The sequence below is a fragment of the Bradyrhizobium aeschynomenes genome (assembly GCF_013178945.1).
In the GTDB taxonomy this organism is placed as follows: Bacteria; Pseudomonadota; Alphaproteobacteria; order Rhizobiales; family Xanthobacteraceae; genus Bradyrhizobium; species Bradyrhizobium aeschynomenes.
Genome location: NZ_JABFDM010000006.1, coordinates 401,509 through 459,179 on the forward strand (window position 1 = coordinate 401,509; position 57,671 = coordinate 459,179).

Sequence of the window (57,671 nt, forward strand, 5' to 3'; positions counted from 1 at the left end):
CGATAACAACTGCACCCCCATCTCGGCCCGAATCGAATCCGAGCCTCTCCTTGGAATCCCGATCCAGCCCGGAATATCTCGCACGAATCGCGATGCGCGCATGGTTCAAGCATCTTGATGCGGTAGCCAGCGACGAATTATTCGCTGCCGACGTGCTGGTGCCTACCGCAACGATCAGAGAAATCGTCGGCGAGATCATCAAGACTGCAGTCAACCGGCGCCTGTCGCAGGAAATCCTGCGCGATATCGAAGCACTCAAATTCGTAGAGCGACTGGAGGAGCGGTTGGCAAAGGCGAGCGTCATCATCGAACACCGGCTCAATCAGTTCGTAGCCAGTTTTGGCTTCGATCGAATGCCGGAGACGCAGCGCCCGTTGGTGGATTGGATCACCGCGAAGACCCCGATCTTTCAGGAACGGCGCGTCACCCACACGATCGATGACATCAGGGAAGAGCCGCGACAATATCGTGCCCAATTCATTGCCGACTGGACGCACGCGCTCCACGCCCTGTTCATCGAAAACGCCCGCAATGCGGCAGGCCTCGACCCCGCCAACGCCAAGCAGAACGACCGGCTCGGTGCCATCCTGAAGCTCATCGGATACTTCGGATAGTTGCTGCCATGCCCCTGCGAATCTATCCCAACCACGAGCGCGGCCCGGGATATGCCTGGATCGAGATCGAGGCTGCTCTGCCGACCGGCGTCGTCTTTACGATTTCCGCCCCCAACCGGGTGAACAAGAACTATCTTGGAGCGATCGGTTGGCAGGCCGCTCCATATGAGTGGAAGCCGATCGAACTGAGCGGTACCATACTCGGCTCGCGAATGCTGGTCGGCCCGTCCGTGGTCGATCACATCTGGGAGGACGAACTCCTCGAGCTGCGTATTCCGCTCGCTGGCTATTCCGGCCAGACAACATGGCCGGATGACGTATCGCCTTCCGGCGTCGCGCGTCCGATTAATCCAGTTTCCGACGATCCGCTGCATCTTCCGGTGGTAACAGTCGATGATCCCTCGCCCAAGCCACCTCTGCCGGCGACCGGAGAATTTCCAGAGGCCAACAAGGTTGTTGAGCTCGACCAGGGTCAAGCTTCACCTAGTCCAGGTCCGGAGGTCACTTCCCATTTGTCCCCGTTCAAACGGCTTGGCATCGTTCTCTGGGCCATCGCAGGACTGGCCATCGGGTACGGCATAGGTTACGCGTACATGTCGCCAAGCTCACTGAGCGCACCTGCGGCCTTCGTCGACAATATCGCGAGCGACGTAGCCGAGGCGCAACGACTGCTCCCCGGCACCGCGGAAAAAGCGGAACAAATCTATCAAGTCGGCCTACGGTTGCGCACCAGCCGGGCGCCGGGGCGCGAACTCGGGCTGCAGGCGCTGCATCGGGCGGCGGAGTTGAACTTCGTGCCGGCGCTGCTTTGGTTCGGCAAAACGGCAGATCCCATACGAGACGCGTGGCAGGGAGTGCGCTTGAGCCCCGACGTCGCTCTGGCACTGGATTCATACGGCAGGGCAGAGCGGGCCAACAGCGCCGAAGCCCGTCAACTGAAGGCCGCGCTCTGCAGACACATACAAGCCGATGCAACGCTGTCTGCATCGAACCGCGGAGCGGCAAGTAATGGCTGCACCTGACAGAGCCTTACACGGTGCAACGACCGTTTCCAGGATCGTTGCGGCGGCTTTCTGGAGCATGCTGGTTGGACTCCTCCTCGCCTCGGGGTGGCTGCTTCTGACCGCCTGCGGCATGAGCTTCTGGGGTGTTCAGGAGGCGTTTTGTCCGAGGCGCTCGGCGATGCGCCCGGATTCAGCCGCAAGTGAACTCGACGGACTGTTCCGCCGCGTTCAGGAACTCGAGCGACAGGTAGGAGAGCGGCCGCAATGTCGAGCCGAAGGAGCCCGCCTCCCTGATCTTCGCCAGCCTCTCGCGCCATCGCCGATGCCTCGGAAGAGCGACGCATCCCCCTCCCTTCGCGGCGGGGAGGCGGCATTCCAGCAGGCCTGCATCGGACCACGCGCCGAGCAGTCCGCTGCGGTGATCGTTCTCGACGGCTCACGCAGCATGCTCTTACCTTATGACATCGACCCGGCGCGTGACAAGGACCTGCACGACCGTCAACAGCGGGGTGACGCCACCATCAACGAGGAATACAATCAGGCGATATCCGGCGCGGACGGACGCCGCATCGATATCGCCAGGGCTGCAATCCTGGAAACGATCGCCGCTTCGCGAGGGTCTGCGCATGTCGTGACTTTCGACGGCTGTAATTCGATCCAGAGCGGCTCCGGCGCAGATGGCGTCAACTTGATCCGTACGTTGGCGCCGAAGGCGGGCACGCCGATCGCAGACTCTCTGCGGCGCGCGGCGCAGCTCGTTCCTCCAGGAACCGACGGCCGTTCCAATGGAAACATCACTCTCGTCACTGATGGAGCGGAGAGTTGTCACGGCGATCCGTGCGCAGCCGCAAGGGAGATCAAGAAGGAGCGCCCCGGTATCGTCATCAATGTAGTCGACATTGCAGGTTGGACCGACATTGCTTGTGTCGCCAGAGAGACCGGAGGCTTCGTGAGGCGAGGCGGTCGCAGCATCAACCTCGTTCCGCTGCTCAAAGATGCCCTCAGTCAGCAATCCAAGAGTGATTGCGAGGGCGCGATTGAACGTCCACGCCAATAAGCTCAAACACCGAAGAGTCCACAATCCGGTCAGGGAATGCCGAGCGGCTGATCCATGTCCTGGCCTGGACCGCGAGACACCGAAAAGCTACCGGCCCGTAATTCGATCGCGCCTGCGGCGCCATTTGCACCAACGCTCCCCGTCGCCCCCCGCGATCCGGCGCGGCCAGCGGGACCGGCCTGCGCCGATCCGCAGGGCGGGAGTGTGCTGCCCGGATGTCCGCCACCTCCGCCATAGCCGTAGAAGCCGCCGATGCCGCCGCTCCCTCCCGCGCCCCCCTGAGCGGATACTTTCAATCGGCCGAGCGAACCGATGTCTTCGCTCAGGTTGATCTTGACTTGGCCTCCATTCCCTCCACGGCCCCCTGAACCGCCCACTCCGCCGTTGCCGCCATTGCCGCCTGGCAGGCCGTTCTCAGGAGGTTTCGTACAATTGCCGGGGCTGCCGATTTCGGCGCTGGCTCCGTTCGCTCCGTTGCTGCCCTGCCCACCAAGACCACCGACACCCCCGGCAGCGCCGGCTTGCCCGGCGTTTTCGATCGTCAGCAATCCCGCGATCGACTTTGCCTCTATCGTAATCGACCCTGCATCGTGACCAGATGAACCAGCCTTTCCCGCGCCGCCATCATTGCCCTGCTGACCCGGTTGCGAGGCCTTTGTCCCCGTCATGCCGCCCTGCGCACGCGGCAAGCGGTCTGCAAACGCGACGATGAGAGTGCCGCCCGGCCACGTCTCAATGCTTCCCGTCTCTCGAATCTGCAAATCGTATCCATTGGTAACAATCTGCTTCGGCAATCTCAGGCGGCCGGCCGGCCCGCGATCGCTTCCTCCCAACGTCCGCGGGCCATCGAGTGTGATGACCTCGGGCCCGCGGTCAGTCACTGAGCCAAATGCGATGCGCGCCTCCGCCTCGGCGCTTTTTTCGCAGGACAATTGCGGCAAACCGAGCTTGCCGAGATAGTGACAGCGAGACGCATTGGTGACGTGCACCCTTATGCGCCGCTCTCCGGGACTCGCACCGAATACCGTCAATGTCCTGGCCTGCTCACTCGTCGGATCGACGTTTGCAGGTAAGAGCAAATGGCCGTCCGAATCCATCCATTCGAAACGCAGCAGCGCATTAGATTGCAGCGGAACACTGGATGGCGAGGCGTCGAGCACGACAATGTCGCCGACGAAAGCCTCAATGTTCGGCTGGCGCAGCGCGACTACCGGCTCGCCATTGTTCGCCAGATAGGTCAACCCCACAGGCACGGAGGCTGCCGCCATCAGGCCGAAGAGTACTCCCCCCAGCAAGGCCGCAGATTGCGGACGCCATACCGCAGTGAACGCCGAGGCGAAGGGGATCGCGCTCCCCGGGGCTTTTGCCGCAGGTGGATGATCGTGACTGGATTTTCCAATGAGATCTGTGACATCCATGGATGAAGGGACCGCAGGGAAGAGAGGGACCGCTAGTTCAGCTCCTGAGCAATGCTCTCATGCTGCCGCCACCACAACCAGACCGACAGCCACACGACCACCGTGACTACAAACAACGTAAATACGATCGAAATACCGGCCACGACGGTCACCTCTGTCACTGACGGCAGAGGAAGCCCGATGTTCTGGAACAGAACGTAGCACCCAAAGCTCAAGGCTGCACCGACAACTGCGAGTATCGCCGATGCGAAGATGGAAACAGCTCCAAGCCGCCAGAAAATCTGTCGTACCAAGCTTCGCCAAGTGAGCCCATAGGCACGGAGTACCGCATTCGGCCGAGCGTTCTTCTCCAAGAAGACCTGAATTGAGGTCCGCAGGAAGAAGACGATCGAGACAAGCACGATACCTCCCACGATGAATATCAACTGGCCGATTGCCGAAAACCGGTTGCTTGCCGCTATCATCTTGTCAATATCTTCGCGAGAGAATGCGAACTTCTTCCTTTCGAGGAATTCCTTCAAGATCCCCGCGCGCTCGGGGTCGGTATAGAACACCGCCTGCTCGTAACTTTCGCTCGGTCCCAGCAGGGGCGAGCCGTGCGGAACCAGCATTGCGAACGGCTCTCCGCGCGGTTGCGGCAGATCGCTCACGATCCCGCCAATACGCACACGCCGCTCGTCATCACCATCGACCATGCAAAGCGGCAGTGTCGTGACGTTGCTTGGCAAGTCACGATGGGCGTTCGTCAACTGCTCGCGCAACCCCTCCGTGATGAAGATTTCGTCTCCGGTCAGCGGAAGCGTCACAAGCTTGCGCATGCTCTGTCCCTGGGGAATGAGATCTCCAAGTCGACGCGGGATTCCCTGGCCGCTCACTGCAACCTTGCTCTCCAGCATGGCGGGTTCAGCCAAACTTGCGATCAGAGCCTTAGGCGCCGAAATTGGGCTGGCATCGCACGTTCCGTTCCGCTCGAACCGCAATGAAACATACTGAATGTTCCGACCAAAAACGAGATCCCGAGCGCGCCCGCAAGGGTTTGTCGAGGCGGCGGCCGGCTCCCTGAATAAAACTGGAAATGCGCTCCGCCACCAGGGCTCGTCGAGCTGAGGACTTCGCCACGTTGCTTCTTGGTTGAAATTCGTAATCAAATCCGGCGTCAGCTCGACAGCGGATGCGCTGTCGCCGATCTTCATGTTGGGAGCGGACGATACGACATGGCAGGCTGTGGGATCTGACATGGCCTGCTTCCTGTAGAAGGACATGGTATTCAAGCCGATCAGAATGAAGCTCGTCATCAGGACTGCGAGCAAAATGGCGTAGGCTTCGGCACGATCTGAAAAGCGTCCGTAGAGCCGTATCAGACTCAAGAGCCCCGTCAGCATTGGTGGCGGCCGGCTTTCGATGCTCGACATCCATCGCCCGAAAGCTCCAAGCTGAAAAAGGCTGCTGGTCGCCTGCCGCAACGAAAACGTCAGGGAGCCGCCGACCTTGGCCTGGGTATAGCGCACTTCGTCTTTTGTCTTGGTCGCCTTCGAAACACGCAGGCCTTGCTTCACACCCGAGACGACAATGCCGTCGTAAACTTTCTCCTCGACCTCCCGCCATTGCTCAAGACCAGGATTGGGGAATGGCCCCTCGAGCTCGATCTCCTGGCCTGGCCGTTTACGTACCACCAGGAAGTCGCTGGCGAACTCTGCAGCGAGTTGAAGGTCGTGCGTCGCCCAAAACAGCGTGCGCAGAGGATCGGCCTCCTGATAATCAGCCAAGACCCGCATGATCGCGGCCGCAGTCCGTTTATCGAGGCTGCTGGTCGGCTCGTCGGCAAAGATGACCTGCGGCTGATGGAATAGTGCACGCAGGATAGCGACTCGCTGCTTCTGTCCACCAGATAGTCGCCATGCCTCCCGACCCGCGGCTCCGGCGGGCAAGCCCATCGCATCCAAGCTACTGACGACGTCTTCGTCGGAGTGTTGAATGCCGTTGAGAAGTCCGGGAAGCGCGGCATTGATACCGGCTGAGGCGTCAGTAATCAAATGCCCTTCCTGAAAGACAAATCCCAGCCGATGGCGGGGAAATGCCTTTTTTCGGTCGGCCATATCGGCGGTCGTTCCGTCGGAAAAGGAATAGGTGATCGAAGCCGGGCGGCTCCTACCGGAAAACGGCGCGTCGAGGCCCGCAATCAGGTTCAGAAACGTCGATTTTCCGGACCCAGAGATGCCTAGTAGCGCGATGCGGCGGCCGGCCAGCAGATCCACGTCCGGAAACTTCATGTCGAGCGGTTCGCCTCCGACAATGGAAGGGGGATAGATCCGCCTCAGATTCTTCGCCCGAATCAACGCAACTTGATCCCTCATGGAAGATATTCCAATGGCACGAAGAACCACTCCGATCGCGCGTCGGACGAGATCCAGCGCCAGTCGAATGCTTTGGGCGAAACTGTCGGTCTCACCTGTGCCTGATTGTTGCTGAAGATGATGTCCTGTCCGGGATTTTCGACGGCTTGATTGTTGCCGACCATCGAAAGCAGGAAGGCGCTGCGGCAGACACCCGACAGCACGCGATTCTGGAATTGGGCCGCAGTTTCCGTTGTGGTCATCGCTGTCGCCGTTCGGTCTCCCCGCCACCTCCGCAAGAACTCTTCCGGCGTTCCTTCAAGCATGGTCGATATTCGTTCCGCGGGCACACTGAAGATGCGCGCATAGAACTCCTTCATCGTCTCGTTGGGTCGCCGATCTGAGAAGGTCACGGACTTGATGAGCTTTTCAATCGATTCTTCCACATAGCCGATCCGGTCGCTATATCTCAGATTCTCGCACAAGGCGGTCGCTCGCGACCGGATGTCGTTGAACTCGGGCCGCCGCACACCCAGCCAATAACGCAGATCGGGATCACGCCCACCGCTTTGGTACACGAACCCATTGCGTACTAACTGGATACGTCGGCCAAGCTCTGCCAACTTTTCCGGCGAGAACCCCATCTGCGTCAGAAAGTCACGTGCGAGCAGCGCCGGCGGAGCGCCACCTGACTGGAGCTTCGACATGTCGCCCGAAAGCGCCCCGGCCACCGCGTCGCGGACTGCGGCAGTGGCATCGATGTTCTGCAGGATCTGATCGCCGATTTTCTGTGCCAACGCATCGACTTCCGCCTGGACATTCATGTTGCTCGCCGCGGGAATGGTCTTGAAGACGCGCTCCCCCAATGCACTACTGATTGCATCGGCATCCTCGCGAAACTTCTTGAAATAATCGTCCTGCGTTGCGGCACGGCCCCCGCCACCGAGCACCTGAAGGGCAACGAATCGGGTCTTGCTTCCCGCAGCGCCGCTGGCCAGCGTACCTTGATTGACAGCCAAATTCCGAAAGCGATCGTCGATGTTCTTGATTGCCGCTGTCACGTGGTTAGCGGATCGCTCCTCTGTGACGTCGAAGCCGCCGTTGGTTCGGTGCGTGCCTAGCTTACGGTTGCCATGGTCTCCAATCCATATCACCAACCGCTGCGATCCTTCAGACGTCCAGTTTGCCGTGGCGATAGCCCGCTCCAAGGCGGCGAAAGGCGCTTCCGGCTTGTCCTTATGGATGTCCTCAAAGCTGCCGGCAGACTGCAGCCGGTCGAGGCCCGTCAAGTCGTTCGCTTGGCTGAACGGTATCGCATAGAAATCCAGGCCACCATTGACCTTCTCGTTGTAGTCACCATACAAAGCGATCGAATATCTCAGCTGCAGATCGCCTTTCGCCGCAACCTGATTGACCCGGGCACGAATGGCAGCCACGACGGCTTTGAAGTAGGGACCCATGCTTTCAGTCGCATCGACGACAAACAGCACGTCAATGTTACTGGCCCTTTTGACCGTCAGACCCAAACGGGCAACTTCCTGCTTGACCTGAGGTTCAGGTATACAACCCTGGTTACCTTCGATGCAGGCTTGTCCGCTGAAGACGACCTCGTAGACGTAGGATGGGGGGTCGGCGCCGGGCCGCGGCGGGATCGTGGCACCATACGGCGTTCCCCTGATGACGGGAAAGCGAATGACGTTGACATCCTTCGGTTCCTGGAATGCGCCTTCGGGCTGAAACGCCAGAGGGTCAAGTACTGCACCGCGGTCAGCGAAAGGTGTACCGATCCGTGCTGAGGGCTCGGTCTTGTGGATCTTGATGCCCTGTTTGCCTCGTCCGTAATAGACCGCGAGGGCCGACGGCCATATCTCGACGTCCTTGCCCAGCACCCATCCATTCGTGCGCGTCACGACGCTCCCTCTGACCTGACTGGCCGATCCGACACGCAGGAAACAGCCTTCCTCATTGAAGATCCGGCAGCGGTTGCCGTTGGCCCGGCGCACTTCGAACACGGAGAGGACTTCAAAATAGCCGAGGCTGCCGCGGCGTTCTGCTTCTGACGGCTCGGGTCCGTCAAATGGCGCCTGGAATAGCGGCGCGCGCTGCCCGTAGCCGGTGTTGCGATCGAGCCTGTTCTTGACGATGATACGTGCTCTCAGTTCGTTCGGAAGCTTTCGGCGATCCAGTTCCGCGTTAAAGCCGGGGACCTGGATCAACAAGAGCGGCTCGGAGCTCTGTTGGATTTCCCTGGCGTTCAACCAGCCGCAAATGCGATCGCGCGAGCGCCGGACGAGCGCCGGGCCGTCCTGTCCGAGGACGGTCCCGAGCAGAACCTCGACATCGTCGTCATACCCCAGCGGGGTGGTTTGCACCTTCGGATCTGCCAGCGCAGGAGAGCGGTAGAGAGGAATGTTCGCGCGCGCTGGACTGCCGATGCGCTTCTGCAAGTCGACGGCCGAACCGCTTGCTAGCGCAGGATTGAGCCGTTCGAGCGTGGCCTGGTCTGGACACGCCCCGGCTTCATTGACCGGCGGTCGCTCTTGCGCTTGCGCAGACGGCAACAGACGTGTGGTCAGAACCAATGCTGAAAACAAACCGACAAGTAGATGTGTTCTTACGATCATGACCACTTTGCGAGCCCGCTCCCCGTTTCAATTGCTCTGCTGAGCCACCCACGTCCCTACCTTCGCGAATGCGGCTTCAAGCACCGTCGCCGGATCGCGATCCAGCAGATCGGGAAACGGAACGAACAGAACCGTCGACTGATTGACGCCTCCGCACGAATAAGCCTTGGTTCTCGTTGCGAGGATTTCCTCTCGTGTGCCGGGCCCGAGATCGTTCTGAATGCGCAGCGACGACACATGGGCAAAGATGATACCGAAGACGATCGGCTTCCCCGACATCCGCGCGACACCTTCTGTCATCTCCTTCCATTCGGGGCATGATCGTGAGGTCGGGCTGCCAGCACCGACATAGATCGCGACCGACGAGCGCTCGTCGGACAGGTCGAACAGCTTGGAGTAGCGCTGGATCATTCTTCCGACGGCCTCGAATGTCGGAGCAGATGCCGTGCTGGCCGTATCGATAAACGCCGAATATCGCCGATCACCCTCCCGATCCAGCCTGACCGATTGAGAGGCGGGCTTGGGGTTGCGGAACTGCCCGGTGATCACTGCGGATTCGGGAAATCCGTACGTCAGGGGCTCCACCGAACTCATCGCTGCCAGATCATAGCCCACAGCCATGTTCATGGCGCTGCTACTGGGAAAATATTGGTCGCGCGCCTTGTCCAAAAACGTCGTGAGATGACGAAAGATCTGGTCCTTCGTGTCCTCGACGAGATTTGCGCTGCCTGCCGTAACCCCAATATCCTGAGGCGCGTACAGACCGAGCAGCCACCGCCCGCGCATTCTTATCGGCACTTTTTTCGTTAGGACCCCGATCTCACCTAAGCTTGGTACGATTTCAGGAACAAGGCTCCAGCCCTCCGTCGGATTGAAAGGAACAAGGTCGCTACGCGACGGAGCGCAATTGGCGGCACCACTAAACGGACGTACAACGAACTGAAGTCCTGACTCTACGTTGAGCTTTGCACTTTGCAGGACTGAAGACCGGAGGACGCGCTTGCCGCCAAGAGTCGTCGAAAGGAGAGGAATGCCTTCCTGCATTCCACCAGGAGATACGAGAAGAAATTCGCACTCGTTATTCGACGTATCTGGCCGGTCAAGATAAATCCTTGCAAACGGCTCGATCTGAATGACCCAGCTATCAAATCTGTAGGCATCTTCGATCTTTGCAATCTTCTCATTTACCTGGTCACGAGCATTTATCCGCTGCCTGTCGACAAGTGAGCTAGCCGTCTCCGCCGTCGTCCGCACCTGAGCGGACACAAACCGCACTCCCGCAAGAGGCGGCTCAAACACCAACTCTCCAGCCGAGCCGGTTATGTCGCCCGACCAGGCGACGACCCCGTCTTTCGATTTCGTTAATTCTGGCCTATCGCTCTTGCTTGCCAGCTTTGTATCGCCCAAGATGACAAACGCCTTGCTCTTGCGAACGAGCTCTAACAACCGTTGCGCCGATCGTTGCGGATCCTGCCCCCCTGAAGCATCTGGCCTGATCACGAAATGGGCCATGATAGCGGATTGCACTGCCACGCTTTGAGCCGCGACAGGCGATTGGCTCGATGCTACGGAGGGGTTCGTAGCGACCAACTCTCCATCAATGGGAGCATCAACATCGTCAGCCTGCTCGAGAGCATACCTACTATCTGACCGTTTGACCAGCTTCATGCCTCTTTTTTGCGGCATGCTCGGCGTAATGATGCTTGGCGCTTGGTCATTCTTCTGACTCGGAAGAATATTGACACGAAGTATCGCGGCGTCCGGCAGATAAAGACGATAGAGCCGCGACCGACCAACCACGGACAATTCTGGCAGGTACTTATCGTCAACGCCCAGGCGTTGAAAGAGTTTAGACCATCCTCCTGCGCTTGCTATAATTGCACCGCTCGCAAATTGAAGCCGCTCGCTTAGGCCAATCGCGCTCGCATCGAGATACCACGTTCGCAGTGTCACCTTTGATGTACACACCCCCGAGCCACAATCGATGGGCTTACCCGCAATTCTAATTAAGTCCCTGGCCTCCGGCGTTATCGATAACCTACTCGCGCGTGTCGCATCTCCTGATCGACCAACAATCTCTATGCCTAAAATATCCGTCGCGTTTACGGCGCCATCCACCGCGCTGATCAACAAGCGCTTTAGCTTTGGCTCATCGTAATCGGCGGGTACTCCATCGATCGAAATCTCGATATCTACTTGGCTTGGACGCGCGCCTGTCAGAGCTCCGCTTCTCACCGCCGCTGCGCTGCGTCTCTGTCCTAACTCTTGAACGCTGCTGCTCGATGGGGCTGATATAGTTGAGCCCCCAGCTGACTGACTGGTTGAGCCCGGAACGGCGTCAGAAACGCCGGGCGGCCGCGACTCACGAAGTCGGGGACTCATCTCCTGCGATCGAGCCGTTTGCTGAAGTATGCCAGATGGTGGCAATTGCCCGCCCGTTAACTCAAGTAGCGAGGAGTTTCCGCTGCACCGCGAAGTACAAACAACCAGTGCCACGGGCGGAATGTTCCTCCTACGAATTGTTTCGGTATCTATTGAGAGCTTGATCCAAAAGGATTCCGCAGGATTACCATCGACTTCCACTGCATATTGATTTAATGAAATCGCACCTGAATAACTGCCGACCGTCGGAATCAGCTCCAGCTGAGGGGTTTGCGGGGAGGTGCTGCCGAGGACGAGAACAGGAATCACTGAATCCCGCTTTTCAGATTGATCATTGCTACATTTCATATCGATTCGTGTCGCGAGCGGATCATTCCACCAGCAGCTCCTGAGGATCATTGCGTTCAGCGGAACTCCTCCCAGTCCTTTGGCGACCTGAAAGTACTCCAACGTCCGCGATAGCCTAGCGCTGAGGGGCTTGAACTGATTGCCTGACTTCAACACGCGCGGCGCTTCCTCCGCGGAAAGCTTTGCTGTCCTTAGATCGGCCAGGGTGGTGTTAGAGGACGTTTGTGCGAACGCGAGGTGCGCTGGTAAGAGAGACGTTCCCAGCATAATGAGGGCTGCCATCATAAGAATAGGCGATTTAATAAGAAGGGGACGCTTCGATTTCGCTGCCATCAATTTCGCCTATATGCTCTAGCTTCGCCGAACCTTGAGAACGATCGTGCCGCCGTAGCCATCGACCTTGTTCGGATCGAGATGAACCGTGCCCTCGACGTCGCGCTCGCAACGGCTCAGCCCTCGCTCTTGCTCGACCCACACAGCGGCCGTGTTGCTCATTGGACGGATCTGATCGAGCAAGGCCGCACAATCTGCTTCCGGCGCCAGTCGCACACGCCCATTGACCGCATCGGCGCCCGCGAGCCAGCGGCTGAGACCGGACGGCTCTCCTCCAATCACGATCGAGACCCCGTCGCCGCTCCCCGGTGGAGACACGAGAACGTAGTCGCTCCCCATCGCCTTGAAGCAAGCGTCCATATCGAGCGTTTCGAGTTGCACTTGCGATTGAAGTCCACCACGGAGCGCCTCTTCGAGCGCCCCTCGGCGCTGGGCAGATACAATAATCGTATCGCGTTCACCGGGCGCACCGGACGTACGCAGTCTCACCCCGCAGGCCTGCTGAGTCAGCACATCGAGATCGACCGAGGGTGTCGGCAATGGAGGTTGAGACGGAGCTGGCGTCGACGCTGCATTCGCGGACGTCGACGGGGTCGGCTGCGGCGCGATTGGCGGAAACTGCTGTACCTGGTTGGGGGCAGGCCCAGATGGTGGCCTGACCGGGGGAGGAACTCCCGAATTCAACCTCTCCTTTGTCCGGCTCCTGTCGACCTCTGCCTGATCACACTGAGCCTTGATCTCCGGATCCGTCTCGCTTGAGCAGTCCGCACGCGCGATTGCGCATCCAGTGACAAGGCAAGCGACGGCCGCGAACAATCGAGTAATCTTCAGTGAATTCAGACACATCGCGGCAGGCCCCGCCGATCGCCTAGAAATATATCATGCAGTTAATACTCAACCAGAATACAAATGCAGCGATAATGATTGCAAGCCCCTTAGGACGGCCCGCGCCGGAAGTAACAACGCACCGTCTGCGCCCTGAGCACATGATCCCGAAAATCTATCGCCGGCCCCCATTTAAGCTGTCGTCAGACTTGTCCGGCTCGGTGACGCCGGACAGCGTCGGATTTGGTAGTTGCGGGGGCGGCGAAGAAGCCTCGGATGACGAAATGACCGGCGACGACGACGGCGATGGTGCCGCCTTTGCCGATAGAACATCCGCGTCGATGGCGAAGAAGCGCAGAGTACCGCGTCCGTTTTGATCCCAATTGGCGGCCCAGACGAAGCCCATCCCACCCACGACGCGATAGACCGGCAATCCCTGATGCGCGGAACGGCGGAAGTTACCCAGAAAATCGACCATCGAACCCAGGCGAACACTCAATCCGAGGGCCAGCTGCGCCGCGTCGTCCGCGCTCACTAGCTCGAGCTTCACCGTCCCCCAAGTCGCAATCATTCCCTGCAGCGGGCTCGCCTTTTGGGGCATGGGGATGAGGGTCGGCTGAGCGCCGTACTTCCTTGCGATCCTGGCAATATCCTCACTGGCTTCATTGGCAGCAAACCAGGCCGGCTCGAGGAAACGATTAACATATGACAACGTCCCGTCGCCGGAATGAAGCAGAGAGTAGGTGGAAACGAAGGATCCCCGCTGTATCTTTTCGGGTACCCGCCTTTGGCAGCGCGTGAGCTCGGTAAATTGCTGGCTCGGGCCGCATTGGTACTCCTTGTAAACAGCGCTCTCCTGGCTGATCTTTTCGCCGAGCACCAGATTGTCGACAGAATAGCCGGTCGTGACCACTTTCTCTCGGACCCGAGCCGGTCCCGGCTCTCGCAGATCCGGCGCCGGCAGTGGACCGGGCAATACCGGCTGCTGCTGAACATTTGCCCTTCGACAACCCGAGCGAATGTCACCGAGCCGAACATCGCCAGGCCCGATGTTTTGCTGAATGAGTGCCCCCAATGAGGAGCCGCGATCTCGAAGATTGCGGTCGATACAGGACACCTCATCAAGCGGCAGCTTTTTCCATTCAGCCTGAATGGCTTGGCCAATTGCCGCCTGCACCATCCCTCCGAAAATATTGATGATGTCGTTCGCGCTCTGCGCTTTAGCAATGTGACAGCTGCAGATCCCGCCAAATAGCGCACTGATGGCGGCTGCCCTCCGGATTTGCATCGCCCGCCTCTCCCCGGGTAATACTGCCTACACGCAACGGACCTGGGTCGGACTATATCAGACTGTCTTGCTTTGACTACGTCTGGAGCCCCACACGATCGCCTATCACTGATAGCTTCTCTTCTCTCCGGTCGCTCTGATCCGCTGCGCCACTTTAGCGCGGGATGCCGGCTCCTGACCATGCTCGCCGCTGGAATAGAGAGCGCCAAGCCGGCATGAAGTACCAGCTCCGATCTGGCAAGACGGACACGACGACGAGTAAACTGACCGATGCAGTCTCAAAGCCGAGACGTTGACCTGTCAAGAGTTCAAAATGGCCTATTCCAAGCCTTCGGACTTCATCTTCCGAATGGCCTGGACTTCCTCCGGTTTGAGATGAGTTCTCTTGAAGCCGATCCAACTTGGAATATTCACGGCGGTCCACTCCCACACCGCCTCGTCGTAAGAGTCAATCTCTCCAAGATGACTGTCGTCGAAATACTTATTGAAATACAGGCGGGCGCGATGACGAAAGAGCGACTGATAGTCCCGGAAGTTATAGAGAACCCAACGTATTTCGTTCGAGTATTCATCAAGCCAATAGATGGAATCGGTGTAAGCGGCGAATATGATCTCACTGTCTTCATTGAAGACGAGAGATCCTAGCAAGGCACGATCTGTCTCGTTGAAGAATTCCTTCATTCCAGGATGAATACCATGTCCTGTCTGCTGGTCCTAGCGCCGTACTCCGAAACCTGCTCTTCAACACGAATTTGTTTGACTTTTCTTCCAATGTCTTCGGCAACAGCCGTCCCAAACCTGCCGAGCTTCGTCTCTTGTGGCGGCTTGCCTGCTGCCAGATCATTGAGTGTCTCCTGTTCGATGATGTTTCGCAGACGGATGGACTTGTCGGGCAGCGTTCCCGACTTCCGCAGCGCTTCTGAAGCGAACACCGATCCTGCACCTTTCTTGAGTTCTCGCGCGACGATCTCCTCGATCTCGACCGCCTCGTTTCGCTTTCGGAAAAACATGTAGGTTCTGGGATCATCCGCAATGGCCGCGAGATCTGGTTCGTCCGGACTGCGCCCTTTTCTCAGTTGCAACCGCTCAGAAACCTCTACCCGCAATCTATCTCGTTCTACTTTCCATTCCTCGGCGGTCACCCGTGTTGTGTCCCGGGCAGACCGCGCCGAATTTGAGCTCGGCTCGTCCCCGATTGCATCACCAGGCAAAGGACGTCGGCGTTCAACTTCACTGCCGGGAGTCATCCTTTCAGGAGCCTGCCGCCTTCCGCCAGGCTCTCCGCCAGGCCTCTGTTCGTCATACCTGGCTGCGGGCCGTGGCGGCCTGGCATCGGCGACTCGAAACGACTCTACCGAGGCTTGGCTATTGGCATCCAGAGCGGTTAGCAGCAAGAGCGTGCGAGCCAAATGGCTCAGTACAGCTGACTTTCGCATGAGCGCCCCTCCTCAATCCGCCCAGTTCATCCGCAATTCTGACTGCACGAGCTTGCAGGCCCTGCCGGACCCCATGCATCGCTCCAAGGGAATAACGAGTGTTTCCCTTTTTCGGCGTTGTCTCTCACCTTCGAAGAACGCCGGCGCAAGTCTTTCGACATGGCCGCGCACCTCCTCCTCAAGTTGGGTGAGGTCCGCCGAGCCAGACGTGCTTTCGGGCGTCAAGAGTGCGAAATCCACCAGATCGTGCCGCTGCAGATCCAGATCCAAGATGATCAAGCCAAACGGGTCATCCGGTATCGCCACTCGTCGGAACGTGCAGTCATACGAATTCTGACAGAACGAGAATTGTTTATCTGCTTCACGTCTGATGAGACATTGGGGTTCGCTTTGGAAGCGAACGATGCAAATCGCCAAATCCGGAGGCGCGTTGGTATTTGGTAGCGGGATGAAGACCGACCCGCGGCCGCCACTAAGGCCAGGCAGTCCGTCCCACGGTTCGCCATTCACTTTGGTCTGATCGGCCACCACCGTGATGTTGACGATTTGTCGGTCGGCCGCCAAGCACAAGGCCGATTGAACGCAGGTCAATATCCCGAAGAGTAAGAGCCATTTCGACATATAATTCATTTTCCACACTTCAAAGGGAACGGTGCCGTAAGCTTTTCTCGAAGCTTTACTCTTTCCCACTCAATTCGACTCTGACGAACACAAACTGCTTATCATCGGCTTGGGAAGACGTTTCGAGTCGGCGCCACCGACGGATGCAACAGATGGCATGTCAAAAGGTGACCAAGAGGGCTCGGTCGATCGACATCGGGCATTACCGATACTCGGATCGAATGGTTGCTATCGACGGATAAACGCGGTCGAATGCACGCGAAAAGTACTGCCGGTGGGCCGAAAAAGTTACGAGAATGGCAATGCGGCCGTCGACCGTAGCGAAGTACTCCGTGAAAAAATTGGGAACCTCGGATTCAAATTGTCTGCTGCGAACCCATATCCGGTCTCCGATCGTTTCCCGCTTGACGAATTCGACCGTCGACGAACGCCCCGTCGGTAGACCGTTGCTGTCCATCAACGGACGCGACGTCGACAGATGATCTTCGTAGAGATCGAACCGATCGATGTCTCCACGTTCCTTCGCAGTCAGAATGATGATTGCGGTTCGCTGTTTTACTTCCGTCTCATCCGAACAAACCCACTCTGTCTCTTCGAGCGCACAGGTCCAACCCGACGGTAATTCGAAGGAGATGTACGAATTGCGGAATGTCTCCGAATGAGCATCCGAAACGCAGGCCAGCAGCAGCTGGCAGACGATAAATATGGACGAAGCTGCTCTCATGCGTCCTCCTGTGACGCGATAAGGGCGTTATCTCCCATCACTTGCGCTATTCTCGTCCATAAGTTTCGTTCTGACGATTCCTCGTCGGCACGAACCCAGCGGTAGAGATCTCTCGTCTGAAGCACGGCGATCCCGTTCCTGATGAGCGGCCTTTCCCATTCCTCGACTTGCGACCAGTCGCGCTCGGCCGGATCGAGCTCGGGCTGTGGGTTTATGATGACGAGCTTCCCTTCGGTCACCTGGGACGCACGCGAGGTGACTCCCACCCGTGTGATTGTCGACGTTGCCCGCGGTCCAGCCACGCAAATGACGGCTACGGCTCCAAGATCGGGCACATCGAACACGGATACCGTTCCGCCGGCGGTCGGCTTTTCGGAGGCCCCCTTCTTCAGGAACAAGTCCCTGACAGCATTCTCCAGCGTCTCGGCATCCTTGGCGACGAGAAGACGGCTCGCTAACCGGGAGTTTTCGATCACCGTGCGCGCCACCCTCATTTGGGCCTCGGTCCCGTCGCGAATCTCAGCCAACCGATCAAACTCGCGCAGCGCCTTCACGCTTTCGGGGAGATCGTATCTGATCAACCAATCCGGCGCGTCGCACGTCAACAACGAGCGCCAGCGCAAGTGCTGCAAAAATCGGTCGCTCAACCGATGATCATTCGAGTCCAGCGCGCGCGAAAGCAGATACTCCTTCAGTTCATTAGCAGCCTCCGGTGGAAGCTTACGCGCGAGATAGTCGAAGACGCCAGCAAATCGGTCATCGCCCGCCATAGCAAACCGCTTTGCCGGTTCCGGCCCTAGCAAGGCGAAATGCAGATAAAAGTCGGCAACCTTGTCGTGCCGGAACCTGTACTCCACCACCTCCTTGCCTGACGCCACCTCCACATTGGTGCGTTTGACCTGCTTACGCTGCTCCAGGATCGCGACATATTCCGCGAAAGAAGTCCAGTCGATTTCCGCTTTCCCTTGCTCGCGCGCCGCAAGCGCTGCATTCGAAAAACCAACGATTGGAAAGCGCCTTTTCAATTTGTCCTGGCAATCCTCGTCGACCAGTCGAAACTGCTGCTCTTGGAGGCGGAATGGGTCGGGATCTATGTCTAGCGATAGCAAAGTGGCAGCCGTTTCAAGATCCATCGGGTTTGCAAGCGTGGCCAGAAAACTGGTGACAAGAGCGCCCTGTGCAGGCTCAGCTCCCGCGACAGGCTCCATCACTTCATCAGCCAGTTCCTGAAGAAAAGCTTCGACGCGCTCTCGATAGAATTTTCCGCGAAGCGGCGCGGACGCATCTAGAGCAGGCTCCCGGCCGAGCAAAAACTCTTCCATTTGCGCTTTGGTCAGGGGAAGAAGGTAGTAGGTTGCAAGCTTCGATGGCAGAGAAACTCCGACCTCCTGCGATGTCACAAAGATGTTCGCGGTCGGAAAGTCGACGACGAAGCGCACGATGCGTTCCTGAAGCTCCCGATCGACCTCATTGAGACCATCGATGTAAATGTCAAGCAATCCAGAGCGAATCAGAGAGACGATCAGGTCCGTGTCCCGGCCTAGGCCCGGGAATCGAGCGCAAATCGCTGATACAATATCACTGCCGCACTGCGCTGCACGCAAATAGACAAAGGGACTTCGCTGTTGCGGGTTGGTCGCCAGCACGTGGCGCAGATAGCTGGTCTTGCCGCGACCGGAGGGACCGAACAGACAAGTCGGTCCCTTCCAGCTGGCAAGACCGCTCGTGATCGGTCGAGCGGCCGCGTCCAAACCACCGGACAGCGCCTCCCGTTCAGCCTCCCTGAGGCCGCGCGCCAGCTCGGCCCGATCTAGCCTCACAACGAGCGATTTCGCGTAGTAAGGCGCCTCCTTTGCGCCAAAGAAAATCTGTCCGATGTCCCCCGACATTGCGTCAACGAAGGGCGCGAACAGAGTTCTTCTTAGCGGCCCGATCCAGACGAGCAGAATATCGACGTAACCAAAGCCAAGTATCTTCCTGGTAAGAGGGTTGTAGAAGACGTGGGTTTGGACGCGTACTGAGGTTCGGTAGGCTAGGAGTAGTACCGACCAAAATGCCAAGTGGAGGAGCGCGGCGGCTGGAATAGCCAGAGCCAGCAAGTAAGCCGACCGAAGCAGCCATTCCTTGCGGAAGGGCCATACCTGATCGGGATAGTCGCGAGATAGCTCTGAATCCCAGTGTTTTAGCGAATTTACGTCTGTCAAGCTCCAGCCCATTCGCGGCACGAGAGCGCCCGCACGGGCGATAATCCGCCTACGACTTAGATCACCGAGCGAGCGCTGCTTAGATGCCGACCAGAGCCCCGAGAGCGTCTGCAATTGCGTTGCGGGATCCTCCTCGGTCGCAAGTTTGCCGTCCCGCAAGGAAAGCAGCCAAAGCATCTGCCCGGCTTCGGTCAGGCCGGCAGATGTGGATCCCGCGAGCCAAGCGACACAGGCCGGCGACCACTCCTCAGACTGATAGCTCTCGTTCGTGGCAGCTTCCAGCATTTGGAACGCAAGGCCATTGTCCATAAACGGTCCCAAGGTCGCCGCATCCGCGCAGATAGCAATGGTGCTGCCACGTCTGGAAGGAACGGCCTGGGCTAGCCATGCTGAAAGGTAGCGCGGTTCGATCGCGAGCGTTTCGGGACGTCGGCCGAGGGCCCGGACGATGGGGCCACGCAATCCTTCCACCGAGAGCCTTTCGAGCAGCCAGTTTAGCCGCTGCGGGCCGTAGAGACCGGATTTGTCTGGCGCGTTGTGTGCGGCTCGGGTAAACGCACGGATCGCCCTCACCACACGCTCATCCGGCGCACCCGCCGGATCCGGCAAGCGTCGCGCCATCGAGTCGAAGATCTCCGTGAGACCGGCGACATTTCCCGTCGCCATGAGCGCGTCGAATGCCGCTCGCGCGACGTCGACATCGGATTCCGCGGTCGACAATACGCCGAGTTGCGCGACATCCTGGCTCGCCCAGCCGTCAGCCCGCGAGGTCAGGCGTAAAACGGTCAGGACGATCTTTCGATTGCGAACGAGATAGTCCGTCAAGCTTTCGCTTGTTCCGGGCGTGAGGACCCGCCGAAGCTCGGTCAGCACGACGTGATCGGACGGCAGGGACTGAACGATGGCGGCGACAAGGGGGTGCACGTCAGCACGCGCTGCGAAGCCTGCAAGTTGCTTCGGGTCCGAGGCAAACGCGTTCCGCGTAAAGAAAGCTGATTGCAGGAGGTTCTTCACGATTGTGATCCCAGCAGCGTTCTCGTTCGTGGCGCGGACGTAGGACTCAACCTCGTTTGTCAGCGAAGCCGCGTAGGTCTTGGCCGCTTCCCCGCCAAGCCGAGAAGTCACGGAATCGAGCAGCGGCGCGATCCGCTCAACGCTGCAGGCTGAACCACGGGCGGCTCCTGCGATCGTCGAGAGCAGCCTTGTCAGGACAGTGGCGACGTCGGCAGGCGCGTAGCTAGGTGAAAGGAGCTCAATTGCCGGTACGACGGTCTCGCATCGCCCAGTTGCCAGCATCTCTTGCAAGGGTATTTCGGCGATCCGCTGCCGAACAATGGCAAGAGCGACGGGAACGGTCGCAACAGCATCAATGACTGCAAACCCGCGATCGCCGAGCCAGAAGACCCTGTCGGCCGAGTGCTGGTCAATAAACCTGGTGACTACATGGGGGTGGATTTGGATCAGTATGCGAAGTACATCGGCCCAGGCGGCGATTTCAAGCGAAGTTTCCGACAGCTTGGTCAAGATCGGCTCGAGGCTTGCGAGCCTGCCCGGATCGAGACTGGACAATCTACCGAGCACGGCTCTCACCGAGCTTGGATCAGCGCTCATAAGGAGCTCGGACAGCTCCTGATCCGAGATATCCTGATCGCGGGACAACAAATAGCGAAGGGCCAGATTGCGCGCCTTCGGATTGCTGGACGATCGCAGCCTATCAACGTCGTGTTCCAGTCCGGCGAGAATTTGGGGATATGATGCCACGCGTGTGACCAGCTCGGCGCTGGCCACATTGGAGGTGTCGGTCGCCCTGGTAATAAGGGCGTGCTGAGCAGCCGGCGGCGCCACCCGCATGCGACGCAGAACCTCGTCAACGGGCTTGCCGCTGACAGTGCCCGCGGAGTCGAAAACGAGTGTCTGAGCCAGGATATCCGCGAGAGCCGGCAGCTGCTGTGTAAGGCGCAGATACGCGTCACGATTCCCGGGGAACGAGGTACGAATGCGGGCCTGTAATACCTCGTTGACATCGCGCCTGGCAATCACGGTAGCGACAATGTTGGGCCAGAAGGTATCTCGGGGATCCAAGATTTCTCCTTGCTTGGCAGCCAGAGCCGTAAGCACTTCGGGCGCAAGATCGACGGGTGCCGTCAAGAGACTTACTAATCCTGCGGCGAAGCGATCCTCCGCCTGATGCGGTATCTCAGCCCCGAATGCCGGAGCGATCACCGATGGCAAGAACGCGCACGCAAACGCGATCGCTAGCCTACGAAGGAAGGACCTCTTAAACACGGGCGAGCTCTCGCTCGCCAGCAAGAGGAAAAACCAAAGTTTCCAATGCAATGACGAACTCTCCCGCGGAAAATGACACGGTCTCAACCGGCTGAAGCCGGATACAATAAACGAGCACGATAGACGCACTACCGACGGTTGAACAGTCCCGTTGTAACCAAAATACCTTCGCGCCGGCGGGTCTCGCCCGACCTGTGATGAGTGACCTTGTCCCAAGTTTTATCCAGGTCTGAGTTCGTTTGGGCGGCTGGATGTGCCCAGGTGGGCGGTGGGAGCTGGCGCGGAGCCTTTGACATTGCTCAGCGCCAGATCTCGACGCGGATTGAAGGTGAAGGTGAGCAGATGCAAGCGGCGCCAAAGGTCTGCAGATCACGGGGTATGTCGTGGAGCTTTCGTCGCGGATGCGCTTGTACTGGCCCAAGTCGTGCGATCGATTATACCAGCGGAAGATCGAGTGCCCGCGCTCTGCAGGCTGATCGCTTTCAGAAGATGTAGCTATCGGTGGCCACCGATCGATTGACTAGGAGCAAACAGCGCCCTACCCCCAATCTGCGCTTGGTTCGGCGCACCAGCCTTTAAGCAAGAAGCTTGTTGATAACTGCAAGACAGAACGACCCGTCCCTTGATTTGTCCCTCAAACCAAATTGTTGCAAAGTTGTGCGTCTGAATCAATTGGTTAGGAGCTCAGTTCGAATCCCTCCGAGCGCGCCAGTCGCCTCATGCGACCGCTGCGGCGGCATCCGACAGGAGCAGCAACCGAGCGCGCTCAGGCGCTCGCGACGTCGTGGGTCAGCCGGCTGACCTGGATCAACGGCTGCGTCGCATCGCCGACGCCGCCGAAGACCTTCAGCTCGATCTCGACGCGGGCGTGTCCGGACGTCGTCGGGTTGGTCGCCCCCCGCCAAGCGTCGATCATCTGCGCGAACGGGGCCACGAAGGCCGGCTTCACACCTGGATCGACCACCGACGGGGTCGGCGTCAGCAGATTGATCGGCAGCCGCACGCGAGGAATTGCCGGCTGGCCGGCCACGATCTCGTAGCTGTACATCCCCTGCATCGCGACCTCGTCGCTGGTGCTGCCATTGCCGTCGGCATAGAGCCCCGCGAAGAATGTCGTCAGACGCGCATCCAGGTTGCCGGACGCGCCCGACATCGCGTCGAGCGAGAAAGCGTTGTAGTTCAACTGTGGAACGACCGTGGAGGCAAAGCGCACCTCCGGCGTCTGGAACAGGAACGCCGGGTTAGTGCTGGTGGTCGTGAGATCAGCCAGCGGGAACAGCGCGAGATTGCGCTGCACGAACACCGACGCCCAGCCGCTCTGGTACAACAGCACATCGAGCGGGGATACCGAAACCGTTCGGGCGGGCAGCCCACGCGCCTCCTCTTCCCTGAGATAGACCGTCTTGCCGTCGACCTGACGCGTATAGACATAAGCGATCTGCACCCCCGCCGGCAGCTCCGCTGGCGGTACCGCCTGGGGCGTATAGAGCTCGGGCGCGATCGCGGCCACCGGCGCCGAGAGCGTGGTGGTCCCGTTCGAGATCGTTCCAGCTGCCGCATCCCAGCTCGCCGCCACGCCATCAATGGTGATGTCGAGGAGATTGGTGCGCGCATGCCCGTCGCTGGTGCCGTCGAGTGTCGACAGGAACTTCACGATCACATGCGCCGGCGCAGCCGCAAGCTTCGCAGCTCCGACCGTCTCCCGCGCGTAGGCATCAGCGATCTGCTTGGTCTCCAACGCGAACGCAGCGGTCGCCTTGCGCGCGGCGGCGAGCGTGGCTGGATCAGGCTCTGCGCCATCGATGTTGACGAGAGACTGGTTGAAATCGCGAAGGATGGCCGGATAATTGGCGACGAACTTCGCGAGCGCGGTGAACAGGTCCGGTTCACCGTTCAGCCGCGCCGCGCCGCGTAGCGTAGTCGGATTCGGACGGTTGAACTCGACCGTGCAGGACACCGCATCAGCTGCCGCCTGCTGATAGAGATAGTCGAACGCGTAGCTCCAGGCGCTCAGCTTCGACGGATCCGTCGCGCCCTCGCCGGTGAGCTGCTGTGCCCGCTGTGCAGAGACGGTCGGCGGCGTCGGCAGATCGCGATTGACCACGGGGATGTTGGTGACCTCGTCGCCGCCCAGCGGGTAGCTGAATGGTCCGTTGACGAAGGCGAGCCATCGCGAATCGACATAGCCGTCGATGCCGGCGACCGTGCGCCGTTCGAATTCGAGATGGCTGAGCGACAGCGTCAACTTGAGCGGCACATAGGCCTGGTCGACGACGTTCTTGGTCGCGAACACGAAGGCCAGCCGCGGATCGTACCAGCTCTTGCTGGTGGGATCGTAGACCTCGCCGAGCGGGATACGCGTTGGCGTCAGCGTGAAATTCTGATTGTCCGCGGCGCCCTCGATGCTACCGCCCGGCTGACCGTAGAGGTTTGGCGGCCCGGCCGGATTGTTGTCGCCGCCGCCCGTCACCTCGGTCAGCCCGAACACGACGGCCGCGCCGGCGCGATAGGCTGCGCCGAGCTGATTGAGCAGTTGCTGGCGCAGCTTCTCGCTGGCGGCGAATCCGGTCGAAGGATCGCCCGCGCTGGTCGACAGCACCGGCAAGGTCTTCAGGCTGATCGTATCGGCCAGCAATTCCTTGGTCGACAGCACGCTGCCGAGCGAGCCGTTCTTGAGTGGATCGGTCACGCCGTCGATCCGATCGAGGATGAAGGCGTGCGGCGCGTAGTCAGCCGAGAGGAACTGATCGATCGCATCCAGCGCGCTCTGGAACCACTGGTTCAGATCGACGCCGTCGAGATGCAGCGTATCGGAATCGCCGCTGTCATAGCGCGTGATCGTCGCATCGCCGCTTGCAAGCGCCTTGGCGATCGGCTTCGGCGCGAAGTAGCTCGGCGAGGTCCCCAGCTTGAAGTGAATGCCCTGGCCGGCCGCCCGGCCGAAGCGGACGGCCCAGAGCTGCTGAGCTCCGTCCGCCGCATCCTCGCCGTCGCGGGACAGGCCCTGCCCGACCTTGAGATACCAGTCGGTCGTGGCGAAGATCGCCTCGAAGTCCTTGCTGAACACCGTGTAGGCGACGTTGCCATCGCCATCGGCGCGCGGCAGGATCGCTGCGGCCACGCCGGTGTCGCCCAGCAGCGCTGCCACCGCCGGATCGACCAGCAGCGGATTGCGGCTGAGCGTGAGCGCCACATCGAGCTCGAGGATATTGCCGGCGGCGATCGCATTCACGTCGATCGGAAGCGACAGCAACGCTGCCGGGGCCGCTGGCGTCTGCCCCTGCGCCACCCGCTTGAGGTAGAGCACGCAGGCACGCACATAGCCGCGGATGATGTCCGCCTGCACGTCGCTGAGATCCACATCGGGCTTGTCCATCAGCGAATTCGACAGCCGCATCGCAACCGCATTTCCGGACACGCCCGGCACGTGCACCGCGACATTGGTCGAATAGTCCTGATGCAGTTGATAGTAGATCCGAGTGTAGAGCGAGAGATCGTCGGCGGCCCGCGCGGCACCGTCAGGGCCGGTATAGGCGGCACCGTTGAGAGACAGAGAGAGCTTGAACGCGGCCCCGCCACTGGCCTCGTAGCTATAGCTGGCGTTGGTGTTGGTCCAGGACCCCAGCCCGATCAGTTCGTCGCGATACAGCATCGGCACCGCCGCGCCATTGAGTGCGCCGCGATAGCCTTGCGGCGGCGCCTCGAATGGCGTCACGGTGGTGTTGCCGAAGATGTCGCGCCATTGCAGCGCGACCTGCGCCATGGTGCCGACACCGAGATAGGGATTGCCCGCCTTCGGCGGCAGATCCGGATCGGGTGGATTGGGCGCGGCGTTGACCAGCGCGAACTGCGCAGCGATGCCGATGGATTGGCGATAATCGAGATCGGCCATGGCGACCTGCGCCAGGCGGTTGCCGCGAGTCTTCGCAGAGCGCGCATGGCTCTCGAACGCGCTGGACCCATCGTCGTCATGGTCCTGGGGACCGAACGGCATGCCCAGCGGACTCGCCTTGTAGAAGACGCTGCCTGCGAGCCCCGCGGCCAGCGAGGTGTAGAGCTGGTACATCGTCTTCCTGGCAAAGTCGGGCGCTGCGGGATCGTCGGGCGGCAGACCGAGATTGTTGCGCGTCAGGCCAAACCCGATGTTCTGCGGCGGCAACTGATCGCGCAGGGAGAACAGCTGCGGATCGAGATCGAGCACGGCATTGACCGGAAACAGTCCCGGCGCAGCGCTGGCACCCCGGGCGATCAGGTCGACATCCAACCCGTAATACGCGGCCATGCTGGCGAAGCTCATCCCGGGCGCGGCTGAGGAATTGACTTGGTAGGTCAGCGGCGGAATGTAGAACACCGCCGCGAGCGCAACGGCGACCTGAGGATTGAACGCGGCAATGTCCTGGCCGGTGATCGAATGGACGGCTCCGGCAGAGAACAGCTTGGCGAGCTTGTCGAGCGTAGCCGGCGCATCGATGACGCCGCCGGCGCCACGGACGAGATCCGCGTCGGTCAACTGGCGCACCGCGCCCACGATCGGCACCAGCGCGCCCGCGTCGAGCGGCTTGGTCGCGTTGACCTCGGCGATGCGCCCGGGCCCCGGACCGTAGATCGCGGAAAGCATATCGAGCGAGGCACCCGCCGCGACCGGGGCCGTGGTGCCGGTCGAGGCGAGCGAGACCGTCTGCACCAAGTCTGCCTGCGGGTCGACCGCGTCCGTCGTCACGAAGGCGTTGACGAAATCGGGGAGCGTCTTGCCGAACGAGTTGCTGCCCTGCGCAGCGAACGTCACGACCACCGTCACAATGCCCGAGCCGGACGAGTCGAAAACGCCGGCCGGCAGGCCCTCGCCGCTTTCGACGTTCTCGTAATACAGATAGTAGCCGCCGCTGCGGACCGTGCTGAGCTCCCACATCAGGCGGATGAACTGCGCCGGGGAATTGGCAATGCCGCGCGGAGGAGCGTCCTCGGCCGCCAGCATCAGCCGGAGAGCGGCGGCCGGATTGGTCTCGGTCGACAGGTTGGTCTGGGTGATAAAGGCCAGGAAGTTGGCATCCGCCGGCGTCACCAGCATCGGTGCGCCAGGTCCGGACTGATTGTAGAGCAGGAACACCGCAGAGGCGATGCCTTCGCCCAGCGCGTCCATGGCGGTCAGGATGCGCTGCAGCCGCACCGCATCCTCCGAGCTGGGTCCCACCAGCTCATAGACGAACGGCAACGTTGGGGACGATGCCGGACCGCTCGGCAGATCGCCGGCACCGACGCCCCGGGCAGCGATCGCCGCCGCGTCCGGCAGACGCTTGATCTGAACGTCCAGTCGCGTGCACCAGGCCCACCGTGCGATGCCAGCGTAGTCGGTGCGTCCCGTTGCAGGATTGCTGCGGCCGATCTGTGGCTGGAACTTGGGCAGCAGCGCGTAGGTCGAGCGCAGATCTGGCATGACGGCGCGGATCGACTGCTCGCGCATGGCGACCAGATTGGTCTGCGCCGGGGGCAGGCTCCACAACGTCGGCTGTACCTGCGCGCCGGCATCACCGGCCGCGGCCACCCCGCCGCGATTGGTCAGCGCCAACAGACTCGCGACGGATCCGCTCGACCAGCGCGCATAGCCGCTGGCGGTAAACGGCCGCGGCTGGCGCTCGGCGAGCGGCAACGCCGCGAAGGTCGGGCTCGGCGCGAAATTGCCGGGAGCTTTAGCCCAGCTGACCACGACGTTCAGGGCGGCATAGGCCTGGCTCAGATCGACCTCCATGCTGAGATCGGTGCTGTCGTTCAGCAAGATGAAGTCGAGCGGGACACCGTGGCTCTGCTTCTCGCGCGCGAAGTCGATCTTGTAGCTCGTGGCAGCGTTGGGAGTCGGAAACTGCTGGCCGGTGAGCTGATAGACGCCGTATCCCGACTGTGTCCGCGGATAGAGGAACGCATTGGACAGCGTCAGTCCATCCAGGACCGGCAGCCGTAGCCCATAGACGAGGAACCGCGAGACCATGCCGGCGGTCTGCCCGACCTGGCCGGTGGCTTCGATCGCCGACCACAGCGCCGCAACCGACTGCGCCTCCAGATTGGCGATCGTGAGCAGGCCGCGCTCCGCCTCCACAGAGAACAGGCCGGGCACGTCGCGATTGGCATCCGCAACCGCCACAGAGGTGGTCTGGAACAGGCTCGCCACCTTGGCCAACGTATCGGACGACGGGCCGGATGTTCCCTCCGTCTTGTAGGCGATCGGCCAGATCGCGAGCGGCAAGGTCGGCTGCAGCAGGCCGACGGCGCCGTAGAGCACGCTCTGTGCAGCGAGCGCGTCGATGGAAATCGCGCCGAGCTGCAGCGCGATGTCGGCGAAGCTGTCACCCTGCCTGGTCACGTAAGCCTGCTGCTGGCCTTGGCTGTTGGTCAGCATCAGGCCAACGCCTCCCTGCAGCATATGGCGGGACTGGTTGGCGACGATCAGGCGGTCTGGCGTGGACGTCCAGCGCGGCGGCTTCACCGCATCGGAATAACGGTCCGCGATGCTCTGCAGGGTGTCTCCGGTTTGCACCACGTATTCGAGGCCTTCGATATGCAGCGACAGTCCGGCCCCCAGGGCATGATCGACATTGGGTTGCACGACATCAGCAATCGTCAAGGCATTCCCGGGAATCCTGTTGAGCTCGTCGAGGATCCCACCGATGGCGCTGCTTGGCGCCAGCGGATAGGCGTAGCTCTTCAGCGCGTCGGCCGCCGCCTGGAGCAATTGGCGGGCGATCAGCGTGAAGGTATCGACGAAGACCAGGGCGGCCATCGACTCCGTCGAGTTCGCATCGTTCTCCGCGGCGAGCCGGCGCATCTCCTTGTTCTGAGCCTGGATGTCCGCGGCCACTTGCGCGAACATGTTGCTGACCGCAGTCGCATAGCCGGGCGTCGCCGTGGCGTAGGTCTCGAACGCGATCGGCGAGGTCTGGCCACCGGACAAGGCGGGGACTTGCAGCTTCAATCCGTCGAACACCGGAAACAGCACGGAGCCGGCGTCGAGCTTGGCCTTCAGCCCCGAGGACTGAGCCGTCGCCGGGTTCAAGATGTCGAGCCTGAACCCGTCGGCGAGGAACTGCAGCAGCCCGGTGATCGACAGGAATGGATCGGCAGTGTCGGCGAGGCGAGCGACATAGGCCTCCAGCTGGGTGAGCGTCACCGACGTCGCCAGCGTCTCGGCGAGTTCAGCCTCATGGCCGCTCTCGTTGCCCAGCGCATCGATGATCCACGGGAAGTAGACCTCGGCGAGCACGTCGAACGATGTCTTGGTGGCGGACGGCACGCTCGCAGCGGCATCCGGCGCGTCCATCGCAAGCAGGAGCACGAAAGCGCCCTGGTTCGACGCTGCATCCGTTGCGCCCTCCGGAGCAAGCACGGTGTACTGCGCCCCCGCCATCACCGACAGCTTGGGCTTGTCTCCCGCACTGGTCGCAAGGCCCATGCGATGCGCGACAGCCGGCGCGAGCCGCTTTGGACGCGGCTTCAAGCTGCGCGCCAGCCGCATCACCGCGTCCGGTCCGCGCGCGTGAGCCCGCTGCATCAGCAGCGCGTCGGCCCGCCCCCCCTGAACCTCCCACGGCGCCGTGCTGGTCTGTCCGATCACGAAGGTCGCAGACACCTGGGCCGAGAACGACAGGCTGATCGAGATCGAGAACAGACCGAGATTGATCTTGACCTTGAGGCTGATCGTCACGCTCGCGCTGGCGACCACAGGAATCTCGCGATAGCTCTCATAGGTGAGCTGGATCGACAGCACGATCTTGACGTTGACGGAGGCGGATATGATTGCGAAATCGACGCTGCCATACAGTAGCCCGATGATGCCGACCGTTCCCGACAGCTTGAAATAATAGTCGCTCTGCAGCGCGCCGCTGCTTGCGCGAGATGCCAGTGTGCGCGCAGGGTCATAAGGATGCCACGGCGCCACGACTCCTTCGACGATGCCGAACACCGTCAGCGCAAAGCCCGCCTTCAGCGGACCCTTCTCGAAATTGTAGCCCAAGCCGAGCTGCAGCCCGATGCCGAACTCGATGACCGGATCGAAGGTGCCGAGATTGGTCTTCGGGATCTTGGTCGACGTCGCGTTGGAGAGCTTGCCGATGTAGAAGCCGCCCGCGCCCAGCACCGGAACGCCGTAGACGATCACCGAAATCGAGAACGAGCGGCGGAAATCGAGATTGTACGGGAAGCCGATATCGATGAAGAAATCGCCGTTGGTGTAGACCTTGATCCCGAGCTGCGGCAACGTGATCGAGACGGCGCCAAAATTGAGGTTGCGAATGATGTCCGGGAAGGTGAAATCGATCTGGTAGACGCCGATGTCGTCGGTGATCTTCTTATAGAGGATGTCGACGACGAGATTGGCGAGCCCGCCCATCTTCTCGCCGGCGAGCGCCAGCCGCAGGCCGTAGAGGTTGGGGTCGTTGAACACCAGCATGGCATCGATCGACCAGGTGCCGGCGACCTTCATCAGGCCGAGATGCCCGGCGATGAGCCAGTTGTTCGACTGGTCGTAATAGGGCAGCCCCGGCGCGCCGCCCTGGTCCGCGTTGGGATCCACCGGATTCATCTTGCCCGTCGTGCTCGGGACGGACTGTAGCGCGCAGATCACCTCCTTGGTGCTGTTGAAGCTGGAATGACCGGTGATGCCGATGCGCTGTCCCAGCACCAGCAGGAACAGCTTGAACCATTCCTCGCCTCGGCCGGGCACCGATGGCAGGTTCTGCACGTCCTGCCCCTTGGCCGGATCCAGCAGATTCTTGAACGCCGGATCGTCGGCAACGAGCGGACTCGAGCCTTCGATAGCAAGCGTCACCTTGCCATCGGTGCCGCGGCGGAAGGTCAGCGCAGTGATGCTGATGAAGCCGAGATTGATCGGGCTCGACAGCTCGTAGCTGGCCGAAAGGCGTTGCGAGAAGCTCTCGCCGTTCTTGAGCGAGACGTTGACGCGCAACGCATCGAGCGAGATCTGGTTGAGCAGGTCCCACGGCGAGTCCAGCGTGAAATACGGGTTGCCGAGCGTGCGCACCAGCGCCTGCACCAGCGAGCCGATGCTCCAGCCCTTGAGGCTGAATGTGACCAGCTCCTTGCCGCTCTCCCACGTCGCGCGAAATCCTTCCCAGTCGACGAACAGAATGTTGTTCGAGCCCAGTTCGGTGGTCTTGAACTCATAGCCCATCGTGAGCTTGAGGTTGATCGCCGTGTAGACCCAGGTCCCCTGCGCGAAGCCAGAGAACTGCTGCTGCGCCGGCTTGCTGCCGTCATAGCTGACGCCGAGCCGCGCCGGATCGATTCCGACGGTCTGATCGCCGAAGGTGAACGTCCAGCTGAACCCGACGGTGATGTCGTAGCTCGTCTTCAGCTCGCCCTGCTCGGCCGGAATGGTCGCGGTGATCCCGAATTCGGCGATGACGAGATTGCCGGGCAGGAAGCTCGGGAAACCGTAGGCGCCGCCGGGCGAGAAGAACTGGTTGATCAGCTCCGAGACCTTCAGCGGTTCCTCCAGCGAGGCGGCGAGATCCCATCGCTTGGGCGATTCGAACCCGTCATAGGTCACGCTGACCTTGGTGTGCAGCGGCCCGACGTCGAGGAAGCCGGCGACGCTCGACTTCCACTGCGTTTGCGAGGCGGTCTGCAAGGCGACCGCCCGCGAGGTCTGCAGCATCGGAAGCGGCGCGGCCCGCAGCAACGTCGTTGCGTTGCCGCCCCCCTCCGTCTGCGTCGGAGTCTGCGCCGCGATCGAGACCGTGCCGTCGCGCACGGCAAGGATCGGCTGATCGTTGATCTTCAGCAGATTGAGCGTCAGGCTGAAACCCGCATCGAACTGGAAGCTCTGCGCGCTATAGTCGACCGCGACCGCGATGTCGCCAAGTTCGAAATCGCCGACATTCTCGACGTCGAGCATGACGGCCCCGCCGGACAGCGCCGTCAGGAAGTCGCTCAGCTTGGCGGTCCCCGCGAACGACGCATAGAACTGCTTGGCGGACGTGAACTGGACGGTGAACACGCCGTCGCCCTCGCCGTCCGGCCCCTTGAAGACGCTCGGCGCCAGCACGAACTCGGTCGTGAAATCGTAGGTCTGCTGCCGCTTGGCGCCGTCGAACGGATAGGCCATCGACCATTGCAGCGAGAAGCTCGTGATCTTGAAGTCGAGCACGCCGGTCGGCGGCAGGATCTGCCAGCTGGTATCCTTGGAGCTCCCGATCTCGATCGAGACCGCCGTGATCGTCGGCGAGCGGCCGAGGGTGCCGGCGATCGAGAAGCCGTTGAGACCGACGAAAGCGAGAAACTGCTGCAGCACGTCGGGCGTCGCGGCGAGATAGCCGCCATTGCCGCCCATCACCTCGATCACCGTCGCCGGCGTCAGCGGCGCGCCGCCTTCGACGACGGCGAGCGCCACCGAGTAGTTGGCGTCCGCGCCGGGCGTGATCTCGACGTCGAGCTGGTAGGAGCCGGTGCTGCCGACGTCGAACTGCGAGGAGATCGCGAGCGTCGGCGCCTGATCGCCGGCATCCGGATCGGCGGGATCGGCCAGCACCAGCACGCCATCGACCTCGTCCGCACCATCGGGCGCGGGAATGGTCAGAGCCAGGCTTGGGTCTTTGACGGTGAACTGCGACGCGAGCTTGAACGTGCCATCCTGAATCGCCGCCCGCAGCTGCCCCGGCGGGAACAGCACGGTCTCGCCGTTGAAGATGCCCATGTTGAGAGCGCCGCTCAGCTGCAGATCACCCGCGGGCGCGGTGAGGCCCGGAAACAGCAGCAGGAAGGGCTTGGCAACATCCGGCAGAGCGACCTTGGCAACGAAATTCTGCACGGCGCCGCCGCTCACGGCGCGGCCTGCGGAGTCGCCATATGGATAGGTGCCGGTCGCCGTCGAGAAGACAAAGCTGACGTTCTTCAGCGTGCCGAACTGATTGAACGGGAAGCCGCCCATGAAGGCGAAGCTGCTCGTCCAGGTCCAGTTCGACGGCGTCGCCTCGGCCTGCACGATCAGTTGGTCGCCGTCTACGGAGAACACGAGCGTGGCCTTCGCGGCGAGCGGCGCGGAGGCACCGACGAACGGGATCGTCGCCGATTGCACCGTGAACGCCGTCCCGTCGACCGGGCCGACGTCGGACTTTGCCACCGTCACCTTGAAGTCGGCTGCGGCCTTGAGGAAGAAGGCCTGGCTCAGCCACGTGTCGTAGTCAGCGGGAAGCTTCACGGCGGGATCGGCGAGGCCCGCCGTCAGGAACGCGGCATCGAGCGCGAAGGCCGTGTCACCGGCAGCGGCTTCGACAGCGGCGCGGAGATTGTCGATAGCGCTCATGCCGGCGCTCCCTCAGATGTCGGCGAAGATGCCGAAGTGATCGCTGGTGTTGCGAACGCGTCCGTAGTTGCTCCAGCCGGTCAGATTTCCGGCGCCGCCGATCCCCGGATAGTTCGCTGCCGTGGGGGCGCCGGGCCAGCCCATCGGCGCCGCGGTGAACTGGTTGGCCAAAGCGATCGCACCGGGGGGAGGATTGTCCGGCGGCCCCATCACCGCGTTCATCGGCGTGCCGCTGACGGTGTTCATGATCGTGGTCTGATAGTTGTGCAAGCCATTATGCGGCCAGACCAGCACGTTATCGATCGAGTAGAACGGCGCGGCGACGAAGTTGGATCCAACATAGCCGTAGCCGGGATAGAAGCTCTGGCCCGGCCCGCCGCCGTTGGACCACAGGAATTTCGACGCGGCGGTCTTGGTCTTGCCGCGGATATGGGTGGAGAAATAACCTTTGTACTGGTCCAGATTGACTGGAACGCCTACTGCCGTCGGACTGACGAGCAGCGTATAGGCGCCTGGGCCACCGGTGAGCGGATTGTAGAGGCCCGAGGCCGTGCCGTTCACCGCGAACAGATTGACGTTGAAATCGCCGCCGATCACCCGCGTCTCGTTGGCGCCCAAGCCGCCTACGATGTCGTTGATGGTCGACAGCGTGGTGATGTAGTTCGCCGCCGCAGGGTTGTTGGGCGGGGAATGGATGCCGAAGATGGTGATGTCCCGCTGCACGTTGCCGAGATTGTCGGCCTCCGTGAACGTCGCCATGAACGGCTCGCGCAACCCGCCGAATGCGACGCCCGCACCGAGCGGCGTGGTGAAGGCGATGCGCGCGGCGACGACATCCTCATTGAGGCCGCCATTGTGCTGGGCCCCTGCCGGGATCTGCCGCACACCGCCAAGCCCCGGCGGCACCAGCAATCCGTTGACGTTGACGGCGCCGACCGGCACCGCCATGCCATTGTAGGGCGTGGCGACGCCGCCGCCCGGCGGCACCGACAGGCCGGCGTGCCCGCCGGTCCAGATGTTGGGCCCGGTGAAGTAGCGATTGAGCGTGCCTGCGTTGTTGGTGCGCCGAAAGAGAATGCCCACGGTCTCCGAGCGACCGCCGGTCCCCGTATAGAGCGGCGGCACCGCGTTCCATCCGCCGGCCACCATCGTGCCGGGATTGTTGAGCCCGAACTGCACCATGGCGAGCGCATTGATTCCGCCGGTCTGGCTCGCCAGCGCGTTCGGCGCGTTGTCGCCGGAGCTCACCTCGATGATGACGATGATGTCCGGCTGCGCGGCGGCGAGCACGGCGTTGATCACGGCGCGACGCTGGATCGCGCTCTGCATGTCGTTGAGACCGCCGTGCCCGCGCTGCCGCTTGATCGACGCCGAGAAGATCTTGTTGACCGAGAAGTTCTCGATGTTCCAGAACAGGATCCGCGTCATGATGACGGCTCCTGCAGCTCGGGCTTGCGTTTGGCAAACGCGAGCGACTGCTCGCAGCCTGGATTGTCGTCGGCGACATAGGCGGCATACCAGCCGAGACTGCCGGTGTTGTCGGGATCGCCGAACAGGAAGAACTGGATGTTGGCGGACGGCGGCAGCTTGGCGATGCCGAAGATCTTGATGGCGATATCGTCGATCCGCAGGCAGTAGAACCATTTCGGAGCGGCGTCGGCCAGCATGCGCCCCGTTGCTGTCGGGACCGGCTGGCGCAGGATCGAGATCGCGCCAACAGCGACCTTGATGACGCCTTGGATGCTGAACAGGCTGGCACCGGGTGCCGCGCCCGGCAGGCTCATGCCGATGAAGACCGCATGCTCTGCATCCGAGCCGGTGGTGACCGGCGACCAGGCGACCAGCAACTGCGACTGGAAGCCGACGCCGGAGGCAAGCGCACCCGGTCCGCCCAGCGTGATGTCGTAGACGACGCCGAACCACGGCCCCTCCAGCTCAGTGAGGTTGAGCTGCGACGTCACCGGCAGGAAGCCCAGATCGGACGGCTTCTGATCGCCGGAGGCGTTGACGAAGCTCTTCAGCTGCAGCGCGAAGCCGCGGAACAGGCTGGTGTCGCGCATCGTCGAGCCGTTGAGATTCCACGCGAGATTGCCGGTCGCGACCTCGAACCGCTTGGCGCCAGGCGTCGCCTGCGGATAGGTCATTCCGACGGCGAGACCGGAAAAGGCAAGGCCGACGCCGAGCGCCGCCTCCGGCGTGTCCGGCGGACTGCCGAACGACAGCAGGTCGAGCGTCTCTCCGGTGTTGCTTTCGAGCGCGGTGAAATCGAGCTGCCCCCAGACGAGGAAGTTGCTCGCCACCGTCGCGCCCTGGTCCTGGGTGCCGAGCGTGTTGAACTGTACGCGGTCGAATGCGACGGCCAGCAGCACGTTCGACGGGCTGGTCAGGACATTGGTCGTGTTCTGCTCGAAGACATAGGCCGTGCGGCCGCCCTGATCGACATAGCTGCCCTTGAGCACGATCCCAGTGAAGGGCTGCGGCTTGCCGCGCGAGTACAGGCGCGACACCGGCGCGCCGAACAGGGCCGCAACCGAGAGCTGGACATGGCTTTCGAACCGCGTCAGCCTGGCATTCTCGAACAACGATTGCAGCTGCAGCACGGTAAAATCGAAATCGCCGCTCATCTGCACCGGCACGGGCACGTCGGGCGCGACGCCATTGGAGACGTTCATCGCATAGCGCGGATCTTCGTAGTCGATCAGGCCGAACAGGCTCGAGCTGCCCGGAGGCATCGTGATCCTGCCAGTGCTCGCCTCGACGGTGACGCGACTGACGGTGAAGCCGAAATGATGAGCATTGAAACGAGTGAAGTCGATGCCGGCGGCCAGACCTGCAATTTCCGGCGGCATGTCGCGTTGGCCGAGATCGGCCGCGAGCACGATGACGCCGGTCCAGTTCGGATCCTGGGCGATTCGCGCGAAGTTCTCGTAGAACGGACCCGATGTGCCCTTCGACCTGGTGATCGCGTCTGCGATGTAGTCCTGTAGCCATTGCGACAGACCGGTGTAGGACAGCGCGGCCGTGGCCGGCGGCGTACCGGGCAGCAGCGAGAACTGCTCGGCCGAGGTCCAGCGATTGGCATTGGTGACCCGGTCGAGCAACGAGCCGGAGCAGAACTTCATGATCATCACGTTACGATAGGCGGTCGCCGACGCTCCGGCGCCGACTGCCGCAGTCATGGTCCAGCCCGCGATGTTGACGGTGTTGGCGAATTGAGCACCCGTGCCGAACGGTTCCGGATTGACGGCGACCAGAAACAGCTGGTTGGTCTGCAATGCGTCCTGCATCGCCGGAGTCGGATGAGACAACGCGAACGGCAGAGTCTTGCCGTCTTGATTGAGCGACTGCGCCATGCTGACGTTCAGATAGGCTCCCGTCCCCGGATCGCGCTCGATGATGAAGCCTTGCGGCGTCGTCCCATCGGTGCCGGGTCCGTCGGCCAGCACGCCGTGCAACGCATGGGCTCGTGCCGCCTGAACCCGCGCCGACCACGTCTTGCTGCCATAGCTCGAGATCAGCGATTTGCGCGTTGCGGCCACGATCTGGCTTTCGAACTGGACGAGTGTCGCGCCGTCGAGGCCACTGCTCGCCACGGCTCCGTACGGCACGAGCGGGAACGTCTTGTCGTTGCCCTGGGCGAGCGGCATGAATGGCGGCGCCGATTGCAGGATCGCCGCGTCGTCGGGGGCACCGGCTGCGGCGGCTCCGTAGATCGCGCTGCCTTCCGGCTCGGCGAGATAGTCGACGGCGCCGCCTCCGGAGATGATGGTCACCCAGGAGGTCTGATAGTCGTCGGTCAGGCGCGGCGCGACGGCGCCGCTCGCGGGGCGGTTGAGATCCGCCGTCTCGAACGGAAACACCGGCGCATAGCCCGGCTTTGATGGGATGGCGTTGAGACGATCGTTCTGTGCGGCAGGCAGGTTCGCGTCGAAGGTCCTGAAGCTGAGAGCTTCCGATCCGAACAGTCCGCCCATGAGCTTCGCGACCTGGCCAGCCGAGCTGCCGTCGGCGCTGAGCGCGTATTGGCCCGCCAGGCTGAGATAGGCGGTGCCGGCATCGGTCGCGACCGTTTTCGCGACGCTGGTGGCGAAAGCGAAGCCACCTGCCCCGAGCGACGGCGCCGTATCCGCGCTGCCGGCCCCGAGCGGCGTCAGCTGCACCACGCGTCCGCCGGTGGTGCGGAATTCGCTGGTCAGCGACGGCGCGGCCTTGATGGCGAAGCCCGAGCGCAGATAGCCCTGTTCGAGCAGCGTTCGATCAATGACGCGGTTGGCGGGATCACCCAGGTCGAAGGCGCCGGCGATCGAAAGCTGCGGCGGCAAGGCCGCCACTGTCATCACTGCATATTGCGCAGCCTGCAGCGAGGATACCGCGCTGTTGTTGACGGTGTAACGGAAGCCCTGCCCCAAGCCCTGGGCGACGAAGGCCTGTTTTGAATCGAGCAGGCCGTCGAAGGTCACACAGCCAGTGTTGGCGCCACTGAACGGTACGTACGCGTAGATGCGACTGTTGGCCGGCGCGATCCGAATGCCGAGCGGATTGTCGCCCTTGCCGGAGAAGCCGATGAACGGCGGCGAGCTCGTCGCCGAGCCAGACAGGCGCAGAGCCCCGCCATCGATATCGATGCGACTCTGATCGAGAACGTAGAACTTGGCGTTGCCGGCGAACCAGAGGTTCAGGTTGCCCGACACCTGGTAGACCGGCGGCAGATGGATGAAGCCGACGCCATAGCGTTTGAAATCGCCGAACACGACCGGATTCGCCGATGCCAGCCAGACGACGGCGCGGTTGCCCGTCGCCGCGCCGATGTAATCTCGAACGCGCTTGGCGAACCCGCCGGGATCCCGATCGAGATCGGCGGGCCGCTGCGTCGCGAAGAGATAGCTGCCACCGTACTTCTTCAGCGAGTCGTCGTAGTTGATGAACGGTGGCAGCGACGCACCTGCGCCGAGAAGGTAGCCGGCCCAGCCAACTGAGCCGGCAACCCTGGTCTCGTAGATCGCGGTGGAGCCGACCTGCTCGAACTGCGCTGACGCAAGCGCGTCCATGGCCGTATCAACCGATCGGGAAGATGCCGAGCAGCGTACCCGCCAGCGAATAGAGGGCGCGATCGTCGATGATGTCGCCCTTGATGATGGTCACCGTGTACTGTGCCGAGCCCAGCGCCGCATATTGCACAGTAATGCCCGCCTTCCACGTCGTCGCCCCGATGGTGATATCGGCGCCGAGCACCGCGGTAATCTGCGATTGCGAGACGATCGGCGTCCAGACCGGGATGCGCCCCTGATACTGGAATGAGACGTAGGTGGTATTGTTGGTGTCGCCGCTCGGCGTCGTCACCACATTGCTGTTGGGGCTGGTCGGGGTGTTCACCGTCGGCAGAGCCGTGAACGCCGCGCGCGGGTACTCTTCGGTCCGCAGCGCCGCGGCCGACGGCGCGGCCTTGATCGACGAGCTGATCGGGAAGATGCCGAGCGTCACGCCCTGGAGCGAGTAGAGGCCACGATCGTCCACGATCTCCCCCGAGATGATGGTCACGGTGTACTGGGTCGACCCGAGCGCCGCATACTGAACCGTGATGCCCTTGCGCCAGGTCGTTGCGCCGATCGTGATGTCAGCCCCGAGAACGACTTGAGGTTGCGCCTGCGACACCACCGGCGTCCAGACAGGGATGCGCCCCTGATACTCGAAGACGAGCTGAGTGGTGTTGTTCGTATCACCGGTCGGCGTCGCGACGACATCGGTGTTGGGGCTGGTGGGGGTCTTGACGACCGAAGGAGCAGTGAAACGAACGGCTTCGTGATCGACCATAGCTATCTCCCTTTTTGTAATAACGCAGGCCGAGACCTGCAGCAGATCCGGGCAACACAGTTGAAACGAATCAAATATCGATCAAACTACCACTGATTGAAATCTATCAGAGGTTGTGGCGTGTAACAGAGTTGGATGGGACGGTCAATTGTGCCAGATCACAGTCTGTGCCCGTGCCCGATAACATTCTGGTGTTTACATTTCGCGCGGAACGGGACGGCCTTTCAGCGGCTGCCCTGCATCCGGAGCATCTGCACCGCACGCTTCATCGCAGCAGCGCGGGTGAACGAGCCCAATACGGCTCCGGGAAAGCTGCTCTCCTTGCCGGAATCGACGATCGTTCCCGTCATCGTCACCGTGTAGTAGGAGCCCATCGTGTTCATGGCCACGGTCAGCCCCTTGCGCAAGACGATGTTGGCGACGCTAATGTCTTCGGACAGCGTGACCTGAAATTCGCCAACCGACACCAGCGCCATCCAGCATGGAATCGCGGGGTTAGCGAAGAAGGTGATCCAGGTGCTGTCGTTGATGTCGAAGGTGGCGGCGGCCTGCGCGCTGCAATCCGTCGTCAGCTGGGTGGTGACGGTCTGATTGGTGAGCTGAGATGGTGCAGCGGGCAAGGCGGCTCCCGTCCTCGATCAGGCGCGCAGCGTCAAACAACCGTCTGAGATGACGCAATGGATAACTAGCCGCGGTCCGCTGTCGAGTCCATGTGCAAGCTGGATGCTGTTTGGGCCGCCTTGGACGACGCGCTCGGCGACCTCCCTGGCCGGATATGACCTGCGCAACAATCAGACACGCCCAGCGGCGTCATTCCGGCGGCTAGCCTGTCGTTGAGAATGGCTCACGCGCTTCCATGCAATGAACGGCCGGTCCCGGCCGGACGCTGCGCCCCCTCGGCGTCGGAACGTGCTTGATCGGTGCGGTCGCCAGAAGAGCCCGCGGCGAGATGGGCCGGCATGATCGTGCCGCTCACGATCAATCCATTTATATTCAATAGGTTAGCCACAAGATCACCCCCTTCGGGTAGACCAGGCTTGCCCTCCGTCTTCTCGTGTGGATGGCCGCCGGAATGACCCAAAGACATCTGCTCCGTGGAATCTGCACGAACGGACTGGCGATGGATTGCCTGCGGGCACCGGCGTTCCTACAACCGCGCTCATGGATGCAGGGCAGCCCGCCCAGGCTCCCTGATGCGAGGACGATGTCTCCCCGTGAGTGATCAACGTTTCATTGGATCCCTGACCGGCCTGCGCTTCGTCGCGGCCGCAACGGTCGCAGTCGGACACGGCGCACCGTCGTTGGGGCAAGGCCGGCCGGCGGAGTTGATCGCGCAGGTCAGCAGCATCGGCATGACCATGTTCTTCGTGCTGAGCGGGTTTGTCCTTTGGCTCAATTACGCCGGACGCTTTCACGCGGAGCCGGTCGCAGGCGCCATTCGGGAATTCGCGATCGCGCGCTTCGCCCGGCTCTATCCCATGTATGCCGTCCTCGTTGCCGCGATCGTCACCTACCTCATGCTCGCCCGGGGACTCTCCGCTCCTTCGCTCGGCTTTATTCTGACGATGACGCAGGCCTGGTTTCCCGTTCAGAACGGCACCATGCTGGTGGCGGTCGTTCCGCCCCTCCAACACCTTTGGTCGATCAGCGTCGAGCTGTTCTTCTACCTGCTTTTTCCGTTCGTCTGCTTTCTGCTGGCCGGCGTCGTTCGGCTGTCGACGATGATCTGGCTTGCGGCAGCAAACATCCTGGCGTTCGCGCTCACGATCGCGGCATTCTTCACCTATGGCGACGCCATGCTGCGGGCTCTCGTGCCGAGCCTACAGCACAATGGGATGCAATGGCTGACCTACTACGCGCCCTACCTGCACGTGGCACAGTTTCTGGCCGGGTGCTTTGCGGCCATGATCTACCAGAACCGCGCGCGCACCGATCCGGCCCCCACGGAACGACGCTGCGTGACGGTGCTGTTCTGGCTCTCACTCGCGGGTCTGGCCTGCGCGCCGGCGCTGCTGTTCATGCAACCGCACCTGCCCGACTGGCCGTTTGCGATCGAGCTCAGCGTGCGTCTGATCGAGATCACGGCGTTCTCGATCGTCTTCGTTGCCACCAGTCGCTACGGTCATGCGCGGTGGCTGTCGTCCCGCGCCATCATCATCGGCGGTGAATGCAGCTATTCGATATACCTGCTGCACCCATTCCTGATCCGCCTCGCAATGATCGGCAAGCCCGACCAGCCAGGAGTTCTCGAGCTTGCGCTTCGACTCAGCCTGTTCGTCGCGATTACGACGGCGGTCGCCTGGATCACCTACATGGTCGTCGAGGCGCCGTCGCGGGCTTGGATCCGGCGCTCTCTGGGCACCCGTGCGCCGCGCGAGGTGATTCAGGCCAAGGCAAGCTGACACGGCAGCGCGCGTTCTGCGCGGTACCCGGATCCGTGCGTGGCGGCGCGAGGGTGCAGCCTTACCGGCGATTTATGCGGACCATTTTGCGCGAATTTAACAAGATTGCCGCCAATCTTTCGGACATCCGACGCGGCATGGGATGCAATGGTGATTATTCAGATCAAGGCGACGTGCGAGGCAAACGGTTCGATCCTCGCAGCCACCAGCTATGACGACACCAATGAGGACGCGCGAGCCGCTGCCGTGATCGGCCTGCTCGAGCAGGTGCTGGCACGCTCGGACGGTACGGACGACCAGCGCCTGTTCACGTTGGACATCGAGGCCATGTCCGAGCCTCTGTAACTCCCCGCCCCGGACCAGGGTCGCCGTTCACTTGCTGACGCAAGCCCTTGCCGGGCGGCTCCATCGGAATGCCGCGCCGCAAGGCGGTCTGGGCCGCGCTCCTGCGGGGCATTCGTTCCATACCGGCGCCCCCTGCTCCCAGCCGTTCACAACACAACCGCCGTTGGGAGCGACATGGCACCCAGGCCCACAAGATTCGTTGGCGGCCGACGCACCCGTTCCGGCCGCAAGGCCCGTCGTCAGCACAGCCAGCACTACCAGTCTCATTGCTTCGCTCCCTCCACTCCACGGCCGTTCGTCTCCGTTCTCCGCTGAGAACCTCGAGCGCTTCACTCTGTTCCAGCGCTGGTCGCCCAGCGCGCGCCGCAGTGAGGCACGGTTCTGAAGCGAACCGTTGACCGGACCTGTGACGAAACACCGCGCCGCCCGCCACATGCCCGCCTTGCTCCGTGCACGACTGCGCCACAGCCAGCCATCGAAATGGTCTGGCACTCCGTGGCGAGAAGGTTTTCACCATAGTTGAGAACGTTGCGGGGTGCCGCGCCACGGCAGAAAGACAAACGTCATCTCTCGCCATCAAATGTAACGAAACGATCCGATTTTCACCGCACCATGGCGACAAGTTCGGAAAAATTGGGACAAGGACAACCGACGGGTTGGATCGAGGCCTCCTCGGGGAGAAACGGCGCGGACAGCTGACGAAAGATCGGCCACGGGGTTGCGCGCAAATACTCGAATGAAAATGCAAGGGAGCAACGGGTCGACACCATGGCTAAGACAATGACGGTTCGCGAAGTCATCGCCAGGTCATATCCCAGTTGGGATTACGCCATGGCCGACCGCTTGATCGCATGGCTGGATCATTGCGGCTATCAGATCGTCGAGAAGAAGCTGCATGAGTCCGCTGTTCTGCCGGCGGACGACTTGCAGCCGCCCGCGATCAACGCCTGCTGACCCATATCGGCCCGCGTCGCAGAGGGCTCGCTCTGCGTTGCATAGGGCGCGGAGTTCGATGCAGCATCGACGGATCGCGTGGCCCAGGAACCCGCGCGTCGTTGTGGGGTTCAACAGCGACACCCGACGAGAATTTCTCGAGCATCACGAGATCAGGTCGCGAAGGATTAAGAATGTCTCGCAAGCTCACGCCGCGCCAAGTCATCGCACGCTCCTACCCGACATGGGATTATGCCATGGCAGACCGGCTCATCGCCTGGCTGCAGGAATGCGGATATGAGATCGTCGAAAAGGAGACCGTCCATCGGGACGCGAGCCTGGTGCCGAACGAGCCGGAGACGGCTGCGTCTCTTGAACGCACGCATTGACCTCCCCCACAGCCGGCCCTGACTGCAGGAGAGATCGGTGATGTCGGTCGGCAAGGTCTTTGCGGCGCCGGACGGCCGGCTCAGGCCAGCAGCTGCTTCTCGATTTCGTAGACCGGAAGCTTCACGAGGTCCTTGTGGACCTCGCCATGCAGCACCTTGCGAACCGCGTCGGAATAATCGGCGCGGATCATGCCGAGCGCGCGTGGCGACGCCACCATCGTTACGGCTTTGGTCTCGCCTGAAAGTACGGCGTGATGCAGGCGGTCGGCGATCTGCTTGAGGAAGGCCCGTTCCGCCTGATCGTGCCAATCGGTCTGCTCCACCGAGCTCCGCGCATGGCCGAACGACTGCTGCACCGAACCGGGCGCATCGGCCCCTTGAGCGCTGGTGCGCTCATTCTCATGCTCATGAACCTCCTTGGTGTGCAGGTTCGGAAACATGCTGTCGCCGATGTTCTCGAGGATCAGCGCCTTGCGCCCATCGCAAACGACGACCCAGTCACCGGTCCCAACCTTCATCTTGTCCATGAGCCTACTCCTTGATCTCAACGACCCCAGCGCCGGGCCGCCTTCGAGTCCCCGCCATGGCACAGCGCGGACATCACTTGGTCATTCCCATGCATCAGCGCCGTCCCTCGCAGCCGATGCAGCTCCCGCCATGCGCTAGAGGCTTTCTTCGAAATCTTCCAGCGAGAGGCCGAACTCCGACAGTGCCTCCTCGAGATAGTCACCGAGCATCGGCGTCTCAATGAGATAGCTAGCCGTGCGGTTGTTGTGCGCCTGAGCCGCCTGCGCGCGAAGCTCGTCCCAGTTTTCCAGCGAGCCGTCGCCGCGCCCCAGCCATGTCAAAGCGACCAAGTCGATCTGCTCATCGACATTGAGGCCCTTGATGAAGCTGACGAGCTCTGATCGGTCCGTGTTCACGCCGCGTCCGCCCGTTGCCGGAGCCGCGTCGTCGTCGGTGAGATCCGCCAGCAGCTCGGGCTCGGCCGCCTCCATTTCGTACTGATGGGCCTTGGTCACCACGAAGGCGACCTTCTCCGGCGAGATCGAGAGATTGGGCGGGGTGGTGGTCATTGAGCGTCTCCCTGGGTCCACGGGGCAACGCGCCCTGGTTCCCATTGAGGTGACGCTAGGCGCTCCGGACGGAGCGCACTTTGCGCAAGATCAAGGCAGTCTGGCGGCGTCCAAGACGTCGCCGCGCCCGATCTCATTCACGAGGACGGCCGCGAAGACTCAGCAATGAACGCAGCGAAGGACTCGATATTACCAGGTGGAATAGAAAGCGCCGACGTGCGGTTGCTGCGCCACCAGGATCATCGGCTTGCCAGGATGAGCTTTCGCGGTCTTCCGCTTCTTGGCGTCCAAGGGCTTGGGCGCAGTCTCCGGAAGCTTGGTCGCCGCCCGAGGCGTTTCGACGCCCACCGCGGCAACGGCCTGCGGCTTGGTATCGGCGACATTCATCTGGGCGAAGGCGTCGCGCACGTCGCCCTTGGCGGCGGCCGCCACGGGCGCAGGCCGCTCCATTTTGGCAATCACCGCAGGCACCGGCGGCGCGACCGACGTGTCCATCACGATCCGCTCTGGCCATTTGCGGGCGGACTGAATGCGTACCGGGGGAAGATCCGAAGCGGAGGTCAGGGTTGTCGGCAACGGTACGCTGGGAAGCACGGCATCCGCGAGGACCAGCAGCGCGAGCAAAGTACCACCGACGAATAGAAAATAACGCAAGATAGGCATAATTCACCGCTCCGTCGGCCCACCCGAGCCGACCATCCACCTAACGGGGGACCATGACAGTATGTTCCCGGCCCGACCAATCAGGTTCAATGACCGCGGGAAACTAGCGCGACATAATTAGATTTTCGTCGCTGCAACCAGCGCGCATTTAGCCGTGCTGACGTTAACGTTGACAAATCCGACATGGACCGCGGCGAAGGTCCTGCGGCCGCCCGAGCGGATTTCTCCAGGCACGACCCGCCGACGATCCGTCACGTGGCTACCATCACGCCGGCTGAAGGCGCAGTTGATTTCGACATCCTTGATGGTGAAGGCGCTCGTGTTCCGCAGCGTGAACGTCACCAGCGCCTTTGATCCGAGACCGCCGCGCCGCCAGGATTGGGAACCGATGCGCAGACCGGACAGAGCGGCCGGATCGAACACCGCCGAGGGCGCAGCCTGCATCGCTGGCGCAAGGCTCGCATTGGCATCCATCAGACTCGGGCCCGACCTGACCGCGGATGGCGGTGCCGGATGTGCGTTGGCGCTGTCCGCCACACCCGGCACCACGGACGCAAAGCCGCGCGACGGCTCTGTTCCATCCTCCTCGCCCTCAAACTGTCCGCTCGGGTGATCCAACGTCAGTCGCGCGAGACTGGGATCCGACGGTTCGCCGTCGTCGACCGACATGATCAGCCAGCCGACGGCGCCGCACATGATCAACGCGAGCGCCGCAAGGCTGGATACAGCAGCGCCGAGGGGAATGTAAGCGTCGTTGCCTCGGCGCCCCGCTGCCGCCGCGGCACCGCCGAGCTTGAGTCCTGGCAAACGGAAGAGACCCGCGCTCATGTCTGCACCATCGGCTGCCCGGCCGGGCGTATGGGAACATCAATCGGCAAACATCGACAGCGTTGCATGCAAAGCCGACAATTGGAGGGCAGGCCCGGATACAGGTACGTTCGCCGGGCTGGCGCGGCCGGCAACGAGTCGGTAAACATCCGGATCGTTGCCGACGCCTTGGAAACGCTGCCGCGCCGCAGACGGTTCACTCTTCGAAAGATCTCGACGATGTTGCATGTCACGTGGGACCACATTCATCTGCGCAGCCCGGATCCGGAAGCGACCGCGAGCTGGCTGCACGAGATGCTCGGCGGCGAGATCGTCCGCCATCCGGGCCGGATCGACGTCAAGCTCGGCGGTGCCAGCGTGTTCATCGCCAAGGTCGAGCCGGGCGACGGCGTCAACGAACCGCCGCTGACGCCGCACCAGGGCCTGGATCACTTCGGCCTCACCGTGAAGGACATCGACGCCGCAGCCGCTGCTCTCAAGGCCAAGGGCGTCACCTTCACGACCGAGCCGACCACGATCCGCCCCGGTGTGCGCATCTGCTTCATCCGCGGGCCGCAGGGCATCTCGATCGAGCTGCTCGAGCGCGACCAGAAATACGCCTGAGGCACCGCGCACGCGGACTACGTCATGCTGCCGGGCATGAAGCAGCGGATCGAGAGCCCTTGATAGCCACGCATCGGCCAGACCATGGTGCGGCCGACGCGGTTGGGCTCCGTGATCACGGCGTCGTCGGGAACGTCGAGCCACTCGCCCTCGATGCGCACGCGGTAATGGCCGCCTTTGCTCTCCCAGTCGACATCGCTGACGGCGCTGCCGTCGGCATCGGAGCAGCATGGGCCCTTGCCGCTGCGCAAGCCGTCGAACCACGCCTTCATCTCCGGCGATGAGTTCGCGTACTGGCCTCGATCGCGCGCCAATGACGGCGGAGTGGCCAGCGCAATCAGCAGCGCTGCGCCCGTCATCGGGATGGGAGGCTTCCAGCGTCCAGCCTCCTGGCGGCCTGCATCTCGGGGGCGAAGATCGGAACGATCAGCTCGCTGCGGCTCATGGCCGCTGCACACGATCCATTTGCTCATGTCCATCTGGTCCATCTGGCTCCTGCACCACCTCAGGGTGCACAGATGGAGATGCATCGACCGGGCCAGAATTCGATTCGATCGCGGCTTCGTGAGAGTCAATCCGGACTTCACGCCGTTACCGCGACATCCGCCCCTATTCCGCCGCCTGCTCCAACGGTGCTACGCGCGGCAGGATGATCTGGATGCGCGTGCCGGCGCCGGGCTCGGAGTCGAGATCGAGCCGGCCGCCGAGCCGGTTGGTCACGATGTTGTAGACGATGTGCAGGCCGAGACCGGTGCCGCCCTGGTCGCGGCGCGTCGTGAAGAACGGATCGAAGGCGCGACGGCGGACGTCGAGGCTCATGCCGCAGCCATCGTCGGAAAAGATGATCTCGACATTGTCGCGCCCGGACTCGCGTGCCCGGATCTCGATCACGCCGCTGCGCCCGTCCGGGAACGCATGTGCGACCGCATTGAGGAACAGATTTGTCAGCACCTGGCCATACGGGCCGGGATAGCTGTTCATCACCAGATTGGGTTGGCAATCGACATTGATCGTCAGGTTCTGTCTGCGCACGCCGGGGCGCAGGCTCATCACCACCTGCTCGGTGAGGTCGGCCAGGTCGAAGCTGCGCTGGTCGGAGTAGTTGCGATCCGCCGCCACCTGCTTGAACGACTGGATCAGCTCGGCCGCGCGATTCAGGTTGGCGACAAGCTGGGCAGCCGCGTTGCGGCTGGTCTCGATGAACTCGTTGAGGCTCGAGCGCCTGAGCTCACCGCGCGTCACCGCCTCGCTGAAGCGCTCGGTCTTGCGCTCGAGCGCGGAGGCGACCGTCAGACTGATGCCGACGGGATTGTTGACCTCGTGCGCGACGCCCGCGACCATGCGCCCCAGCGCGGCCAGCTTCTCCGCCTCGATCAGCGAGGCCTGGGTCTCGCGCAAGTTACGGAGCGCCGTCTCGGCAGCCTCCTTGGCCTTGCGCATCTCGAGCTCGCTCTTCTTCCGCTCGCCGATGTCGAGCGCCACCGTGACGATCTTGTCGACCTCGCCATCGGCGTCCAGCAGCGGCAATTTGTTGACCAGCCACTGCCGCATGACGCAGCAGGAATCGAGATACTCCTCCTCGTAGAAGCCGAGGCCGGCCTTGGTGGCCAGCACACGCTTGTCATTCGAGTCGGTCTTGCTCGCGCCGTAGCGCACCATCAGCTCACCCGTGGTGCGCCCGAGCGCATCCTCGGGCTCGACGTTGAAGATGCCGGCCATGTAGCGGTTCATCAGCACATAGCGCAGCTCGCGGTCCTTGACGTTGATGACCGCCGGCACGGTGTCGATGACCTGCTGCAACAGCCTGCGGCCTTCGGCGATCGCATCTTCCGCGCGCCTCTGATCGGTGATGTCGCGGACGACGCCTTCGTAGCGCACGACCTCGCCGCTCTCGTCGCGCACCACGGTGGCGCTGTCCGACAGCCAGCGGATCTCGCCGTTACGCCGTCGCACCTGGTACTCGAACTCGCGCACCATGCCGTCGCGCCGCATCAGCCGCTGATAGCGTTCGCGTGCCAGCGGATGGACGTAGATCGTCTCGGCGATATCGTTGACGCTCTGAATGAGTTCGCTCGTCGTTTCATACCCCATGATGCGCGCAAGCGCCGGATTGGCGTTGAGCACGAGGCCGCCCGGGGTCGTGACATAGATGCCGTCGATCGAGGCCTCGAACAGCTTGCGATAGCTCTCCTCCGCCAGCCGCTGCTCGGCCAGCGCGCGCACCGCGGCCTCGCGGGCTGCATCGGCGTCCTGCAGCGTCTGCCGGAACACCTCGGCGGCGCGCGCGATGTCCCCGATTTCGTTCTGGACGTCGGTCTGCGGAATCGAGGTCGCCTTCTCACCTGCCGCCAGTGCCCGGATCGAGCGGGCGATCGAGGCCAGCGGCCGCACGGTTCGACGCACCACGAACGAGGCGGCAAAGATGCCGATCAGGACGCCCGCGGTGCCGAAGATGATGCTCTGCCATTTGGTCTCCGCCAGCGTGCGGGCGAAGTCGCGCGACAACACCTTGCCCTGGCTGGCGCTGAGCGCGCGCAACAGCTCCGTGACCCGGCCGATCAGCCGGCCCTCGATGCCGAGCACCTCCTTGTCGAGCCGCGCAATCTCGTCTTCTGTGCCGGCGATGGCGATGATGGCCTCGGCGTAGCGGTCCGCTGCGGCGCGTAGCGCGGAGTCGTCGATCGGCATCGCGCGCATGCTGCGGGCCGCCTGCTCGGCGCCGGCTGGATCGCGCGCCAGCAGCGCCGCGCCGACCTGGTTCTGCACCCGGAACAGCGCCCGCGCGGTGCCCCGATCGGTCAGGCCGGCGATCGCCTCCTCGAAACTCTCGCGGGCCGCCGGCAGCCCCGACAACAGCTCGGCACGGCGCGCAATCAGCGCACTGATCCGGTCGATGCCTTCGCGGTAGTTCGCGAGCCGCTGGGACACGCCGTCGATGGTCGCCTGTTGCTCCGGCGCCAATTGCAGGCGCGTCTTCTTCAACAGCGCATTGAGCTCTGTCGCCGCCTCCATCGCCCGGTCGGAGCGCGAGCCCGGGTCGGTGACGAAATCGCGCGCGGCGAGCCGCAGCTCGTTCATGCGCTGATCGATCTCCTCGGCGAGATCGCCGACGCCTTGCAGCCGCTGCAGCTCCGCAAAGGTCGAATCGATGTGGCGGATGGCGATCACGCTTGCCATGCTGGTTGCGGTGATCACGGCGAGCAGCAGCAAAAAGCTGCCAAAGATCATCCGTCCGATCGTCATCGATCGGAGGCTGCTGCAGGCCGTGTCGAGGTCCGGTAATTTACTCATGGGATCCGATGTTCGGAACCGCAGTATATACGAGCCGCCGCGCGGCCAAATGAACAAATAGGGAACGAACGTGTCCGGCGCATCATCCGCCGGACGAAAAATAGCGTGTGCGGTTAACCGGCCGCACCGAACTCGAACACCTCGCCATCATAGCCCGCCTCCGGCGGAATGCGCAGCTGACGGCCGCCATCGGCGGTCCTGGTCATCACCGGCATCACGGTCACGACGTCCATGTCCCGCGCCGCCGCCAGGGCCTCGGCCACGGCCGGCTGCTTGCCGAGCCGGATCAGGTTGCGGGTGGTCGGAAACGGCAGCTTGAAGCGGCCATCCTCGCCCCCCGCCAGCGCTTCGCGCGGCGAGACCCAGACCGAATCGGTCGATTCCCGGCCGTCATGGGCGCCTAGCTGGTCCGGCGGCGCGGCCGCCAGGAAGAACCAGGTGTCGAAGCGCTTCGGCATGCCCTCGGGCGTGATCCAATGGGCGTAAGGGATGAGTGCGTCGAGCGCCAGGACGAGGCCATGCGTCTCGAGCACCTCGAGGAAGCTGGTCTTACCCTCACACAGCGCGAGGCGATGCGCCGCCTCGATCTCGCGCACCGCGGCGGCATCGATCAGCGCGTCCGAACGCCGCGGACGCGCCAGCAGGATGCCGCTCTCCTCGAAGGTCTCGCGGAGGCCGGCGATGCGGAAGCCGAGCGCCTCGGCGGCCACGCCGTCGCCACCGGAATACAACTCGGGCATCCCGGCAATCTCCCGGTCGCCCTTGTCGACGCTGCCGCCTGGAAACACCAGGGCCCCCGAGTTGAACTCGATCTGATGGTGGCGCACCATCATGAAGACCTCGATCTCGCGTGCCGCAGCGCTATCGCGCAGCAGCAGCACGGTCGAGGCGGGACGAACGGCGGCAACGTCGGCCATGGTCACTCCGCGGCACTGGCTCGGGGTTGCAGATTGGCCCGGGCATCAAAGCGCGCGACCCGCGACAGCAGATAGTCGACCTCGGCCTTGGCGGCGGCCGTGATCGCGGAGCCCGGCTTGCGCTGCGCGCTGGAGGCGATGGCGCCGCGCTTCTGCAGCACGTATTTGCGCACGGCGAGGCCGGCGCCTGGCTGCTGCTCGTAGCGCACCAGCGGCAGATGCGCGTCGAACAGGTCGTGCGCGGCATCCCGCTTGCCGGCCTGCGACAGCTTGACGACATCGACCAGCATCTCCGGGAAGGCGTAGCCGGTCATCGCGCCGTCGGCGCCGCGCTCCATCTCGAAGTCGAGGAACAGGCCGCCATTGCCGCACAGGATTGACAGCGGCTTGAGCGAGCCGTCCTTCTGGAACGCGCGCAGCGCCGAGATCTTCTCCAGGCCGGGCCAGTCCTCGTGCTTGAGCATCACGCAGGACGGGCTGTCCATGACGATCTTGCGGATGACGGCCGGCGTGAACTGGACCTGCTGGGTCAGCGGATAATCCTGCAGCACCCAGGGAATGTCCTCGCCGATCGCTTCCTGCGCCTGCTTGAAATAGCCGGTGATCTGGTCGTCGGTGCGCAGGCTCGGCGGCGGCGCGATCATGACGCCGGCAGCGCCCGCATCCATCGTGGCGCGGGCCAGCGCGCGCATGGTCGCGAAGCCCGGCGACGACACGCCGACGATGATCTGCATGGTCTTCGCGCGCTTGACGAAGCGGATCGCGACTTCGGCGGATTCAGCCGCATCGAGCTTCGGCGCCTCGCCCATGATGCCCAACACCGTGATGCCATCACAGCCCGCCTCGGCATAGAAATCGACCAGACGGTCGATCGAGGCCTCGTCGATGCGGCCGTCATCGTGGAACGGCGTCGGCGCGATCGCGAAGGTGCCCTTGGCGGCGGCGGTGAGCTTCATCGTCTGGTCTCCAATCTCTCTGGCGTCGCTCCGCAAGGCGCTGCCCGGCGCAGGCGCGGAGTCGATCTGGCCGATCATCGTTCTGGATTCCGGAACCTCACTTTCGCCTCGCTCTTGAGAGCTTCGGCGGGCCCCCGGAACGGGGCCAGACATACATCAAAACCGCCGCGCGGACTTTCGAATCTCGTCCTCCGAAAAGAATATCTCCCCTGCATGATCCGCGATGTCCTCGGCCTTCCAGGCCGAGGATGGCGGTTTCCAGCCGTCCATTTCCATCATGCGCAACTCGCGCACGCCGCGCGGACCGGAGACGCCGAGGACCTTCCCCGTCTGGTCGCCCGAGAGGGAGCTGACCATGTAGAGCACGGCCGGCGCGATGCCTTCGGGTGTCAGCGCCGCGCCCGGGTTCTCCTTGTAGCGCGGCAGGTCGGCGGTCATGCGGGTCAGCGCGCCCGGCGCCAGGGTCCAGACCCGGATGTTGTACTTGCGGCCCTCGATCGCCAGCACGTTGGACAGGCCCCAGATACCACCCTTGGCGGCGCCATAGTTGGATTGGCCGAAATTGCCGATCAGGCCCGAGGTCGAGGAGGTGTTGACGATGACGCCGCCGCCATTGTCGCGCATCCAGCGGAACACCGGCAAGGTGCAGCAGAAGGTGCCCTTGAGGTGGACCTGGATCACCTTGTCCCAGTCGGCCTCGCTGGATTTTGCGAAGGTCTGGTCGCGGAGAATGCCGGCATTGTTGACCAGGATGTCGGCGCGGCCGAAATGCCGGATGGCGTCGTCGAACACCGACTGCCCGCCGGCGATGGTCGAGATGTCCGCGCCGTTGGCGACCGCGCGGCCTCCGTCTGCCTTGATCGCGGCGACCACCTGCTCGGCCATCGACAGATCCGAGCTGGAACCGTCGCGCGGACCGCCGAGGTCGTTGACGACGACGGCCGCGCCCTCGCGTGCGAACAGTTTTGCATAGGCCTCGCCGAGCCCGCCACCTGCGCCGGTGATCAGCGCCACCTTGCCGTCGAGCAGTCCCATGGTGTCCTCCTGCGCTGTGCTTTTGTTTACTCGTCATGGCCGGGCTTGACCCGGCCATCCATCTTCGGAAGAGGATGGATGCCCGGGTCAAGCCCGGGCATGACGACAACTAACAGGCGTGCCTCAAACACATATTTATCAACCGAGCACCGTCTTGCCGTTCTTGATGACGGTGACGTTGCGGGCCTTCACGCGCGCCTCGAACGAGATCACATCGCCGTCCTTCCACAGATCGACCGTGACGGTCTCTCCCGGAAACACCGGCGAGGAGAACCGCGCCGCGTGCTGCTTGAAGGCCGACGTGTCGTAGTCCGCATAGGTCTGCAGCACCGCGCGGCAGGTCAGGCCGTAGGTGCACATGCCGTGCAGGATCGGCCGCGGAAAACCGGCGCGGCGGGCGAATTCGGGGTCCGAGTGCAGCGGGTTGCGGTCGCCGCAGAGACGATAGATCAGTGCCTGGTCCGGCCGCGTCGTGATGTCGACGCTGCGGTCCGGCGCACGCGTCGGCACCGGATGCGGCTCGGGAATGCCGCCGGAGGGACCGCCGAAGCCGCCATCGCCGCGGGCGAAGCGCGAGGCCACCAAGGTCGCCAGCGGCGCGCCGCTCTCGTCGCGCAGGATGGTCTGATGGCGGATGACCGCACCCTTGTCCTTGCCCTTGTCGGAGACCGCGAGCACGGAGGAGTCGGCGGAGATCTTCGCGGCGACCGCGAACGGCTTGTGGAACGTGATATCGCGCTCGCCATCGACGACGAGCACGCGGTTCAGCTTCATGTCGCCGGGGCCGGCGCCCCACGCGGCGACGGAGGCAAAGGTCGGCACCACCTTCAGCGGCCGCGGCTCGGCGGTGGCCTCGTTGACGAAGGCGAGCTCCTTCTCATCCATCGGATCGGCGCCCATGCCGATGCCATAGGCATACAGCATCACCTCGCGATCGGTGTAGGCGTAAGCCTGCCCGATCGCCTTCATCGCCATCAGCTCATCGTAGTCGATCGGCATGTCGCCTCCCCGAGTCTCGTTTCTTCGTAGGTGGGCAGAGCGAAGCGCACCCACCGCCTTTATCCCGTTAGTACGGCGCCAATGACTGTGCCCTCTCCCCTTGTGGGAGAGGGCTACACCGCTATCAGCTCCAACCTCACTCGGGTGAGGGGTTGCCTCCACAGAAACACTGTTCGTGTGGAAAGAGACCCCTCACCCGGCTCAATCTCGCTTCGCTCGATTTCGCCACCCTCTCCCACAAGGGGAGAGGGTGCACCGGTCGTGTGGCCGCAATCCGCTCTTCGTCATTGCGAGGAGCGAAACGACGAACCAATCCAAAGTCGAGGAAATCACCCTGGATTGCTTCGCTGCGCTCGCAATGACGCGCGGCGGCATCTGCCCCCCTACACCGGCGTGAAGAACGGCAGCGGCGCGCCGTCGGTCGGCTTGAACACCACCCTCACCTTCTGGCCGATCCTCAACGCATCGAAATCGCAATCCACGAAATTGGTCTGCAGCGACGGCCCCTCCTTCAGGGTGACGTAGCCGATCGCATACGGGCCAGTCGGCGACTTGCGCATGATCGAGAACGTGTAGATCTCGCCCTCGCCCGCGCTCTGCTCCCACACCGTCTGATCCGAGAAGCAGAACGGGCAGATCGAGCGCGGGAAATAGTGCGCCTCGCCGCAGGCGGTGCAGCGCTTGATCAGGAACTTGCCCTCGGCGGCCGCGTCCCAGAACGCCTTGGTCTCGGGATTGGTGACGGGGGCCGGCAGTTTCTTCGCTTCAGACATCAGACGCGCTCCAGAATGCAGGTCGAGGCGGCGTGGCGCACGCCGAGCAGGCCACCGGTGCCATGGGCGATGGCGAGGTCGCAGTTTTGCACCTGGACCTTGGGATGGGCCTCGCCACGCAGCTGGCGCACGGCCTCGATCACCTTGGTCATGCCACCGCGGTTGACCGGATGGTTGCTGCACAGGCCGCCGCCATCGGTGTTGAACGGCAGCTTGCCGACGCCGGAGATGAGATTGCCGTCAGCCACGAACTTGCCGCCGTCGCCCTTCTTGCAGAAGCCGAGATCCTCGAGCTGCATCAGCACCGTGATGGTGAAGCTGTCATAGATCGACGCGTATTTGATGTCCTTCGGCGTGATGCCCGCTTCCTCGAAGGCGCGCGGACCGGACCACACGCCTGCAGAGTAAGTGAGGTCGAGATCCTTGCCGCCGCGCGGCCCCTTCATGGCCTCGCCATGGCCGATCAGCCGCACCAGCGGCTTCTTCAGGCTCTTGGCAATCTCGGGCGTGGTCACGATCAGCGCGCCGCCGCCGTCGGTGACGACGCAGCAATCCATGCGGTGCAAGGGATCGGAGATCATCGGCGAGTTCATGACGTCCTCGACCGTGACAACCTCCTTCAGCATCGCATGCGGATTGTACTGCGCGTGATGCGAGGCAGCGACCTTGATCCAGGCGAGCTGTTCGGACGTGGTGCCGTAGTCGTGCATGTGGCGCATGGCGCACATGCCGTAGGCGTTGTGCGTCGTGGCGCCGTAGGCCATCTCGAAATCGGCCTCCGCGCCGGCGGCGCGCGGCGGCATCGGGCCGGTGCGCGGCTTGCCGGCGAGCGTGATCAGCGCAATCGAGCACTTGCCCGCGGCGATCGCTTCCGCAGCGTGACCGACATGGATCAGATAGGAGCAGCCGCCCGTCTCGGTGGAATCGATGTGCCGCACCTTCAGCCCGAGATAATCGACCATCGGCCAAGCGCCGCCGGGCGCGTCGCCCGCACAGAAATAGCCGTCGACATCCTTGGCGCTCAGACCCGCATCCTCCAGCGCGCCCTTGGCGACCTCGGCATGCAGCTGCGCGGTCGATTTGTCCGGTGCGTGCCGGGTCGGATGCTCATAGATCCCGGCAATGTAGGCCTTGCCCTTGATGGTCAATTCCGTCTCCGCTTCCTGTCGTTTCCTGCCCGATGGTTGGAGATTTTTTTGAACTCTTGCATGAGGCTTGGCAAGCAGTGAAAATATTCCGCGTGGTGGAGATGACGCATGGTCTCGCCCTTCACTCCGCCGTCGTCCCGGGCTTGACCCTGGACCCATAACCACAGACGGATCTTGTTGGACTCGATGGTGGCCCCGCGTGCCCTCTCATACCCGCCGGTGGTTATGGGTCCCGGGTCAAGCCCGGGACGACAGCGATCGTGTGGCGCGAGCGAGCACATATCGAACTACACGTGACGCAGCACTCCCGCGACATCACTGCCCGGGTCATGCTGATCTTGTTCACCCTCATCAGATCGGAGGGCGCAGGGAAGGCCAGGCGTCGGCTGACGCCTGCGGCCCGCCTGCGGAAAAATGCAGGCGGCAGGTACCACAGGTGCAGCCGAGACAACCCGGCCTTCCCTGCGCGACGGTCTTCACGCTTATACGCAGTCTGCCTGGTGCGCCGGGCTTTCTGGCCACCATTGCCCGCGCGGCGCGCAAGCGCCGTCACGAACGTGACACCAGCGTCGGGGTGCCAGCACGCTGCGACTTCACGTCCGCACCGAACCGTTCGTCGGCGTAGCAAGCTACGCTGCGGCTCCATCGCGGCCATCGCTCCCCGCCTCGCGTGTCGTGACGATCGCGCGCAACGCCCCTTCCGAGTGAGGCGGGATGCGGGGAGTAGAGCATGATTTCTGTTTTTCGNGCGGGGAGTAGAGCATGATTTCTGTTTTTCGTCAATTAAAAACCTGAAAACCGAATACGAAAAATCGGTCACCGCCAGCAGGCGAGATGAAACAACACTCGTCTTAGCGAACGTCACACCGCGCGATACAGTGCCCTCTCCCCTTGTGGGAGAGGGCATCGCCGGCCGATCCACGAGCGCGGTCGGGTGAGGGGTATCTTTCCGCGCGCTATGCTCGTCGAGACAGACCCCTCACCCGACCGTGCTTGCCCCATTGTCCTACATGCCCTCTCCCACGAGGGGAGAGGGCGCATTCACCAGCATCGCATATCACCGTATAATGGTGGCTTGCGCCCTACTCCGCCGCCATCTGCCTTGGCGCGGGCGGCGGATTGGCCAAGTCGGCAGCGAGTTGGGCGTAGCGCACCTTGGCGTCCTGCACCGCCTTGTCCTTGACCGGGCCGTAGCCACGGATCTTGTCGGGCAGCGACAGGAATTCGGCCGCGATCTCGGCATTGGCCGGCGACAGCAGGCTCAGCACGGTCGCGACGTCCTTTTCGTAGCCGGCGATCAGGTCGCGCTCCATCTTACGCTCGGCGGAATAGCCGAAGATGTCGAGCGGCGTGCCGCGCAGGCCCTTGAGCTTCGCCAGCAGCCGGAACATCTTCATCATGCCCGGGCCGTAGCTCTTCTTCTTCGGACGGCCCTGCGGATCGAGGCCGCTGTTGAAGATCGGCGGCGCCAGATTGAAGCTGATCTTGTAGTCGCCCTCGAACGCGTCGTGGAGCTGCTTCTCGAAGGTACCGTCCGAGAACAGCCGCGCCACTTCGTACTCGTCCTTGTAGGCGAGCAGTTTTGCGTAGTTGATCGCGACCGCGCGCGGCAGCCCCTCGCCATAGCCGCCCTTGTCTGCGGCGTCGCGGACCTGGTCGACCAGCTTCCGGTAGCGCTTGGCCAGCCGGGCGTTCTGGTACGCCGTGAGGTAGGTCATGCGATGGGCGATGATCTCGTCGAGCGTCATGGCGTCGAGGGACTTTGGCGGCACCGTTTCGTCCTGGCCGGTCATCATGCCGGCGACGCGTTCGGGATTGACAACCATGAGGCGGCCGAGCCGGAACGCCTCGGTGTTCATCTTGACCGCGACGCCGTTGATCGCGATCGCCTTCTCGACCGCCTCGGCCGACAGCGGCAGCAGGCCCTTCTGATAGGCGAAGCCCATCATCATCATGTTGGTGGCGATGCTGTCACCCAGCAGCGCCTCGGCCGGCTTGGTGAAGTCGAAGAAGGTCGCGTCCTTGCGCAGTGCTGTCTCCAGCAGGCTCGTGACCTTGCGGTTCTGGAAGTTGAAGTCGCGGTTGAGGACAAAGTCGGCGGTCGGGATCAGATGGCTGTTGATCACGCCATGGGTGCGCTCGCTGTCGCACAGGGTGATCGTCTCCTTGGCGCCCGCCACCACCTCGTCGGCGGCGATGACGAGATCGGCGGTGCCGGTGACGATGCGCGAGCAGGTCACGTCGGCCGTGTTCTGCGACAGGCGGACGTGGCTCAGCACCGCGCCGCCCTTCTGCGCAAGGCCGGACATGTCGAGGATCATCGAGGCCTTGCCCTCGATATGCGCGGCCATGCCGAGCAGCGCGCCGATGGTCAGCACGCCGGTCCCGCCGACGCCGCCGACCGCGACGTTATAGGGCCTGTCGAGCGTCGGCTTGCTCAGCGGCTCCGGCATCTCGCCGATGTCGCCGAGTTCAGCCGGCGCGCGCGAGCGCGGCTTGCCGCCGTCGATGGTGACGAAGGACGGACAGAAGCCCTTCACGCAGGAATAGTCCTTGTTGCACGAGGACTGGTTGATGACGCGCTTGCGGCCGAGCTCGGTCTCCAGCGGCTCGACAGAGATGCAGTTCGACTGCACCGAGCAGTCGCCGCAGCCTTCGCAGACGGCCGGATTGATGAACACGCGGCGCTGCGGA

The 57,671-nt window shown here is 62.6% G+C and carries 38 protein-coding genes (2 of these 38 only partly in view); 8 read left to right on the forward strand and 30 right to left on the reverse strand.

From position 1 onward, the window contains the following. The 3 genes in view from HL666_RS19965 to HL666_RS19975 are tightly spaced (at most 8 nt apart) and all read left to right on the forward strand, a layout consistent with a single transcriptional unit that may run on beyond the window. Nucleotides 1-614 carry the 3' end of a virulence factor SrfC family protein gene (locus HL666_RS19965; RefSeq protein WP_172183135.1) on the forward strand. Its footprint begins 2,125 nt before the window's first position, so 614 of the gene's 2,739 nt are visible here — the last part of the coding sequence; the start codon falls outside the window, past its left edge; its stop codon occupies nucleotides 612-614. A gap of 8 nt (nucleotides 615-622) precedes the next feature. After that, nucleotides 623-1,636 (forward strand): hypothetical protein, encoded by a 1,014-nt coding sequence (locus HL666_RS19970; RefSeq protein ID WP_172183137.1) that lies wholly within the window; start codon nucleotides 623-625, stop codon nucleotides 1,634-1,636. Continuing rightward, entirely contained in the window at nucleotides 1,623-2,675 is a 1,053-nt protein-coding gene (locus tag HL666_RS19975; protein ID WP_172183139.1) for a vWA domain-containing protein, read from the forward strand. Before HL666_RS19970 ends, HL666_RS19975 begins: the two co-directional genes overlap by 14 nt. A gap of 29 nt (nucleotides 2,676-2,704) precedes the next feature. Here HL666_RS19975 and HL666_RS34440 read toward each other — a convergent pair whose 3' ends face one another. The 16 genes from HL666_RS34440 to HL666_RS20055 all read right to left on the reverse strand — a co-directional run bounded on the left by HL666_RS34440 (nucleotide 2,705) and on the right by HL666_RS20055 (nucleotide 39,239). Then, the gene (locus tag HL666_RS34440; protein ID WP_172183141.1) at nucleotides 2,705-4,093 is read right to left on the reverse strand and encodes a hypothetical protein; all 1,389 of its coding nucleotides are present in this window, start codon (nucleotides 4,091-4,093) and stop codon (nucleotides 2,705-2,707) included. Nucleotides 4,094-4,125: 32 nt separating this feature from the next. Then, nucleotides 4,126-6,447 (reverse strand): ABC transporter ATP-binding protein/permease, encoded by a 2,322-nt coding sequence (locus HL666_RS19985; RefSeq protein WP_172183152.1) that lies wholly within the window; start codon nucleotides 6,445-6,447, stop codon nucleotides 4,126-4,128. Beyond that, nucleotides 6,444-9,056: a vWA domain-containing protein gene (locus HL666_RS19990; protein ID WP_172183154.1), complete on the reverse strand. Its 2,613-nt coding sequence runs from the start codon at nucleotides 9,054-9,056 to the stop codon at nucleotides 6,444-6,446. The genes HL666_RS19985 and HL666_RS19990 overlap by 4 nt, the downstream gene beginning before the upstream one ends. A gap of 21 nt (nucleotides 9,057-9,077) precedes the next feature. Further along, nucleotides 9,078-12,116, reverse strand: coding sequence for a hypothetical protein (locus HL666_RS19995; RefSeq protein ID WP_172183156.1), 3,039 nt, complete (start codon nucleotides 12,114-12,116; stop codon nucleotides 9,078-9,080). A gap of 15 nt (nucleotides 12,117-12,131) precedes the next feature. Next, nucleotides 12,132-12,653, reverse strand: a complete 522-nt coding sequence (locus tag HL666_RS20000; protein WP_172183158.1) for a hypothetical protein — start codon at nucleotides 12,651-12,653, stop codon at nucleotides 12,132-12,134. A 460-nt stretch (nucleotides 12,654-13,113) separates the two neighbouring features. Next, nucleotides 13,114-14,226 carry a hypothetical protein gene (locus HL666_RS20005; RefSeq protein WP_172183160.1) on the reverse strand — a complete coding sequence of 371 codons (1,113 nt, stop codon included), beginning with the start codon at nucleotides 14,224-14,226 and terminating at the stop codon, nucleotides 13,114-13,116. Between the two features lie 318 nt (nucleotides 14,227-14,544). Then, on the reverse strand, nucleotides 14,545-14,907 hold the full coding sequence (locus tag HL666_RS20010) for a hypothetical protein (RefSeq protein WP_172183162.1): 363 nt from the start codon (nucleotides 14,905-14,907) through the stop codon (nucleotides 14,545-14,547). Next, the gene (locus tag HL666_RS20015; protein WP_172183164.1) at nucleotides 14,904-15,368 is read right to left on the reverse strand and encodes a hypothetical protein; all 465 of its coding nucleotides are present in this window, start codon (nucleotides 15,366-15,368) and stop codon (nucleotides 14,904-14,906) included. Before HL666_RS20015 ends, HL666_RS20010 begins: the two co-directional genes overlap by 4 nt. Nucleotides 15,369-15,674: 306 nt before the next feature. Beyond that, nucleotides 15,675-16,352 carry a hypothetical protein gene (locus HL666_RS20020; RefSeq protein ID WP_172183167.1) on the reverse strand — a complete coding sequence of 226 codons (678 nt, stop codon included), beginning with the start codon at nucleotides 16,350-16,352 and terminating at the stop codon, nucleotides 15,675-15,677. 133 nt (nucleotides 16,353-16,485) lie between these two features. Next, nucleotides 16,486-17,007, reverse strand: a complete 522-nt coding sequence (locus HL666_RS20025) for a hypothetical protein (RefSeq protein ID WP_172183169.1) — start codon at nucleotides 17,005-17,007, stop codon at nucleotides 16,486-16,488. Then, nucleotides 17,004-21,359 carry an NACHT domain-containing protein gene (locus HL666_RS20030; protein WP_172183171.1) on the reverse strand — a complete coding sequence of 1,452 codons (4,356 nt, stop codon included), beginning with the start codon at nucleotides 21,357-21,359 and terminating at the stop codon, nucleotides 17,004-17,006. The genes HL666_RS20025 and HL666_RS20030 overlap by 4 nt, the downstream gene beginning before the upstream one ends. A 904-nt stretch (nucleotides 21,360-22,263) precedes the next feature. Next, the gene (locus tag HL666_RS20035) at nucleotides 22,264-32,808 is read right to left on the reverse strand and encodes a LysM peptidoglycan-binding domain-containing protein (RefSeq protein WP_210261982.1); all 10,545 of its coding nucleotides are present in this window, start codon (nucleotides 32,806-32,808) and stop codon (nucleotides 22,264-22,266) included. A 12-nt stretch (nucleotides 32,809-32,820) separates the two neighbouring features. Continuing rightward, nucleotides 32,821-34,236, reverse strand: a complete 1,416-nt coding sequence (locus tag HL666_RS20040; RefSeq protein ID WP_172183173.1) for a hypothetical protein — start codon at nucleotides 34,234-34,236, stop codon at nucleotides 32,821-32,823. Beyond that, a complete protein-coding gene (locus HL666_RS20045) occupies nucleotides 34,233-37,856 on the reverse strand; it encodes a hypothetical protein (RefSeq protein ID WP_172183175.1) in 3,624 nt (1,207 codons plus the stop codon). The genes HL666_RS20040 and HL666_RS20045 overlap by 4 nt, the downstream gene beginning before the upstream one ends. A 7-nt stretch (nucleotides 37,857-37,863) precedes the next feature. Further along, complete coding sequence (locus HL666_RS20050) at nucleotides 37,864-38,619, reverse strand: hypothetical protein (RefSeq protein ID WP_172108393.1); 756 nt, start codon at nucleotides 38,617-38,619, stop codon at nucleotides 37,864-37,866. Between the two features lie 224 nt (nucleotides 38,620-38,843). Further along, nucleotides 38,844-39,239, reverse strand: coding sequence for a hypothetical protein (locus tag HL666_RS20055; protein ID WP_172108391.1), 396 nt, complete (start codon nucleotides 39,237-39,239; stop codon nucleotides 38,844-38,846). 594 nt (nucleotides 39,240-39,833) lie between these two features. Here HL666_RS20055 and HL666_RS20060 point away from each other — a divergent pair. Next, nucleotides 39,834-41,021, forward strand: a complete 1,188-nt coding sequence (locus HL666_RS20060) for an acyltransferase family protein (RefSeq protein ID WP_172183177.1) — start codon at nucleotides 39,834-39,836, stop codon at nucleotides 41,019-41,021. A 147-nt stretch (nucleotides 41,022-41,168) separates the two neighbouring features. Beyond that, nucleotides 41,169-41,366 (forward strand): hypothetical protein, encoded by a 198-nt coding sequence (locus HL666_RS20065; protein ID WP_210261984.1) that lies wholly within the window; start codon nucleotides 41,169-41,171, stop codon nucleotides 41,364-41,366. A gap of 27 nt (nucleotides 41,367-41,393) precedes the next feature. Here the strand turns inward: HL666_RS20065 and HL666_RS34610 are convergent, their stop codons facing one another. Further along, a complete protein-coding gene (locus tag HL666_RS34610) occupies nucleotides 41,394-41,633 on the reverse strand; it encodes a hypothetical protein (protein ID WP_376698603.1) in 240 nt (79 codons plus the stop codon). A 501-nt stretch (nucleotides 41,634-42,134) separates the two neighbouring features. On the opposite strand from HL666_RS34610, the gene HL666_RS20070 reads away from it, so the two are divergent. After that, nucleotides 42,135-42,320 carry a hypothetical protein gene (locus HL666_RS20070; RefSeq protein ID WP_172108389.1) on the forward strand — a complete coding sequence of 62 codons (186 nt, stop codon included), beginning with the start codon at nucleotides 42,135-42,137 and terminating at the stop codon, nucleotides 42,318-42,320. A gap of 173 nt (nucleotides 42,321-42,493) precedes the next feature. Continuing rightward, on the forward strand, nucleotides 42,494-42,688 hold the full coding sequence (locus tag HL666_RS20075) for a hypothetical protein (RefSeq protein ID WP_172108387.1): 195 nt from the start codon (nucleotides 42,494-42,496) through the stop codon (nucleotides 42,686-42,688). Between the two features lie 80 nt (nucleotides 42,689-42,768). Here HL666_RS20075 and HL666_RS20080 read toward each other — a convergent pair whose 3' ends face one another. From HL666_RS20080 to HL666_RS20095, 4 genes are all read right to left on the reverse strand, one after another. Further along, nucleotides 42,769-43,215, reverse strand: a complete 447-nt coding sequence (locus tag HL666_RS20080; RefSeq protein ID WP_172130641.1) for a host attachment protein — start codon at nucleotides 43,213-43,215, stop codon at nucleotides 42,769-42,771. Between the two features lie 135 nt (nucleotides 43,216-43,350). Continuing rightward, complete coding sequence (locus tag HL666_RS20085) at nucleotides 43,351-43,764, reverse strand: DUF3775 domain-containing protein (RefSeq protein ID WP_172108383.1); 414 nt, start codon at nucleotides 43,762-43,764, stop codon at nucleotides 43,351-43,353. Nucleotides 43,765-43,953: 189 nt separating this feature from the next. Continuing rightward, nucleotides 43,954-44,427, reverse strand: coding sequence for a hypothetical protein (locus HL666_RS20090; RefSeq protein ID WP_172183179.1), 474 nt, complete (start codon nucleotides 44,425-44,427; stop codon nucleotides 43,954-43,956). 117 nt (nucleotides 44,428-44,544) lie between these two features. Continuing rightward, nucleotides 44,545-45,255: a hypothetical protein gene (locus HL666_RS20095; RefSeq protein WP_172183181.1), complete on the reverse strand. Its 711-nt coding sequence runs from the start codon at nucleotides 45,253-45,255 to the stop codon at nucleotides 44,545-44,547. A gap of 219 nt (nucleotides 45,256-45,474) precedes the next feature. Here HL666_RS20095 and HL666_RS20100 point away from each other — a divergent pair, with 219 nt between their 5' ends. Beyond that, nucleotides 45,475-45,858, forward strand: coding sequence for a VOC family protein (locus HL666_RS20100; RefSeq protein WP_172108377.1), 384 nt, complete (start codon nucleotides 45,475-45,477; stop codon nucleotides 45,856-45,858). A gap of 17 nt (nucleotides 45,859-45,875) precedes the next feature. On the opposite strand, the gene HL666_RS20105 is transcribed toward HL666_RS20100, so the two are convergent. The 9 genes from HL666_RS20105 to HL666_RS20145 form a co-directional block, all read right to left on the reverse strand. Further along, nucleotides 45,876-46,331: a hypothetical protein gene (locus HL666_RS20105; protein WP_172108375.1), complete on the reverse strand. Its 456-nt coding sequence runs from the start codon at nucleotides 46,329-46,331 to the stop codon at nucleotides 45,876-45,878. Nucleotides 46,332-46,467: 136 nt separating this feature from the next. Further along, nucleotides 46,468-49,149, reverse strand: a complete 2,682-nt coding sequence (locus HL666_RS20110) for a PAS domain-containing protein (protein WP_172130645.1) — start codon at nucleotides 49,147-49,149, stop codon at nucleotides 46,468-46,470. Between the two features lie 113 nt (nucleotides 49,150-49,262). Then, on the reverse strand, nucleotides 49,263-50,066 hold the full coding sequence (locus HL666_RS20115) for an NUDIX hydrolase (RefSeq protein WP_172108373.1): 804 nt from the start codon (nucleotides 50,064-50,066) through the stop codon (nucleotides 49,263-49,265). A 2-nt stretch (nucleotides 50,067-50,068) separates the two neighbouring features. Then, entirely contained in the window at nucleotides 50,069-51,022 is a 954-nt protein-coding gene (locus tag HL666_RS20120; RefSeq protein WP_172183183.1) for a dihydrodipicolinate synthase family protein, read from the reverse strand. A gap of 156 nt (nucleotides 51,023-51,178) precedes the next feature. After that, the gene (locus HL666_RS20125) at nucleotides 51,179-52,057 is read right to left on the reverse strand and encodes an SDR family oxidoreductase (protein ID WP_172183185.1); all 879 of its coding nucleotides are present in this window, start codon (nucleotides 52,055-52,057) and stop codon (nucleotides 51,179-51,181) included. Between the two features lie 138 nt (nucleotides 52,058-52,195). After that, nucleotides 52,196-53,056, reverse strand: coding sequence for a MaoC family dehydratase (locus HL666_RS20130; protein ID WP_172108367.1), 861 nt, complete (start codon nucleotides 53,054-53,056; stop codon nucleotides 52,196-52,198). A gap of 383 nt (nucleotides 53,057-53,439) precedes the next feature. Beyond that, nucleotides 53,440-53,829: a Zn-ribbon domain-containing OB-fold protein gene (locus HL666_RS20135; protein WP_172183194.1), complete on the reverse strand. Its 390-nt coding sequence runs from the start codon at nucleotides 53,827-53,829 to the stop codon at nucleotides 53,440-53,442. Next, a complete protein-coding gene (locus tag HL666_RS20140) occupies nucleotides 53,829-54,977 on the reverse strand; it encodes a thiolase family protein (protein WP_172183196.1) in 1,149 nt (382 codons plus the stop codon). Before HL666_RS20140 ends, HL666_RS20135 begins: the two co-directional genes overlap by 1 nt. 1,082 nt (nucleotides 54,978-56,059) lie before the next feature. Then, nucleotides 56,060-57,671, reverse strand: partial view of an indolepyruvate ferredoxin oxidoreductase family protein gene (locus tag HL666_RS20145; RefSeq protein ID WP_172183198.1) — the final stretch only. It continues 1,880 nt past the right edge of the window; 1,612 of the gene's 3,492 nt are visible here — the last part of the coding sequence; its start codon lies off the right edge, out of view; its stop codon occupies nucleotides 56,060-56,062.

Bases quoted from the DNA above. Each gene is read 5' to 3' on its own strand.
- HL666_RS19970 (WP_172183137.1), top strand. From the start codon at position 623: ATGCCCCTGCGAATCTATCCCAACCACGAGCGCGGCCCGGGATATGCC.
- HL666_RS19975 (WP_172183139.1), top strand. From the start codon at position 1,623: ATGGCTGCACCTGACAGAGCCTTACACGGTGCAACGACCGTTTCCAGG.
- HL666_RS34440 (WP_172183141.1), bottom strand. From the start codon at position 4,093: ATGGATGTCACAGATCTCATTGGAAAATCCAGTCACGATCATCCACCT.
- HL666_RS19985 (WP_172183152.1), bottom strand. From the start codon at position 6,447: ATGAGGGATCAAGTTGCGTTGATTCGGGCGAAGAATCTGAGGCGGATC.
- HL666_RS20005 (WP_172183160.1), bottom strand. From the start codon at position 14,226: ATGCAAATCCGGAGGGCAGCCGCCATCAGTGCGCTATTTGGCGGGATC.
- HL666_RS20010 (WP_172183162.1), bottom strand. From the start codon at position 14,907: ATGAAGGAATTCTTCAACGAGACAGATCGTGCCTTGCTAGGATCTCTC.
- HL666_RS20025 (WP_172183169.1), bottom strand. From the start codon at position 17,007: ATGAGAGCAGCTTCGTCCATATTTATCGTCTGCCAGCTGCTGCTGGCC.
- HL666_RS20035 (WP_210261982.1), bottom strand. From the start codon at position 32,808: ATGAGCGCTATCGACAATCTCCGCGCCGCTGTCGAAGCCGCTGCCGGT.
- HL666_RS20040 (WP_172183173.1), bottom strand. From the start codon at position 34,236: ATGACGCGGATCCTGTTCTGGAACATCGAGAACTTCTCGGTCAACAAG.
- HL666_RS20045 (WP_172183175.1), bottom strand. From the start codon at position 37,856: ATGGACGCGCTTGCGTCAGCGCAGTTCGAGCAGGTCGGCTCCACCGCG.
- HL666_RS20050 (WP_172108393.1), bottom strand. From the start codon at position 38,619: ATGGTCGATCACGAAGCCGTTCGTTTCACTGCTCCTTCGGTCGTCAAG.
- HL666_RS20065 (WP_210261984.1), top strand. From the start codon at position 41,169: ATGGTGATTATTCAGATCAAGGCGACGTGCGAGGCAAACGGTTCGATC.
- HL666_RS34610 (WP_376698603.1), bottom strand. From the start codon at position 41,633: ATGAGACTGGTAGTGCTGGCTGTGCTGACGACGGGCCTTGCGGCCGGA.
- HL666_RS20070 (WP_172108389.1), top strand. From the start codon at position 42,135: ATGGCTAAGACAATGACGGTTCGCGAAGTCATCGCCAGGTCATATCCC.
- HL666_RS20075 (WP_172108387.1), top strand. From the start codon at position 42,494: ATGTCTCGCAAGCTCACGCCGCGCCAAGTCATCGCACGCTCCTACCCG.
- HL666_RS20080 (WP_172130641.1), bottom strand. From the start codon at position 43,215: ATGGACAAGATGAAGGTTGGGACCGGTGACTGGGTCGTCGTTTGCGAT.
- HL666_RS20085 (WP_172108383.1), bottom strand. From the start codon at position 43,764: ATGACCACCACCCCGCCCAATCTCTCGATCTCGCCGGAGAAGGTCGCC.
- HL666_RS20090 (WP_172183179.1), bottom strand. From the start codon at position 44,427: ATGCCTATCTTGCGTTATTTTCTATTCGTCGGTGGTACTTTGCTCGCG.
- HL666_RS20095 (WP_172183181.1), bottom strand. From the start codon at position 45,255: ATGAGCGCGGGTCTCTTCCGTTTGCCAGGACTCAAGCTCGGCGGTGCC.
- HL666_RS20100 (WP_172108377.1), top strand. From the start codon at position 45,475: ATGTTGCATGTCACGTGGGACCACATTCATCTGCGCAGCCCGGATCCG.
- HL666_RS20105 (WP_172108375.1), bottom strand. From the start codon at position 46,331: ATGAGCAAATGGATCGTGTGCAGCGGCCATGAGCCGCAGCGAGCTGAT.
- HL666_RS20110 (WP_172130645.1), bottom strand. From the start codon at position 49,149: ATGAGTAAATTACCGGACCTCGACACGGCCTGCAGCAGCCTCCGATCG.
- HL666_RS20115 (WP_172108373.1), bottom strand. From the start codon at position 50,066: ATGGCCGACGTTGCCGCCGTTCGTCCCGCCTCGACCGTGCTGCTGCTG.
- HL666_RS20120 (WP_172183183.1), bottom strand. From the start codon at position 51,022: ATGAAGCTCACCGCCGCCGCCAAGGGCACCTTCGCGATCGCGCCGACG.
- HL666_RS20125 (WP_172183185.1), bottom strand. From the start codon at position 52,057: ATGGGACTGCTCGACGGCAAGGTGGCGCTGATCACCGGCGCAGGTGGC.
- HL666_RS20130 (WP_172108367.1), bottom strand. From the start codon at position 53,056: ATGCCGATCGACTACGATGAGCTGATGGCGATGAAGGCGATCGGGCAG.
- HL666_RS20135 (WP_172183194.1), bottom strand. From the start codon at position 53,829: ATGTCTGAAGCGAAGAAACTGCCGGCCCCCGTCACCAATCCCGAGACC.